The organism is Cytobacillus sp. (assembly GCF_032154635.1).
Classification (GTDB): Bacteria; Bacillota; Bacilli; order Bacillales; family Cytobacillaceae; genus Cytobacillus.
The window spans coordinates 1-56,125 of record NZ_JALDXW010000030.1 but is presented as its reverse complement, the minus strand read 5'-3'; the positions used below and the strand labels follow the sequence as shown (position 1 = coordinate 56,125).

At 38.3% G+C, this 56,125-nt stretch carries 57 protein-coding genes; 2 read left to right on the top strand and 55 right to left on the bottom strand.

Going from position 1 to position 56,125, the window contains the following annotated elements; translation table 11 throughout:
• Positions 1-361: 361 nt before the first annotated feature.
• From lysS to metG, 45 genes are all read right to left on the bottom strand, one after another.
• Positions 362-1,861: a lysine--tRNA ligase gene (gene lysS, locus RUH74_RS18215; protein WP_313802571.1), complete on the bottom strand. Its 1,500-nt coding sequence runs from the start codon at positions 1,859-1,861 to the stop codon at positions 362-364.
• 203 nt (positions 1,862-2,064) lie between these two features.
• Positions 2,065-3,066, bottom strand: coding sequence for a tRNA dihydrouridine synthase DusB (gene dusB / locus RUH74_RS18210; protein WP_313802560.1), 1,002 nt, complete (start codon positions 3,064-3,066; stop codon positions 2,065-2,067).
• 128 nt (positions 3,067-3,194) lie between these two features.
• The gene (locus RUH74_RS18205; protein ID WP_313802558.1) at positions 3,195-3,413 is read right to left on the bottom strand and encodes a helix-turn-helix domain-containing protein; all 219 of its coding nucleotides are present in this window, start codon (positions 3,411-3,413) and stop codon (positions 3,195-3,197) included.
• On the bottom strand, positions 3,365-3,892 hold the full coding sequence (gene folK / locus RUH74_RS18200; protein WP_313802556.1) for a 2-amino-4-hydroxy-6-hydroxymethyldihydropteridine diphosphokinase: 528 nt from the start codon (positions 3,890-3,892) through the stop codon (positions 3,365-3,367). The genes RUH74_RS18205 and folK overlap by 49 nt, the downstream gene beginning before the upstream one ends.
• Positions 3,892-4,254: a dihydroneopterin aldolase gene (gene folB, locus RUH74_RS18195; RefSeq protein WP_313802554.1), complete on the bottom strand. Its 363-nt coding sequence runs from the start codon at positions 4,252-4,254 to the stop codon at positions 3,892-3,894. Before folB ends, folK begins: the two co-directional genes overlap by 1 nt.
• On the bottom strand, positions 4,247-5,080 hold the full coding sequence (folP, locus tag RUH74_RS18190) for a dihydropteroate synthase (RefSeq protein WP_313802552.1): 834 nt from the start codon (positions 5,078-5,080) through the stop codon (positions 4,247-4,249). Before folP ends, folB begins: the two co-directional genes overlap by 8 nt.
• 16 nt (positions 5,081-5,096) lie before the next feature.
• Positions 5,097-5,954 (bottom strand): aminodeoxychorismate lyase, encoded by an 858-nt coding sequence (gene pabC / locus RUH74_RS18185; protein ID WP_313802550.1) that lies wholly within the window; start codon positions 5,952-5,954, stop codon positions 5,097-5,099.
• Positions 5,955-5,961: 7 nt separating this feature from the next.
• Positions 5,962-6,552: an aminodeoxychorismate/anthranilate synthase component II gene (gene pabA, locus RUH74_RS18180; protein WP_313802569.1), complete on the bottom strand. Its 591-nt coding sequence runs from the start codon at positions 6,550-6,552 to the stop codon at positions 5,962-5,964.
• Positions 6,553-6,554: 2 nt separating this feature from the next.
• Entirely contained in the window at positions 6,555-7,964 is a 1,410-nt protein-coding gene (locus tag RUH74_RS18175; protein ID WP_313802548.1) for an anthranilate synthase component I family protein, read from the bottom strand.
• A 142-nt stretch (positions 7,965-8,106) separates the two neighbouring features.
• Entirely contained in the window at positions 8,107-9,036 is a 930-nt protein-coding gene (gene cysK / locus RUH74_RS18170) for a cysteine synthase A (RefSeq protein ID WP_313802546.1), read from the bottom strand.
• Positions 9,037-9,315: 279 nt separating this feature from the next.
• On the bottom strand, positions 9,316-10,212 hold the full coding sequence (locus tag RUH74_RS18165) for a peptidyl-prolyl cis-trans isomerase (protein WP_313802544.1): 897 nt from the start codon (positions 10,210-10,212) through the stop codon (positions 9,316-9,318).
• A 27-nt stretch (positions 10,213-10,239) separates the two neighbouring features.
• Entirely contained in the window at positions 10,240-11,118 is an 879-nt protein-coding gene (gene hslO / locus RUH74_RS18160; protein ID WP_313802542.1) for an Hsp33 family molecular chaperone HslO, read from the bottom strand.
• A gap of 38 nt (positions 11,119-11,156) precedes the next feature.
• Positions 11,157-11,933 (bottom strand): type III pantothenate kinase, encoded by a 777-nt coding sequence (locus RUH74_RS18155; RefSeq protein WP_313802540.1) that lies wholly within the window; start codon positions 11,931-11,933, stop codon positions 11,157-11,159.
• Between the two features lie 145 nt (positions 11,934-12,078).
• Positions 12,079-14,055 (bottom strand): ATP-dependent zinc metalloprotease FtsH, encoded by a 1,977-nt coding sequence (gene ftsH / locus RUH74_RS18150; protein ID WP_313802538.1) that lies wholly within the window; start codon positions 14,053-14,055, stop codon positions 12,079-12,081.
• Between the two features lie 146 nt (positions 14,056-14,201).
• Positions 14,202-14,747 carry a hypoxanthine phosphoribosyltransferase gene (hpt, locus tag RUH74_RS18145; protein ID WP_313802536.1) on the bottom strand — a complete coding sequence of 182 codons (546 nt, stop codon included), beginning with the start codon at positions 14,745-14,747 and terminating at the stop codon, positions 14,202-14,204.
• Positions 14,748-14,770: 23 nt separating this feature from the next.
• Complete coding sequence (gene tilS, locus RUH74_RS18140) at positions 14,771-16,159, bottom strand: tRNA lysidine(34) synthetase TilS (RefSeq protein ID WP_313802534.1); 1,389 nt, start codon at positions 16,157-16,159, stop codon at positions 14,771-14,773.
• Between the two features lie 93 nt (positions 16,160-16,252).
• A complete protein-coding gene (locus RUH74_RS18135) occupies positions 16,253-17,236 on the bottom strand; it encodes a protein kinase domain-containing protein (RefSeq protein ID WP_313802567.1) in 984 nt (327 codons plus the stop codon).
• Positions 17,205-17,942: a VWA domain-containing protein gene (locus RUH74_RS18130; RefSeq protein ID WP_313802532.1), complete on the bottom strand. Its 738-nt coding sequence runs from the start codon at positions 17,940-17,942 to the stop codon at positions 17,205-17,207. The genes RUH74_RS18135 and RUH74_RS18130 overlap by 32 nt, the downstream gene beginning before the upstream one ends.
• 89 nt (positions 17,943-18,031) lie before the next feature.
• A complete protein-coding gene (gene spoIIE, locus RUH74_RS18125; protein WP_313802530.1) occupies positions 18,032-20,518 on the bottom strand; it encodes a stage II sporulation protein E in 2,487 nt (828 codons plus the stop codon).
• Positions 20,519-20,943: 425 nt separating this feature from the next.
• Positions 20,944-21,402, bottom strand: coding sequence for a S1 domain-containing RNA-binding protein (locus RUH74_RS18120; protein WP_313802528.1), 459 nt, complete (start codon positions 21,400-21,402; stop codon positions 20,944-20,946).
• 87 nt (positions 21,403-21,489) lie between these two features.
• On the bottom strand, positions 21,490-21,897 hold the full coding sequence (locus tag RUH74_RS18115) for an FtsB family cell division protein (RefSeq protein WP_313802526.1): 408 nt from the start codon (positions 21,895-21,897) through the stop codon (positions 21,490-21,492).
• A gap of 13 nt (positions 21,898-21,910) precedes the next feature.
• Positions 21,911-22,543, bottom strand: coding sequence for a spore cortex biosynthesis protein YabQ (gene yabQ, locus RUH74_RS18110; RefSeq protein WP_313802524.1), 633 nt, complete (start codon positions 22,541-22,543; stop codon positions 21,911-21,913).
• Positions 22,540-22,845 (bottom strand): sporulation protein YabP, encoded by a 306-nt coding sequence (gene yabP, locus RUH74_RS18105; protein ID WP_313802522.1) that lies wholly within the window; start codon positions 22,843-22,845, stop codon positions 22,540-22,542. Before yabP ends, yabQ begins: the two co-directional genes overlap by 4 nt.
• A 374-nt stretch (positions 22,846-23,219) precedes the next feature.
• Positions 23,220-23,486: an RNA-binding S4 domain-containing protein gene (locus RUH74_RS18100; RefSeq protein WP_313802520.1), complete on the bottom strand. Its 267-nt coding sequence runs from the start codon at positions 23,484-23,486 to the stop codon at positions 23,220-23,222.
• Between the two features lie 17 nt (positions 23,487-23,503).
• Complete coding sequence (gene yabN, locus RUH74_RS18095) at positions 23,504-24,961, bottom strand: bifunctional methyltransferase/pyrophosphohydrolase YabN (protein WP_313802565.1); 1,458 nt, start codon at positions 24,959-24,961, stop codon at positions 23,504-23,506.
• A 15-nt stretch (positions 24,962-24,976) separates the two neighbouring features.
• Positions 24,977-26,578, bottom strand: a complete 1,602-nt coding sequence (locus tag RUH74_RS18090) for a putative polysaccharide biosynthesis protein (protein WP_313802518.1) — start codon at positions 26,576-26,578, stop codon at positions 24,977-24,979.
• Between the two features lie 461 nt (positions 26,579-27,039).
• Positions 27,040-27,576: a stage V sporulation protein T gene (gene spoVT, locus RUH74_RS18085; RefSeq protein WP_313802516.1), complete on the bottom strand. Its 537-nt coding sequence runs from the start codon at positions 27,574-27,576 to the stop codon at positions 27,040-27,042.
• A 263-nt stretch (positions 27,577-27,839) separates the two neighbouring features.
• Positions 27,840-31,376, bottom strand: a complete 3,537-nt coding sequence (gene mfd / locus RUH74_RS18080; protein WP_313802514.1) for a transcription-repair coupling factor — start codon at positions 31,374-31,376, stop codon at positions 27,840-27,842.
• 232 nt (positions 31,377-31,608) lie between these two features.
• Positions 31,609-31,839 (bottom strand): anti-sigma-F factor Fin, encoded by a 231-nt coding sequence (gene fin / locus RUH74_RS18075; RefSeq protein ID WP_313802512.1) that lies wholly within the window; start codon positions 31,837-31,839, stop codon positions 31,609-31,611.
• A gap of 135 nt (positions 31,840-31,974) precedes the next feature.
• A complete protein-coding gene (gene pth / locus RUH74_RS18070; protein ID WP_313802510.1) occupies positions 31,975-32,535 on the bottom strand; it encodes an aminoacyl-tRNA hydrolase in 561 nt (186 codons plus the stop codon).
• Positions 32,536-32,628: 93 nt separating this feature from the next.
• Positions 32,629-33,270, bottom strand: a complete 642-nt coding sequence (locus RUH74_RS18065; RefSeq protein ID WP_313802508.1) for a 50S ribosomal protein L25/general stress protein Ctc — start codon at positions 33,268-33,270, stop codon at positions 32,629-32,631.
• A 223-nt stretch (positions 33,271-33,493) separates the two neighbouring features.
• Positions 33,494-34,450 (bottom strand): ribose-phosphate diphosphokinase, encoded by a 957-nt coding sequence (locus RUH74_RS18060; protein WP_313802506.1) that lies wholly within the window; start codon positions 34,448-34,450, stop codon positions 33,494-33,496.
• Positions 34,451-34,467: 17 nt separating this feature from the next.
• The gene (gene glmU, locus RUH74_RS18055) at positions 34,468-35,841 is read right to left on the bottom strand and encodes a bifunctional UDP-N-acetylglucosamine diphosphorylase/glucosamine-1-phosphate N-acetyltransferase GlmU (protein WP_313802504.1); all 1,374 of its coding nucleotides are present in this window, start codon (positions 35,839-35,841) and stop codon (positions 34,468-34,470) included.
• A gap of 311 nt (positions 35,842-36,152) precedes the next feature.
• Complete coding sequence (gene spoVG / locus RUH74_RS18050; RefSeq protein WP_053479353.1) at positions 36,153-36,443, bottom strand: septation regulator SpoVG; 291 nt, start codon at positions 36,441-36,443, stop codon at positions 36,153-36,155.
• Between the two features lie 287 nt (positions 36,444-36,730).
• Positions 36,731-37,105, bottom strand: a complete 375-nt coding sequence (locus tag RUH74_RS18045) for a RidA family protein (protein ID WP_313802501.1) — start codon at positions 37,103-37,105, stop codon at positions 36,731-36,733.
• Positions 37,102-37,944, bottom strand: a complete 843-nt coding sequence (purR, locus tag RUH74_RS18040) for a pur operon repressor (RefSeq protein ID WP_313802499.1) — start codon at positions 37,942-37,944, stop codon at positions 37,102-37,104. The genes RUH74_RS18045 and purR overlap by 4 nt, the downstream gene beginning before the upstream one ends.
• A 59-nt stretch (positions 37,945-38,003) precedes the next feature.
• Entirely contained in the window at positions 38,004-38,873 is an 870-nt protein-coding gene (gene ispE / locus RUH74_RS18035; protein WP_313802497.1) for a 4-(cytidine 5'-diphospho)-2-C-methyl-D-erythritol kinase, read from the bottom strand.
• A 274-nt stretch (positions 38,874-39,147) separates the two neighbouring features.
• Entirely contained in the window at positions 39,148-39,324 is a 177-nt protein-coding gene (locus RUH74_RS18030) for a small, acid-soluble spore protein, alpha/beta type (RefSeq protein ID WP_102275782.1), read from the bottom strand.
• A gap of 128 nt (positions 39,325-39,452) precedes the next feature.
• Positions 39,453-39,716: a biofilm formation stimulator Veg gene (veg, locus tag RUH74_RS18025; RefSeq protein ID WP_053479348.1), complete on the bottom strand. Its 264-nt coding sequence runs from the start codon at positions 39,714-39,716 to the stop codon at positions 39,453-39,455.
• Between the two features lie 226 nt (positions 39,717-39,942).
• Entirely contained in the window at positions 39,943-40,827 is an 885-nt protein-coding gene (yabG, locus tag RUH74_RS18020; RefSeq protein ID WP_313802492.1) for a sporulation peptidase YabG, read from the bottom strand.
• A gap of 177 nt (positions 40,828-41,004) precedes the next feature.
• A complete protein-coding gene (rsmA, locus tag RUH74_RS18015; protein ID WP_313802490.1) occupies positions 41,005-41,883 on the bottom strand; it encodes a 16S rRNA (adenine(1518)-N(6)/adenine(1519)-N(6))-dimethyltransferase RsmA in 879 nt (292 codons plus the stop codon).
• Positions 41,876-42,436: a ribonuclease M5 gene (rnmV, locus tag RUH74_RS18010; RefSeq protein ID WP_313802488.1), complete on the bottom strand. Its 561-nt coding sequence runs from the start codon at positions 42,434-42,436 to the stop codon at positions 41,876-41,878. The genes rsmA and rnmV overlap by 8 nt, the downstream gene beginning before the upstream one ends.
• A gap of 369 nt (positions 42,437-42,805) precedes the next feature.
• Positions 42,806-43,987, bottom strand: a complete 1,182-nt coding sequence (locus RUH74_RS18005) for a ubiquitin-like domain-containing protein (RefSeq protein ID WP_313802486.1) — start codon at positions 43,985-43,987, stop codon at positions 42,806-42,808.
• Between the two features lie 331 nt (positions 43,988-44,318).
• A complete protein-coding gene (locus RUH74_RS18000) occupies positions 44,319-45,086 on the bottom strand; it encodes a TatD family hydrolase (protein ID WP_313802484.1) in 768 nt (255 codons plus the stop codon).
• Between the two features lie 247 nt (positions 45,087-45,333).
• Positions 45,334-47,295, bottom strand: a complete 1,962-nt coding sequence (gene metG, locus RUH74_RS17995; RefSeq protein ID WP_313802561.1) for a methionine--tRNA ligase — start codon at positions 47,293-47,295, stop codon at positions 45,334-45,336.
• A gap of 627 nt (positions 47,296-47,922) precedes the next feature.
• On the opposite strand from metG, the gene RUH74_RS17990 reads away from it, so the two are divergent.
• Positions 47,923-48,204, top strand: a complete 282-nt coding sequence (locus tag RUH74_RS17990) for a transition state genes transcriptional regulator AbrB (RefSeq protein WP_313802482.1) — start codon at positions 47,923-47,925, stop codon at positions 48,202-48,204.
• 36 nt (positions 48,205-48,240) lie between these two features.
• On the opposite strand, the gene rsmI is transcribed toward RUH74_RS17990, so the two are convergent.
• The 10 genes from rsmI to RUH74_RS17940 all read right to left on the bottom strand — a co-directional run bounded on the left by rsmI (position 48,241) and on the right by RUH74_RS17940 (position 55,576).
• Positions 48,241-49,119 carry a 16S rRNA (cytidine(1402)-2'-O)-methyltransferase gene (gene rsmI / locus RUH74_RS17985; protein ID WP_313802480.1) on the bottom strand — a complete coding sequence of 293 codons (879 nt, stop codon included), beginning with the start codon at positions 49,117-49,119 and terminating at the stop codon, positions 48,241-48,243.
• The gene (locus RUH74_RS17980) at positions 49,094-49,384 is read right to left on the bottom strand and encodes a GIY-YIG nuclease family protein (RefSeq protein WP_313802478.1); all 291 of its coding nucleotides are present in this window, start codon (positions 49,382-49,384) and stop codon (positions 49,094-49,096) included. The genes rsmI and RUH74_RS17980 overlap by 26 nt, the downstream gene beginning before the upstream one ends.
• Positions 49,374-50,114: a tRNA1(Val) (adenine(37)-N6)-methyltransferase gene (locus RUH74_RS17975; RefSeq protein WP_313802476.1), complete on the bottom strand. Its 741-nt coding sequence runs from the start codon at positions 50,112-50,114 to the stop codon at positions 49,374-49,376. Before RUH74_RS17975 ends, RUH74_RS17980 begins: the two co-directional genes overlap by 11 nt.
• Before the next feature lie 176 nt (positions 50,115-50,290).
• A complete protein-coding gene (gene yabA, locus RUH74_RS17970) occupies positions 50,291-50,665 on the bottom strand; it encodes a DNA replication initiation control protein YabA (RefSeq protein WP_313802474.1) in 375 nt (124 codons plus the stop codon).
• A gap of 13 nt (positions 50,666-50,678) precedes the next feature.
• On the bottom strand, positions 50,679-51,506 hold the full coding sequence (locus RUH74_RS17965) for a PSP1 domain-containing protein (protein WP_313802472.1): 828 nt from the start codon (positions 51,504-51,506) through the stop codon (positions 50,679-50,681).
• Positions 51,499-52,506: a DNA polymerase III subunit delta' gene (gene holB, locus RUH74_RS17960; RefSeq protein ID WP_313802470.1), complete on the bottom strand. Its 1,008-nt coding sequence runs from the start codon at positions 52,504-52,506 to the stop codon at positions 51,499-51,501. Before holB ends, RUH74_RS17965 begins: the two co-directional genes overlap by 8 nt.
• Positions 52,507-52,518: 12 nt before the next feature.
• The gene (locus tag RUH74_RS17955; protein WP_313802468.1) at positions 52,519-52,959 is read right to left on the bottom strand and encodes a YaaR family protein; all 441 of its coding nucleotides are present in this window, start codon (positions 52,957-52,959) and stop codon (positions 52,519-52,521) included.
• Positions 52,960-52,985: 26 nt separating this feature from the next.
• Complete coding sequence (locus tag RUH74_RS17950) at positions 52,986-53,315, bottom strand: cyclic-di-AMP receptor (RefSeq protein WP_053479333.1); 330 nt, start codon at positions 53,313-53,315, stop codon at positions 52,986-52,988.
• A 154-nt stretch (positions 53,316-53,469) separates the two neighbouring features.
• Entirely contained in the window at positions 53,470-54,099 is a 630-nt protein-coding gene (gene tmk, locus RUH74_RS17945; RefSeq protein WP_313802464.1) for a dTMP kinase, read from the bottom strand.
• A gap of 40 nt (positions 54,100-54,139) precedes the next feature.
• Positions 54,140-55,576: an aminotransferase class I/II-fold pyridoxal phosphate-dependent enzyme gene (locus RUH74_RS17940; RefSeq protein ID WP_313802462.1), complete on the bottom strand. Its 1,437-nt coding sequence runs from the start codon at positions 55,574-55,576 to the stop codon at positions 54,140-54,142.
• Positions 55,577-55,816: 240 nt separating this feature from the next.
• On the opposite strand from RUH74_RS17940, the gene RUH74_RS17935 reads away from it, so the two are divergent.
• Positions 55,817-56,020, top strand: a complete 204-nt coding sequence (locus tag RUH74_RS17935; RefSeq protein ID WP_313802460.1) for a sigma factor G inhibitor Gin — start codon at positions 55,817-55,819, stop codon at positions 56,018-56,020.
• The last annotated feature ends 105 nt before the right edge of the window (positions 56,021-56,125 follow it).

Here is a 56,125-nt window from a genome sequence, read left to right as displayed (position 1 = left end):
CAGGATCAAACTCTCCAATAAAGAGTAAGATTAGCTCTTAAGTTTTAAAACTTGATTTAAACGTTGACGTTTTTTGTTCGTTCAGTTTTCAAAGAGCAATGATTGTTATCACGCTGTCGCTTAAGGCGACTTTTAAATACTATCACATTTAAGCCGTTTAAGTCAACAACTTTTTTCATTCTTTTTTCAAAAGTTATTGTCTCGCAACAACAGATATTAATATACCACCATATCAACATGGTTGCAATATGTTTTTTTAATATTTATCATAAGAATTCAAAAAAAAAATATTCATATAATTTATTGAAATACAAAAAAGGTAAAGCATATAAAAATACACGCTTTACCTTTGATAAATCTATTAACGATGACGCATTAACGGGAATAACAGAACATCTCTAATAGATGGAGAATTTGTTAGAAGCATAACAAGGCGATCGATACCAATCCCCAGTCCTCCTGTTGGAGGCATTCCGTATTCTAATGCTTCAATAAAATCATCATCCATCATATGCGCTTCATCATTACCCTGTTCTCTTTCTTTGAGCTGCGCTTCAAAACGTTGTCTTTGATCAATTGGATCATTTAGCTCTGTAAACGCATTCGCATGCTCACGTGCAACAATAAATAGCTCGAAACGATCCGTAAACCGTGGATCTTCGTCATTTTTCTTTGCAAGTGGAGAAATTTCTACAGGGTGTCCAAAAATGAATGTTGGCTGAATTAGCTTCTCTTCAACTTTTTGTTCAAAAAACTCATTTACTATATGACCATAAAGCATATGTTCAGTAATCTCTACCCCATGCTCTTTTGCCAATTGCTGCGCTTCTTCTTTGCTCATCTCTTTCCAGAAATCTACCCCTGTATATTCCTTAATCGCATCTACCATATGAAGTCTTTTCCATTCTGGTTTTAAGTCAACTTCATATTCACCGTACTGTACCGTCGTCGTTCCCAGTACCTCCTGTGCGATATGAGCGATTAGGTTTTCAGTTAGACTCATAATATCACGATAGTCAGCATATGCTTCATATAATTCAATCATCGTGAATTCCGGATTATGACGTGTTGAAACACCTTCATTACGAAATACGCGGCCAATTTCATAGACTTTCTCTAAACCGCCGACAATCAATCGCTTCAAATGAAGTTCAATTGCGATACGCATGTACAGCTCCATATCAAGAGCATTATGATGAGTAATAAACGGACGAGCTGAAGCTCCGCCAGCAATCGAGTGCATCATCGGTGTTTCTACTTCTAAGTATCCTTGACTATCTAAATAACGGCGCATAGATTGGATAATCCGACTGCGATCAACAAATGTCTTTTTGCTTTCCTCGCTCATAATTAAATCTAAATAACGTTGACGGTATCGCTGTTCAACATCCTTTAAACCGTGAAATTTATCAGGAAGCGGTCGCAATGCTTTTGTTAATAGTTCAAAATCCTGAACCTTAATAGAAAGTTCGCCTACTTTTGTTTTAAAAAGAGTTCCTGAAACACCAACAATATCCCCAAGATCAACCGAGTCGAAAATTTCATATTTTTCATCACCAATTGCATCTTTACGAACATAGATTTGAATTTGGCCAGATAAATCCTGGATATGTGCAAAGCCAGCTTTTCCTTTTCCGCGCTTTGTCATGATACGGCCAGCAAGAGCTACCTTTATATTTTTTTCTTCAATCTCCTCTTTTTCAAACGCCTCATATTGTTCAATCAGTTCCTTAGATTGATGAGAACGGTCAAAACGCTTTCCAAAAGGATCTAGCCCTTTTTCTCGCAGGCTATTCATTTTTTCCCTTCTCACGATTAATTGGTCATTTAATTCTTCATGACTCTGACTCACTTGTATCATCTCCAATATTTTGTAAATCTTTTTATGTAAAGCTTAAGCACAATAAAAGATTTCTCACTTCTATTATTCTACACAATGTGGACTGCACAGACATCAATAATATGAATAAATAGAATAAAAACTGCCAGTAGGTCCACTGGCAGTTCTCTTTCGTTCAAAAGTATTATAGATAAAGAAAATTTCAAAGTCAAACATCATCCCTGTTATCCCGCTTGGACTTGACTCTGTTCCTTTTCCTCTACTTCTATTACAAGTGCATTTAACAATGTAACAAGATCTTCTCTCGTATGACACTCATTGATAGCATTTCGCGTTTTTGCATTTCCACGAATCCCTTTTAGGTACCAAGCAGCATGCTTACGCATTTCACGAACAGCTATATACTCGTTTTTCAAAGCGATTAAACGATCTAAATGAAGGATGCAAACATTCATTTTCTCACGTACACTCGGCTCACCCATTAATTCCCCTGATTCAAGATATTTAACTGTACGGTAAATCATCCACGGGTTCCCTAATGCAGCTCTGCCAATCATGACACCATCACAGCCTGTTTCATCAAGCATCCGTTTAGCATCTTGAGGCGTTTGAACATCTCCATTTCCGATCAGCGGAATATTGATGCTTTGCTTCACCTCACGAATAATATCCCAATTTGCTTTTCCTTCATACATTTGAACGCGTGTACGGCCGTGCATCGCAACAGCCTTTCCGCCCGCACGTTCAACTGCCTGCGCATTACGTACAGCGTAAATATGGTCTTCATCCCATCCCATGCGCATCTTAACAGTAACTGGCTTTTCAACTGCATCAGTAACAGCTGAGACCATTTCATAAATTTTATCTGGATCAAGGAGCCATTTAGCCCCTGCATCACATTTCGTAATTTTAGGAACAGGGCAGCCCATATTAATATCGATAATATCCGCGTTTGTATTTTTATCAACAAATCTCGCCGCTTCAACCAATGTCTCTTTTTCTCCGCCAAAAATTTGCAAACTTAGCGGCTTTTCTCTTTCATCGATGTAAAGCATATTCATTGTCTTTTCATTCTTAATAATGATGCCTTTATCACTGACCATTTCGGCACATACAAGTCCAGCACCAAACTCCTTTACAGTAAGTCGAAAGGCCGAGTTGCATACTCCTGCCATTGGCGCAAGTACGACACGGTTTTTTAATTCAATATCGCCAATTTTAAACATAGAAAGCCTCCTAGTTGAAATACGAAAGCGCCTTGATTAGGAAGACAAGCATAAGACCAGTCTTTTAACCCAAGGCGCAGCAGCTAGACTTTTATCTAGCCTAAAGTACTATCCTTATTCAAAAAAATCTATTCTCTATTTCCCCCCGGGGGTGTTAGATCTTCAACGGTAATATTTAGCATATAAGCAACCCGTTCCAAAAAGTCAGCTGCGGGCATTCTATTCCCTCTTTCAATCTCCCCTAGTATCGATACTGATACCCCAAGCTCTTTAGCAAAGCTTTCCTGTGTAAAGCCTTTTAGTTTACGAAAAGCGCGAATACGTCTTCCCCATTTTTCCGCTTCCATATCCGAACTCCCTCTCTATCAGGTATATCCTCTAAACATGCTTGAAGAGGCTTTTCCATCGTCGGAAGCTTGATGCTGGACTGAATCTCAAGTAGAGGGATGATAACAAAAGCTCTCTCTTGCATCCGAGGATGAGGAACTAATAACTTCTCTGTTTTAATATTTTCTTGATTATAAAGCAAAATGTCAAGGTCTATCGTTCGAGGGCCCCAGCGGATATCCCTTTTTCTCCCAAGCTCTTTTTCGATAGCAAGACATGCTTCCAATAATTGAATGGGGCTTAATCCCGTTTCCAAATATATTACCATATTTAAAAATTGCTCTTGATCTTCATATCCAACCGGATCCGTTTCGTAAATGGATGAGGTATTCACTACCCTCACGTCTGGAAGAGCGTTCAACTCCTGGATTGCCTGCTTTAAATGCTCAAAACGGTCTCCAATGTTAGATCCTAAAGCAATATAGGCTTCATTATTCATTACATTCTACCCCTTGTTACTTCAACTGCAACCGATTCATAATGCCCTGGAATAGGCGGATCTGGTTTAATTACCCTTACTGTCACTTGGGAAATTGACGCAAAACGGGCAAGCATTTCCCCGGCAATCTTTTCAGCAACTGCTTCAACTAGCTTATATGGTTTTCCTTCAACAATATCTTTACATACTTGAAAAATTTCTCCGTAATTAATCGAGTATTCCAGCTGATCAGTTTCCCCAGCCTTTTTTAAGTTCGTTTCTACAGTTAAATCCACCATAAACCTTTGTCCCAAACGGGTTTCCTCAGGAAAAACCCCGTGATATCCATAAAACGCCATCTTATTTAATATAATTTTATCCATGATATACTCCCTTACCTACTAGTGCATCCATCATTTTTGCCATTCGAGCCATTTCTTTCACATCATGAATACGCATGATCTGACATCCCTTCTGGATTCCATAACAAACAGTTGCACCAGTGCCTTCCATCCGCTCTTCAACAGGTAAGTCTAACACCCCGCCAATCATAGATTTCCTAGAAGTTCCTAGTAAAACAGGATATCCAAGGGATACAAGCTTGTCCAAGTCTCTCATCATTTCTAGATTATAAGTTAAGTCTTTAGCAAACCCAATTCCTGGGTCTAAAATAATATTTTCATCCTTGACTCCAGCATACTTAACAAGTGAAATGCTTTCAAATAAATCGTTAACAACATCACGATAAAAAACCGAGTAGTCTTGGTTTATACGATTATGCATTAACACAATTGGAACTTGAAGCTCAGCAGCAACCTTCGGCATATCCTCATCCGCTTTCGCACCCCAAATATCATTTATGATATGCGCACCTGCCTTAATGGCTTCCTTAGCAACTTCTGCCTTATATGTATCTATAGAGATCGGTACATTTACTGCTTCCGATACTGCCCGAATAATCGGAATAACCCGCTCAATTTCTTCTTCAGCAGATACTTTAATAAATCCAGGTCTAGTAGACTCTCCTCCAATATCAATAATATCTGCCCCATCCTGCACCATTTGCATAGCCCGTTCCACTGCTTGATCCAAATGATTATATTTGCCTCCATCGGAAAAGGAATCAGGCGTAATATTTAAAATCCCCATAATTAGCGTTTTCTTGCTATAATCCAATGAATAAGGGCTACATTGAATAATTGTAGACATGAATAAATCTCCTCCCTTAACACTCATTCCTGCTCCACAAGGTTCTGCTTAAGCTCTTATATTGCTTCTGAAGATGCTGTACAAAGCTTCCGTTAACACCCGGCATATCACTCCCATCAAATGAATAAATCGGAACAACTTCCTGGATGGAATTCGTAACGAAAACCTCATCTGCCTTTTTAGCTTCATCCACATGATAGAAGCCTTCCTCAACGATCATTCCATTACTATGAGCTAGATTTATAATTAATTTTCTTGTCACTCCATTTAAAATGCCCGTTGCAATAGCTGGCGTGTACAAAACATTTTCTTTTATCCAAAACAAATTTGAGACAATTCCTTCTGCCAAAAAACCCTCTTTTGTTAGGAAGATCCCTTCACAATTAGGCATATCCCCTATTTCTCGCTTGGCTAAAATATTGTTCAAATAGTGATGCGACTTTAAGCGTTCTTGTCCCTCAGGGGTATTCCTATTCAAATTTAGTATAACAGCCCTTTTTTCCTGTCTGCTCATGGAAGGAGGAAGCGGCTTCGCAAAGATAATCAAATTAGGGTGAAGATAAGGTTCCGACCGCAGTCCTATTTCCCCTATGCCTGCTGATACATTCAAACGGATGTAGGCATCTGTTAAATGATTTTTTGCTAAAAGCCGGCGAAGCGCATGCAGTATCTCATCCCTCGAATAAGTAGCTTTCATGTTTAACACTTCTAAACTATTATTCAGCCTTTCCAGATGATCGTCCAATAAAAAGGGGTGTCCATCATAGACTCTGAATGTTTCAAACAGTCCCATTCCGTATAAAAACCCATGGTCTAATGGAGAGACGACAGCCTCTTCTTTCCTGACAATTTCACCATTCATATAGATAAACATAACACAATCACCCTTTACTACCTTCCATCTTCGAATAATAACTTAGGAAATTCTTGAGCAAATCCTTTCCTGACGTTGTCATGATCGATTCCGGATGAAACTGAACACCTTCTACAGGCAATTCCTTATGGCGAATAGCCATGATTTCACCTTCAGCCGTCCATGCGGATATTTCGAAGCAAGAAGGCAGTGTTTCTTTCCTGACAATTAAGGAATGATATCTTGTTGCCGGGAAAGGATTGGGCAGTCCTTTAAAGATCGTTCTCCCATCATGATGCATATCAGATGTTTTTCCATGCATCAGCCGCTCTGCTTGAACGACCTCCCCGCCAAAAACTTGGGCAATTGATTGGTGCCCTAGACAAACTCCAAAGATTGGAATATGACCTGCAAATTCATTGATTACTTCAATGCTTATTCCCGCTTCATTCGGACTGCAAGGCCCAGGAGAAACCATTAAAAACGTTGGATTTACTTTACGAATTTCTTCAATCGACGTTTCATCATTTCTTCTAACAACTAATTCTTCGCCCAGCTCACCTAAGTATTGAACGAGGTTATATGTGAATGAATCATAATTATCAATCATGAAGATCATCATTAATCACCTTTTTTCTGTTCAGCCATTTCTTTTGCCTTCCATAAAGCAATAGCCTTTTTTAACGACTCTTTATATTCGTTTTTTGGATTCGAATCAATGACAACACCCGCACCAGCCTGAACATGCGCAAGCCCATCCTTTACTAGCATTGTGCGAATAATAATGTTCAGCTCAAGGTCCCCGTTAAAATTTATCCATCCGAATGATCCAGTATAGGGCCCTCTCGTGACAGGTTCCATCTCCTCGATAATTTCCATTGTTCTTATCTTCGGAGCCCCTGTAATCGTCCCTCCAGGGAACACAGCATCAATTAAATCAAACCCATCTTTGCCATCAGCAAGTTCTCCCCTTACGTTTGAGACTATATGCATAACATGAGAGTATTTTTCGATCACCATGAACTCATCCACTTGAACAGACCCGTATGTACAAACACGACCAAGATCATTTCTTTCCAAATCAACGAGCATCACATGCTCTGCCCGTTCCTTTTCATTTTCAATTAGCTCATTTGCCAGTTCAAGATCTTCTGACTCATCTCTTCCACGAGACCTTGTACCTGCAATCGGCCGAGTACTAACCTCTTGGCCCTTTTTCTTAATCAATAGCTCTGGCGACGCACTGACAAGCTGATACTCAGGTGTATGGATATAACCCATATATGGGGAGGGATTTAATACCCTAAGCTGTTCATAAACATCCATTGCTGGAAGTGACATCGGCTGGCTTTGCCGGACAGATAAGTTCACTTGAAAAACATCGCCCTGTGAAATGTAATGCTGCACACGCTGAACCGCCTGAATAAACGCCTCTTCACTCATAGAGACATCTTTTTGCCTGTTTATTTCAGCTGTTTTTTTAAAATAGGGCTGAGAATATTCGGTCAACCATCGCCTTTTCCATTCTTCTGCTCTTCTTTCTATTTCTGCTTTATCATCCGACCCATCGTATAGAAACATGAGCCACAAAACTTCATGTTTATGATCAAACACAAACCATTCCTTAAAAATTAAAAAATGAATATCGGGCATTTGCAAATCATCTTTTGCCAATTTCGGCAGCTTTTCAATATAACGTCCATAATCATAGCTAATTAAACCGATTGCGCCTCCTTGAAAATCAGGGAACTCCTCATGCCTATCCATTTCGTATTGACGGAGCCAGTCTTTCAGCAAATGCAGCGGATTTCCTTCAAGCGTTTGTTTGCCAGTCTTGTGGATAATTTCTAACCTTGAATTTTTCCCGATCAAAACAGTTTCTGGATCAAAAGCTGCAATACTATAGCGCCCGCCGCGCCCGCTTTCCAAGAAAATATGATGATCCTTCTCTAAGGAAATTTGGCGATATTGTTGAAAAAGACGACTGTATGTATAAGGAATCTTGTTGGCATGTATATTGTATTTATTCATCGGAAGGTCACCCCCATGTAATCTCTTTTTTCATCATACATGAAGAACGCCTAGCTTTCATTTTAATTTAAAAAATTTGAGCAAATATGTAAGTGCAAAAACAAAAAAGCAACAGTCTCAAATGACCGTTGCTTTTTGCTTATTATTCCGTTTCAAATTGGTACAATGGAGTACTTAAATAACGCTCTCCATTACTAGGAAGAATCGCAAGTACTTTCTTACCTTTTCCAAGCTCTTTCGCAATCTTTAATGCAGCAAAAATAGCTGCTCCAGATGAAATACCCCCAAGAATCCCTTCTTCTTTTGCTGCACGACGAGCATACTCAAATGCCTCTTCATTTGACACTTGAATCACTTCATCATAAATTTCTGTATTAAGAATTTCCGGGACAAATCCAGCGCCAATTCCTTGAATTTTGTGCGGGCCTGGCTTTCCGCCTGATAAAACTGGGGAGTCAGTTGGTTCTACCGCATAAATTTTGATATTCTCATATTTTTCACGAAGAACTTCGCCGGCACCGGATATTGTGCCGCCAGTTCCAATTCCTGAAATAAACGCATCCAGCTGGTCACCTATTTGTTCGGTGATTTCTTTACCAGTAGTTTTCCGATGTATTTCTGGGTTAGCAGGATTTTGGAATTGTTGAGGCATGAAGTAGCCATGCTCATTCGCAAGCTCTCCCGCCTTTCGGATCGCCCCATTCATTCCTTCTGCTCCTGGTGTTAAAACAAGCTCTGCCCCATAAGCACGAAGGAGATTGCGTCGTTCCATACTCATTGTATCAGGCATAACTAGTATCGCCTTATACCCTTTTGCAGCAGCAATCATTGCCAGCCCAATTCCTGTATTTCCGCTTGTTGGCTCAATGATGGTAGCTCCTTCTTTTAAATCTCCACTTTCTTCTGCCGCTTCAATCATCGCAAGAGCAATACGATCTTTTACACTGCTCCCGGGATTCATATATTCTAATTTTACAAACACATCTGCACTATTCTCATCAACGATGCGATTAAGTTTCACAATTGGAGTCTGGCCAACTAATTCTGCAATCGAATTTGCTACACGTACCACTTGCCCCACCTCTTATTCCGAGTATTTTTATTGGTTTAATTAAAACTTACCAAGTAAAGCCTATAAAGTCAATTGTTTTGCAATGAAAAATTAAATTTTCAAATATATTTCATACTTTCGCCTAATCTTCATTATTGTACCCTTTCGACTTATCGTAAGAAGGGAACCTGAAGTTTAATTGTTGATAGTCCGCTTGCGCTAGACTATTATTTCATTCAAAGTTATACTTTCTTATCTTTTCAGAAAAAAACACGGACATAGTCCGTGTTGCATTCACTTTTATTGAGCTTCAAGTTCTCCATAAAACCATTCAATATCTGTTTCATTCCAGAGCGGCTTCGCCGAAACAGGGATCTCCATTTGCTCTAAAGCAATTTGCCTTCTGATTTGATCCTTTACATCCTTAAATTTATACTCCTTGCCTTTAACAGCTTCATGGAGAATAACTATCGCATAGCTATCCTCTAACTTTACTGGTTTACTCCATTTACCTGGTTTTAGCTTTTTAACAATTTGAAGAAAGTCTTTTGAATACCGGTCACTATCTTCATTTACGTAGCCTGCATCTCCGCCAAGATTAGCAGTAAATTCATCAACTGAGCGTTCCATTGCAAGCACAGCAAAGCTGGATCCTTGCTCTAATTCCTTCAGGGTTTGTTCCGCTTCTTTTTTTGTATTAACAACAATTTTGGAAATATGATAGGAGTCAGGCAAATGAAACTGCTTTTTATTCTGCTCGTAATAAGTCTTCATTTCTTTTTCTGATACTTTAACATCCTTTGTCAAGATTTCTTCAAGCATCAAACTGCTTTTTATTTGCTCACGCATTTTTTCCTCATCTGATGACTGGTAACCGCCAGAGGAACCGTACATTGTTTTAATAACCATGAGCTCCCGTTCAACTGCTTGATCAGAAATTTTTATTCCGTACTTCTTTCCAGCTGATTCAATAATTTTTTGGTCAACTAGTTCACTCAGTATTTCTTTTCCATATCTTGACTCCATCTCATTAAGCCAATCCTGCCGCGTAATCTTTTCCTTTCCTACCCTTGCCACAACCTCACTATTTCCAGTACTACCTTTAGAAATGAAAAAGGCTATAGTCAAGCAATTCAGCAAAATAAGTCCAGCTATTAAAATCCAAATTTTCTCTCTCTTCAACCTCTCCTTTTTCACCTTGTCCTCCCCCTAAAACTCCACCTTTTACTTTGCCTCTTGCTTTAACTCTTCTAATTCTTCTTTTGAATAATGGTACAATTCATTGCAGAAGTGGCATTGTGCCTCTGCTTTGCCATCCGTATCAATCATATCCTGGATTTCCTCTTTTCCAAGACTAGTAATCGCGTCTGCAAACCTTTCCTTTGAACAAGTACACGTGAAAGCTACAGGTAATTTCTCAAGTACCTTCACGTTTTCCTTTCCTAATAACGCCTCTAATAATTCTTCTGGTGATAGCCCTTGCTGTATGAGCTTGGATACAGGCGGAATCATTTTTAAGCGATTTTCAATATCTGTAATCGTTTCGTCATCTGTTCCCGGCATAAGCTGTAAAATAAATCCACCAGCAGCAAGAATCGTATTATCTGGATTCACAAGTACCCCCACACCAACAGATGATGGCGTTTGTTCAGAGGTAACAAAATAATAAGTGAAATCTTCTCCTAATTCACCTGATACAATGGGAACTTGACCAGTAAAATGCTCCCTCATGCCAATATCTTTAACAACCGTTAATGTCCCTGTTGTCCCTACTGCACGGCGAACATCAAGCTTTCCATGTTCATTTAAATCAAAATGAGTTTGAGGATTCGTCACATATCCCCTAACTTCGCCCTTTGAATTACTGTCAACTAAAATGGGGCCAATTGGGCCGCCGCCCTCAATTTTAATCGTTATCTTTTCCTCGCCTTTCAACATAGCACCCATCATGACTCCAGCTGACATCGCTCTACCTAATGCTGCAGAGGCTGTTGGCCATGTTTGATGACGACGCTGTGCCTCTCCAACTGTTTCTGTTGTTCGAACAGCATATGCCCGTACTTGCCCATTATAAGCAAGTGCTTTTATTAAATAATCGCTCATTTGTAAACCCCTTTCATTTTGCCAATCCTTGTTGTCAGTTATTTTAATGTCTCCATATTACGCTTATAAATAACCTGAAGGCCTTTTAAAGTTAAAAATGGATCAACAATGTCGATAATCGTTGATTCCTTTGCAATTAGACTTGCTAATCCACCTGTTGCAATAACAGTAGGATTTCCTTTTGCCTGATCCTTCATTCTCTTAACAATTCCTTCTACTTGCCCTACATAGCCAAATAAGATTCCTGCCTGCATCGCAGCCACCGTATTCTTTCCGATAATATCATCAGGCCGTGCAATCTCAATTCTTGGGAGCTTGGCAGCTCTAGAATATAGCGCTTCCGTTGAAATGCCAATTCCTGGAGCGATCGCACCACCCATATATTGTTTATGTTCATTGACATAGCAATAGGTAGTCGCTGTCCCGAAATCAACTATAATAAGCGGACTGCCATAATCATGGATGGCGGCAATTGCATTCACAATGCGGTCTGCTCCAACTTCCCTCGGGTTTTCATATTTAATATTTAATCCTGTTTTCATACCAGGACCCACGATTAGCGGTTTTATGTGAAAATATTTATGACACATTCTTTCCAGTGCATTCATTATCGGTGGAACAACCGAGGAAATAATAATTCCATCTATGTCAGCAAACTTCAACTCTACATGATCAAACAGGGACTTAATCAGCATGCCATATTCATCTTCTGTTTTATTTCGGTTCGTTTCAATTCTCCAATGGTATTTTAATACGTCTCCATCATATACACCGAGAACCATATTTGTATTCCCTATATCAAATACGAATATCAATTTTCTCACCACTTTTTTAAAGTTAAATTCGACAATGTTTTCACTGAACACATCATAACATAACTCGGTTAGCAACGTGTAATCGGAATTTACCTGAAGTGAAATTTCGCAAAAAAAAAGCGCTCAAGTAAGAGCGCTTTTTTAATTATTCTTTCTTATCGTCCTTCGTTTCTTCTTCAGAAGGAGTGGAATCTTCTTTTGACTCTGTCGTTTTTTCAGGAAGTTCTTCTTTATTCACGTTTATGTTCACCTTAACGTCTCCAGAAGTGTTTTCATCTGGTTTGACAGAACGATCAGGTAATGTACCATGGTCAATTAAATGTTTAATTTGTTCTGCATCAAGTGTTTCTACTTCTAACAGCGTGTTAGCAATTAAATCTAACTTATCACGATTTTCTGTAAGGACTTTTTTCGCCTTAGCATAACAATCCTTAATTATGCGCTGAATTTCTAAATCGATTTCATAAGCAATTGCATCAGAGTAATTCTGATCGTTATTGAAATCTCTTCCTAAGAAGACTTGGCCGCCCTGTGATTGACCAAATTGTAATGGGCCGAGCTTATCACTCATTCCAAATTCTGTAACCATTCTTCGCGCAATGCCTGTAGCACGCTGGAAGTCATTATGAGCGCCAGTACTTACTTCACCGAACACAATTTCCTCTGCCACACGTCCGCCTAGCAAACCGACAATTTTATCAAGAAGCTCAGGTTTTGTCATAAAGAAGCGATCTTCTTTAGGGAGCATAACAGCATATCCACCGGCTTGCCCACGAGGGACAATCGTTACTTTATGAACCATTTCGGCTTCTTCAAGGACTACACCAATCACCGTATGACCAGCCTCATGGAAGGCAACAATGTTTCTTTCCTTTTTAGAAATAACACGGCTTTTCTTCGCAGGACCAGCAATTACACGGTCAGTTGCTTCATCGATATCAGTCATATCAATTTTTTTCTTATCCCGACGGGCTGCAACAAGGGCAGCTTCATTCAATAAGTTTTCTAAATCAGCACCTGAGAATCCAGGTGTACGCTGGGCAATAGCTTTTAGATTAATTCCCTCATCTAACGGCTTATTGCGTGCATGTACTTTAAGAACTGCTTCACGTCCTACAACATCTGGACGATCAACTGTAATCTGACGGTCAAAACGTCCTGGACGCAATAATGCTGGGTCTAGAATATCTGGGCGGTTTGTCGCAGCAACAATGATAATTCCTTCATTCGCGCCAAAGCCATCCATTTCAACAAGCAATTGGTTAAGCGTTTGTTCACGTTCATCATGTCCTCCGCCTAAGCCCGCACCACGCTGGCGTCCAACTGCATCAATTTCATCAATAAATATAATACATGGTGCATTTTTCTTTGCGTTTTCAAATAAATCACGAACACGTGATGCACCAACACCAACAAACATTTCAACGAAGTCTGAACCACTAATTGAGAAGAATGGCACACCGGCTTCACCAGCTGCAGCTCGCGCAAGCAGCGTTTTACCAGTACCCGGAGGTCCTACAAGTAGAACACCTTTTGGAATTCTTGCTCCTAGTTCCGCAAACTTTCTAGGGTCTTTCAAAAATTCAACCACTTCAACAAGTTCTTGCTTTTCTTCATCCGCTCCTGCTACATCTTTAAAGCGGACCTTCTTTTTACTATCATCATAAAGCTTTGCCTTACTTTTACCAAAGTTCATCACACGGCTTCCACCGCCCTGGGCTTGGTTCAGTAAGAAGAAAAACAAAATAAAGATAATGATGAAAGGAATAATCGAAGTGAAGAATGTTACCCAGCCACTTGTTTCTTTAGCTGGCTCAAATTCTACCTTAGAGTTTTGTGCAGCTAGTGCCTCTATCCGATCAAGGATCGTATCACTATTTACAACATAAGTAACAAAATACTTGCCGTCTTCATAATTTTCCAGCTGACCTTTTACCTCATATACGCCTCTCTCAGGCTGCATAGTGAGTGATTTAATCTCACCGTTTTCTAAATAACTGACAAATTTATCATAAGAAACGCGTTCTGTTGGCTCATTGTTTCCATTAAAGAAACTAACAACGCCGATAATGACCAAAAATATTAATAAATAAAAGATGGTATTCCGGAAGATCCGATTCATCCTTTACCTCCTCCCACGGTAAACAAACTATAATGTATAGTATCATAGAAAATCGTGCCAATACAAGGATTTGCACTTGACAAAACTGTTTCATATCTAAATGTAGAAAGGATCATTCTTGGATGTTAATTCTTACAATTATTGACTTAATTATTATCACTATATACTTCCGGCTTTAGTACACCAATATATGGGAGGTTTCGGTATTTCTCAGCAAAATCAAGACCATACCCAACCACAAACTCATCAGGAACGATAAATCCAACATAATCTGCTTTAATATTCGCTTTACGCCCTGTTGGTTTGTCCAGTAATGTAACAATTTTGATGGATTTTGCTTTGCGGTAGCGGAATAACTCCACTAGATAGCTTAAAGTCAAACCGCTATCGATGATATCTTCAATGATTAAGATATCTCTTCCTTCAACAGATGTGTCAAGATCTTTCACAATCTTCACTTCACCTGAAGAAACGGTTGACTTGCCATAACTGGATACATCCATAAAATCCATTTCAAGATACGTATCGATTCGTTTTAATAAATCGCCCATAAATGGCATTGCGCCTTTTAAAACGCCAATAGCGAGTGGAAAGCTATCTTTATACTCCTCAGAAAGCTCGGCGGCAAGCACCTTAATTTTTTCTTGAATTTCTTCCTCTGTTATTAAAATTTTCTCGATATCATTTTTCATTTTTAGCGTGCCTCCTAGAAGAATCATTGCCTTATGTAAGTTAAAAGAATAAAGTTAGCATTTGACTGCTGCCCAATTGAAGAATGCGATTTTTTTAATCCGGGTACCCACAAGATTTGGCCATTTTTATCTGTTACAATCGGCCAAGAGTTTCTTTCCTGCAAAGGCACTTTATTATCGATAAAAATATCCTTTACCTTCTTCGACCCGTGCATTCCTTTCAATGTCATACGGTCTCCATCTTTCCTCGTTCGAATAACAAGAGGAAGCAAAGAATCGTCCCGCAGCAAAAGAAGGGAATTTGCTTGAATAGAACCCTCAGGATAACTTGTAAATTCAAGTTTCAAACAGCTGCCATTAGGTAATTCGATTTTTCCAGGTTCATTCATTTCATAACGATAGGATTGTATTGGTTGAAGACGAAAAAGGAAATGACATTTCTCGTATGAACGCACAACTTTCAAACCGTTTGGGAAATGAAGTGTTCCGGATGGGTGGGGACTGCTCATTAATGCAAAAACATTCTCAATATGTAAGGCAGATAACGATGCAGGTTTTTCCTTATAAAGATAGTTTAATATTAGTTGAATCCCTCTTCTTTGTAAAGGCATTGGCATTTCTTGAAATTCTTTAATATTTATTATTATTTCCCTGATTGTCTTCTTTTCCATTACTTTATTCATTTTTTGGATCGTTAATTCCTGCAAAAAAACTTCATCACTTTGAACTTCTTCACTAAATCGCTGAAAATGCACGTGAACATGAGGGTTTTCCTTTTTTAAAAAGGGCATGACCTCTTTTCGAAACCGGTTACGGCTATACAATCCCTTTTCATTACTTGGATCTCGGCGCGGATCAAGATCGTTGATTGAGCAATATTCTTCAATTTCTTCTCGATTCAAGCATAAAAAAGGGCGAAGGAGGTACCCACTTCCAAATGGTCTACTAAAAGCAATCCCCGCTCTTGCATCTCCTGAGCTTCCTCTAGTTAACCGCATGAGAATTGTTTCCACCTGATCATCTCCATGGTGACCGAGAGCAAGGTAGTCTGATTGGTGCTTCTCCATCATTCGTTCATAAAATTGATATCTACACTCTCTAGATGCCGCCTGAGTACTTTTTCCAGTCTCTTCAATATATTTAGGGACATCTATTCTTGTCATTTCAAATGGAATATTTCTTTCCTCACAAAATTGCTGAACAAATTTTGCTTCTGCAAAAGATTCTTCCCCCCTAAACATATGATCAACATGTGCAGCAACAATAGAAAGATTAAACGATTGTTTCTTTTCCCACAAATAATGAAGAAGGGCTAGTGAGTCAGGCCCACCTGACACCCCGATTAAAAATTTCTTATTATTTAGTTCTATACCTTTTCGCTGTAAAAAAGCTTTGACCTTGGCATCCAGCATATGCGTCTTCCTTATCTTAAAAATATAATATCTAAATATATTCTCCTTGAAGCATAGCATATATGACTTGGGTGAAACTAATCATTTAATTTTTTATGTTAGTTGACCATAAATATAGAACATATAAAGGAGAGAAATAATAATAAAAATTAAAGCGGTTTCAAGTAGACCTCTTTTTTTCTTTTTCTTCGTATACGTTTGCCTGCTTACACTTTTAATCGTTCGTTTTGTTTGTGTCTGTTTCCTTTGTGCATGGCGTGTTTTAGGAGCTGGTTCGGGCTGATTAAGCTGCAGCATCGCCTCCCTCATTTCCATTGCACTTAAAAAATTTCCTTTTAAGGCAAGTAATAAGATGCTTTCATATTTTTTGAGTTCATCTTTCCCCTTAATCATGGCCTCAAGCTGTTTAAGGTCACCTGGTGTTTTATTGAACCGCTTTGGGTAAGAGATATTAATAAAAATCATGGCAACGGCAAAAAGATCGTAGCCTGGATCAGCCTTCCTTGATCCGAGTCCCCAATACCCTCGGTCGAAGAATTCTGTAAACTCCTTGATTGCCCTTCCTTGAATAGTCGTTCCCCCGACATCAATACAGCGTATACGCGCAGGAGGGCCTGTTACGATTAGATTATCTGGCTTAAGATCCCCGAACACCCAGCCATTTTGATGAAGCGTATGCAAATCTTTTAAAAGCTGTAATATTAGCACCTCTGTCCATACTCGCCCACTTTGCTGAATAAAGGTTAATAAATCCGGACCTTGGATATATTCCATTACATAAAAGGAAATTTGTCCGCCCCTCCGCTGCCAGTCATCAACATCAAGCAAAGAAGGCCCGAGGGCAGACCCTTGGACCTTTGCAAAGGATTTTAGAACATTCACTTCACTAGTAATGGACATTCCATTATCACTCATTTTCAGCGCAACCCGCTGATTGCGAAATTGCGCTAAATAGACAATACCATTTGCCCCAAATCCTAGTTCCTTTATAATCTTGTATTGATTATGGTGCCACTTTCCTTCTATAAGTGTTCCTGGTTTTACATTAAACTGATTCTTCAAAGAATGATTCATCATCACGAGAGAACAGACTCCTTAATGATCGTTTTTTCTTAAAATAAGTTAATGCTTCACGAATGGCAGGACCTGTTGGAGTGATTCCGCCAGTAGTTAATTTGCCAAATACGCTTGTCAAGGAACCAAGATTCGGTGTCCAGTCCAGAACCTTTTCAACTTCTTTCTTCCTAGCTGGGAAAACAAACACGCTAAAATGATTGTCACCTGATCGGGCGTTTAAACTTAAGGATAAATCCAGCAAAGCTTCTTTTACAGTCGGAAGCTTTGCTTTCATACTCGCACTCATATCTACTAATATGAGCACTTCTAGCTCAACGGTTTCACCAAGCTCATCTACAACCTCCAGCACTTCTCCTCTTTGGTCCGGCGGTAGATCCTCCACTTTTTTGCTATTCCCAAGAATTTGCTGAAGCTCTCGATTGACAACCCCCTGTAAAGTTTGTGTCATCGCCTTTCTTGTAACCATTTGAACGGTTTGTGATAATTGTTTCGCATAAACAACCTGACTGACGCCCCCGCCAGACATCGCGATGCCCTCGATTTCATTCATTCCCTTTTCATCAATAACATCATGTTCCATCACCCCGATGACATTTACCGTTATCCCCTGCTCTTTTGCTAACGCGGCCATCGCAATCGGATCTTCTCCTTGATTTGAGCAGCCGTCCGTAATTAATAAAATCTGCTTCAATGTTCCCGTTTTCATGAAACGCCCCTCCTATACCTTCGTTATTCTCATTTTCGACCGGTAAGAAGGGAAATATACATACTTTATTTGCTACTCGGTTAAATTAACTAGTTAGCCATTTTTCTTATTTTATGAACAGGAATGCTTGTCCACTTCGGTGTATTATGTTTGATTTTAGCAACAATGACCGTCATATCATCTTCAATAAAACCAGACCTAGAACGAATGACTTCCTCCATTATTAAATCAGCTACCTCTTGTGGGTCCTCTGTTTTTAATTCAACGATTTTTCTCTTCATCCATAAATCAAAATTTTCTACATGCTTTGGTCCTTCAAAAATCCCATCACTCATCATGATCAATAAGTCCCCTGCTTTTAACTGTTCACTGACCACATCTACTTCAAACTCTTGAATAATCCCCATCGGAAGGTTACTTGCCTGTATTTTTATTACCTTGTTCCCTCTTTTAATAAAGCTTGGTGTCGATCCAATCTTCAGAAATTCAGCCCCCGCATTTTGAAGGTCGATCATCGCCAAATCTAGCGTTGAGAAAATCTCATCAGTCGTCCGCAAAGATAAAACAGAGTTTACTGATTTAATAGCCACCTTTTCTTCAATCCCTGATTGCAAGATCTTTTGAAGAAGCTGAAGTGTTTCCTTACTTTCCACATGTGCTCGTTCTCCATTCCCCATCCCATCACTTATAGCAATTGCATATTTTCCACCGCCAAGCTCCATCGTCGAATAACTGTCACCTGAAAGAAATCCCCCGTCTTTGGCCGCATGCGCAACAGCACTTTCTACAGTAAAAGCTTTTGCAGAACGGAAGGTTACATGACAGAAACCATTCGGATAGGTTGAGCAATCCTCTGAGCCTACAACAATTGATTCTCCAAGGATATCAGACAGCATGGGTGCAATAAGCTTCTCACATTCCCCATGCCCGTTACAGTAAGGGATGGTCATATCAATATCTACATTTCTTTGTTCCAAGCTGTAAATCTCTACTTGTTCAATTTGAATACCAAACTCCTGTAAAGCGTCTAATATCTGTTCTTCCTGCTTATGATGATTTTCTCTTTCCTTTTGAATTTCCTTTGCGAAGTCACCCATTACCTCTGATACACCCAGTAATTGTTCAGCTACTAATCTCCTGCTTTCCTGAACTTGCTTCTTCAGTTTTTGGTTTGCATGATAAAAGGTTAACTCTTGCTGGATCGTATCTGTCACCTTCTTTGCACGCGTACAATGCTTTTCCCATTCTCGGAAAAGCCTAGGCGATACATCGCCATGATTATATTCCATTTCATTCATAATTTCTTTCATATAGTCATATGTTGTATCAAAGTTCCTTGTCCAGCAATGATCCTTCTTGAAGCACATTTGACATGTCTTTTCGGTGACATTGCTTAGAAAATAATCTAACTCTCTCGTTCCCTTCTCTTCTTCCCATTCTGATGGCTGATCATAGGATGAAAAGCTTTTTGAAAGGGCTTGAAATACATTTGAGAATTGCGCCACTCTCTGGGCAGTAACATCACGCATCTTGCGCATATATTGCTGCTGTTCTGCAGCATGTTCGGTTGTACCTGGAATATGTTTTGCAAGCTTCGTTAATAACGCCTGCGGAGTAAGAATAAACAAAAAAATGGCAGCCGCTGTTTCTAATAAAGTTTTATAAAGAGTGCCTCCGCCCTCGCCATACATCCCGATCAAAAGAGTGGCTATTAAAAGACCTGCTGACACTCCTATCTTTCTTCCATCTTTTAATAGACCACCAAGCAGACCTGCAAAAGCTAGCAAACTCATATGGTAGAAACTTGTTATATTGGCAAGGCTAAATATCAGGCCAGTTACAACACCTACTGTAGAGCCTACGGTCGCTCCAGCAACAAACGCAAACAAAAGCACTAAATATCTTGACATAATATGCTCAATGGAAAGCCCGTAAACAGACCAGCCAATCGTTCCAGTCATAACTGTAGCAAGCATAATAATTAAGCAAACAATTTCCTCGATCTTTAACGATTGCTTTCGCTTATTAACAGACAATAGCGGAAGGCTCTGCACAAATATGAGTGTGAGAATAAAACCTAAGCTTGCTTCTACTCCAGCCATCATGCCATCGAAAAGTGTCAGCTGCTTCATTACTATAAAGTCTTCTAATAATTTGCCTGCAGCGATCGTAAAAAAAACAAAAAATGGCAATGCCTTCAATTCATTAGTAAGCCATTTTTTTGCTATTCGATAAGCAAGCAAAAATAAAAAACAAATCCCAAATGCAGATACAGCGTTAGAAATAGAAATGGTGGCTGCGCCAGCAATCAATCCGATAAGGGCAATCGGCGCCTTTTCCTTTCTTAAAAAATATACTGCTGCAAAGAAAGGGAGGCTAAAAGGTGTGAGCTGGGCTAAAATTAGCGCTCTTCCTAGTAAAAAACCGATCAATAGAAGAAGATAGCCCTTTTTAAGAAAAATAGTCTCACATATCTGCTGAAATTTATTTAATCCTTTTGAAAACTCCCATTTAGGTTTAGTAAAATTTACTTCCCCAAGCGGCTGGACTACATTCCTTTCTACACTATTTGCCATTTTAACTACACTCCCCACTTTTTATCGTTGCAAATTATTATAAATTTGAAATGAAAAGAAGTTTGTCAAAATGGTGGACAAGCACTTCTTTTTCGTTCGACTTATTTCCCTGAAATATCTAATAAGTAAACAAAAAAGATCTAATGATGCACATAGCCGATTCCACTTTTTCTATCTTTAAAGAGTGAAGTAGAAAGAAAAGGCATTCTCGGATGTTTCATTTGCCTTTATACTAAAAAGATTGGCGAAAGGATATTTTCCATTGCGACAGAATCCTATAAAAAATTCATCAGACTGAATGTTTATATTTTAAATTAATATTTTTTTATAAAAAAAAGACAAGTCTGTGTCAGACTTGTCTTTACCTATGGGAATAATAAACGATAAACCCTGCTATATAAAATGTATATCAATTAAGCAGCAAGTTACCCTCGTCTAGCGCCTCTTCCCCCACGTTTTGATTCAGTATTGCGTTTTAAAGATGATAAACGGTCCTCACTATCCTTTAAGAAACGAGCCATTTTTGCTTCAAAATTCTCTCTCGAAGGACGATTATCATTTGATCTGCCTTGACGTGGACGTTGAGAATGTGAATGTCCTCTTGACTCTCTTCTGTCGCCTCTTTCAGGACGCTCTGTTCTTTCAGGCCGGTCTTTAGCTTTTTTAATGGATAAACCGATCTTTCCATCCTTTTCGACATTAATGACTTTAACCTCAACTTGGTCACCGACCTTAAGATGTTCATTAATATCCTTTACATAATTGTCTGCAACTTCACTAATGTGTACCAGACCTGTTGAGCCTTCCGGTAACTCCACAAACGCTCCGAAATTTGTAATTCCTGTTACCTTACCCTGTAACTTGCTGCCCACTTCGATTGACATAAAAAGATATTGCCTCCTTGAGTTATATAAAAAAATCAAACTTACTATATATTATACAGAATATGAAAAAAGAGTTCAATACAAGGGCTAATTAGTTGATTTTTCCTTTTTTTCGTCCTTTTCCTTATTCTCGGGGATATTAAAAATAACCTCCCCATTTTCTGAAAGGAAATAATCCTTCCTGGCAAGCTTGGAAATGTATTCATCATCATTTAATTTTACAATTTCTTCTTCTAACATTACTTCTTGCTTCTTTAATAAGGCTAACTCCTGATCAAGCTTCTTTTTTTCTGCCCTTTTTTCATCAAGAACAGAGGATTGCGAAACGAGTGTAGAGATCATGAAAACAGAGAGGACTGCTGCTCCTATAAAAAACACAGTTAATCTTCTGAATAGACGTTTTCTTTTCATATTTACATGAATCCCGGCAGCTTCTTGCTGTTTGGCATAGCTTGTCTGTATTTGGGCTACATTTCTTTTCTTGATAGCACTCACTTCGCACCCTCCCTTACTTTTTATTTTTATCCCATCTAGAAATCCACTTAAAAAAGAAATTCTTTATTTGTTTAAAAATTCCTGCCAATCTATTATATATCTTATCGACTGTTTTTTTAATATGTTTCGGCAAAAGTTTCCAAATTAGCAAAAAAAGCCACTTTACAGGTAGTAAAATGAGTTTCACTATAAATAATACTAGTTTTAGCACGGCTTTTAACAGTGATAAAAGACCCTTTCCTAATAAAATAAATAAAGAAATGATCCCGACAATTAATGCACGAATCGGTTTATAAAGAACAAAATGGAATAATTTCAACAAAAAGCGGTAAAAATTGATGACCATTGTAATAAGGATTTCTAGTAAACGGAGATAAATTCCCTTAAATAAACTTTGGTAGGCAGCAAATCCGCATAAAAGGGCAAGAAAGATATATCCTCTTAGTTCTCCTCTATTAACTAAAAACAAAATATAAAAAATCGCCAACCCTTGTACAATCCAGAAAAGGATATCATTTATAAAAACGATTACGCGATTCCTTTCTGTCCGCTTTAAAAATCGATTATATGTATCAAGGGTAGCGCCAAAGACACAACCCATGCCAACCATTGCCAGCATGGTGATAAATTGAGTTGTTAAAGTCATCGGAATAACTTGCTAAAGAATCCTTTAGCCTTATCTCCATGCTGATCATCAAGATAGACGAGATCAAAGATTTTTCCCTTTATCGAGACAACACCCTTATCTACATCTAAATTCTTCATTTGCAGATTCTGGCCCTTTATTGCTAGAAAACCCATAACTGTATCTAATAGAAACTCTTCATTATCAAAGCTCTCAACCTGCTTAACCCCAGTAATGTCTAACAGCCTTCTGCTTCGCATGATAACATCATGTTCCTGGACGTTTGTTTTTGTCGTTGAATTTGTCTCATAATATTGACTCATTCGTTCATCCCTCGCATTCACAAAGTACAAGCTTTTTGTACATGTTATGAACGAAAAAGATAGAATAGAACAAAGAAATGCGAAAACGCCTTGATCATCGCCGTACAAACTGGAAGGGTCGCTACTGAGATATAGGAGACACAATGAGCGGAAGCGAATTAATGTCGACTTATCGTAAGTAGGTAACCTGAAGTTTGATAGGCGATAGGCGCTGCAGCTAGACAACATAAAAATGCGGAGGCGACTGCTTTGCCCCGACAAGCATAAGACAAGACGGATGGAAGGTTGTTCTTTAACCTTCTAGCCGGATTGGCTTATGACCTCGAGGGGCTAGGAGCCGCAGCTAGACAACACAGAAATGCGGAGGCAGCTGCTTACCCTTCCGATTCGATTTTCTCTTCTTTAACAATCGTATACATTTCAGCAGCGTCTTCTTTTCTCGTTGTTTCCTGAATACGGTCAATTTTTACAGTTACTAATTTTTGGCCGAAGCGAACGACTAATTCATCTCCAACCTTCACGGTTGTGCTCGCTTTGGCTTGCTGTCCATTAACCGAAATACGCCCCTGATCAGACACTTCTTTCGCTAGCGTCCTTCTTTTAATTAACCGTGACACTTTTAAAAATTTATCTAATCTCATACATAACCCTCCTCTATTTATAACCCTTTTTCTTTTGCTTCATCCCAAAATTGATCAAGCTGCTCTAAGCGGAAGTCTTCAAAAGGCTTTCCGCTTTCCTTTACCTTTTTTTCCACATATGAAAAGCGGCGTCTGAATTTTTGATTTGTCTCGTATAATGCCTCTTCTGGATCAATTTTGTAAAATCTGGCGATATTAACAATCGCAAAAAGAACATCGCCAAATTCATTTGCCATTTTATCACTGTTTTTTTCTGCTTCTATTTCAAATTCACGAATCTCTTCTTTTACCTTCTCCCAAGCGGACCCTACTTCCTCCCAGTCAAAGCCAACTTTTGCTGCTTTCTTCTGAATTTCTGCAGCTGCCATTAAATTCGGAAGGGACTTCCCTACTTGATCAAGTAGTGATTCTTCTTCGATCCCCTTCTCTTCTTGTTTAATGGCCTGCCAGTTCTTCAAAACATCTTCTTCGGTTTCCGCTATTGTTTGACCAAATACATGCGGATGGCGGCGAACCATTTTTTCAGACAGCCCTTCGACGACATCATCTATTGAGAAAAACCCTTCATCCTCGCCAATTTGTGCATGCAGGAGAACTTGAAGCAGGACATCGCCTAGCTCTTCAATTATATGGTCAGTATCCTCCTCATTTATCGCCTCTATAAGTTCATACGCCTCTTCGATTACATACTTCTTTAAAGATTCATGTGTTTGCTTTTTATCCCACGGACAGCCATTCGGTCCACGCAATTCAGCAATAATGCGACGGAGCTTTGAAAACCTTTTATATAAAATAGTCTCATCCCTGACTGGCGGGATATAAACAGACGTTAAATTATTTAACTCTACTTCACGATCAAGCTCAAATAATGGAACCTTTTTTATTCGTTCATATTGGCTGCCTGCAGCAGTCACAATATAAATATCATAGTCATACGGGAGGATATCCATAAGTGTAAGCTTTACTTCTGAAGCAACAAATTGATCGTACACCTGACCAATAATTACATGCTGTTTCACTTCCATTTCATCCTTCTTCAGACATGTGCCATCAAGAAGCTGAAAGCCATCGATCGGGTCAATCTTTAAAGCTTGGAATAGGGCATCAAGAAAGCTTTGGCCGCCGCCGATTTCTATTTCCACACCTTTTTCAGATGCTATTTCGAGCAAAAGCTGTACGGTTTGTTCAGCCACAAGCGGATGACCTGGCACTGCATAAGTAATATTCCCCTTTAATAAAGCTTCCTCAAGAAGGGAGTTGCTTATCTCCTCATATACCGCTTGAAATTGATCATGTTTTTCATAAACGGAATCAAAAGATATAAAATTTATTCCCTCTTTTTCTAGTTCATTTATAACCGGATGCTCCTTTGTACGCAAAAAAAGTGAATCCGCGTTCTTTAATGATCGATAAACACCAAGCGGAAGCTGGTCCATATCTCCTGCACCAAGCCCGAGTATATGAATTCTTTTCATCAATCTCTTCAACTCCTATTTCTCTTTAGGCAGGAAGAACAAAAGCTTGCTTCCAAACGGCAGCATCGCTAGTTCCTCCTCTTTAAAGGTCCTCCCTTTTAACACAACCCATAAATACACGATTGCACCAACAATTACAGCACTCATTGCCTGAAAGGCTGCAAACAGTCGTTCATGATCAATAGATGGGAAAAGACCTGTTACATATAAATAAAGCTTTAAAATGAACATCATGACTAATGTAGCTGCACTTACAACAAGGAAAAATCGTTTGCTTAGAATAGACGTCTTTAATAATCTTCGAAGCTTATACAACAATAAGAACATGACCATACATAACGCTATGCAGGATGCAATTGCCGCACCCAATATACCAAATAGCGGTACAAGGGCCATATTCAAGCCAAACTTTATCCCAAACCCGCAAAGAATAATGCAAGCCGGGAAAATAAAATTGCCCAAGCCTTGAAGTATGGCGGTTGTTGTAATGATTATAGAAGTAAAGAAAATCAGCAAACATAATACCGCCAACACTTCAGATCCATCACTATTTTCAAACAGCATACGATTTGTCGGTTTAATAATACTCCATAAGCCAAATGCCGCACCAAGTCCAACGAATAGAGCTATTTGAAGAGCAAGCCTAATTTTATCATGTATATATTCCATTTGTTCTTTCAGCTTTTCACTCGTAATCATCGGAACAAGAGATAGTGACATTGAGGTCGCAACAACCGTACCGAGCTGTATTAACGGCTGCCCACGGTCATAAATCCCCTTCAATTCCTTTGCCCCTTCACTCGTAAATCCGGAAGAAAGAAGATTGGAATAAAGATTCAAAGAATCAGCCATTTGAATAAAAACTAGAATCAGGCTGCTTATACAAACAGCGAAACCTTGGAGAAGAAGCACGCTTGCAATTTTCCTGCTTTCTCTCCAATTTATTTTTTCAATTGATAGTATTGATCGTTTTCTTCTATTCCAATAAAATATACCCAATATCAGTATGGCTGTTAATCCGCCTGTTACTGAACCAAGAGTGGCACCACTCCCGACTACGTATAGGCTATACTCATGTTTCGTCAAAATCCAAGCTGCAAGCAAAATGGTAAGAACACGAACAAGCTGCTCTCCAACCTGAGAAACTGCGGTCGGAACCATATTGCCAGTTCCTTGAAAATAACCTCTAAGGATAGATACAATCGGAAAAATTAGAAAGACAACCGAAATCATTCGCAGTAATGGCACAAGCCCAAGGTCACCCATTGATGCAGCAAGCCATTCAGCTCCCCAATAAAGGATTGAAAAGCCCGAAAAACCAATGAACATTAAAATAACTGAAGATATGACAAATAAATGCTGGACACCATTCTTCTCCTGCTTTACTGCCTGCTCTGCATAAAGCTTAGAGATAATAACCGGAAACCCATTTGTAGCTAATACGAGCGCAACGCCATAAAATGGATAAACTTGCTGATAAATATAAAATCCAACATCTCCAACTATATTTTGAAATGGTACGCGATAGATCGCACTTAATACTTTTACAATCAAAGCAGCCATCGTTAAAATGAGTGCTCCTTTAAATAGCTCTCTAGAATCCTTATCGGGCATCATCAGCCCAACTCCTCCCAACAAAACACAATCCCCAACAATAATTCAGAAGTATTATAACACAGAAATGCGGAAGCGCCTTGATCATCGCCGTACAAACTGGAAGGGTCGCTACTGAGATATAGGAGACACAATGAGAGGAAGCGAATTGATGTCGACTTATCGTAGGAAAGGAACCTGAAGTTTGATAGGCGATAGGCGCTGCAGCTAGACAACACAGAAATGCGAAGGCGACTGTTTAGCCCCGACAAGCTTAAGACGAGCCGGATAGAAGGTTGTTCTTTAACCTTCTGGCCGGATTGGCTTATGACCTCGAGGGGCTAGGAGCCGCAGCTAGACAACACAGAAATGCGAAGGCGACTGTTTAGCCCCGACAAGCTTAAGACAAAGAAAAAAGGCAGCATATCGCTGCCCCTTTCACCATATTTTTTACAAACAATCGAACTAAAAAGCAGAAGTTTTTCTTAGGATTCCATTTGTCTTGCTAAGAAGCTTGCAGCTGTTTCCACCGCTTTCTGTTCAACATCACCTAATGAACCCTCTTTTGAATAGATAATAACTGCACCAATTGGATCTCCATTTGCAATTATCGGACCAATTGTATAAGCGGAGAAATCTTCTGAATTCCCTTCAACCAAGGCGAAATTGCCTGATTGATTCATAATAACCGAACTACGGTCCTCCATAGTTTTCTCAACTAGTTCGCTAATATTTTTGTTTAAATAATCCTTCTTTGAACCACCTGCAACAGCAATAAAAGTATCTCTGTCACATATTAATACGGGATTGCCAAGGCTATCATACAGTGCTTCTGCATACTCCTTCGCAAAATCACTAAGCTCACTGATTGGTGAATATTTCTTTAAAATCACCTCTCCATCACGATCCACAAAGATTTCAAGAGGGTCCCCTTCACGAATACGTAATGTTCTTCGTATTTCCTTAGGAATTACTACACGACCTAAATCATCGATTCGACGAACAATGCCAGTTGCTTTCATCTAATGTTGCCTCTCTTTCATCTGATGATTCGAAAAGCGGTTGCGCTAGCTGTAAACATCACACTCCCGCTTTTCCTTTAGCAATGCTTTAATTGGGAGAAAATGAATGCATCGCCATGTTTGAACTTAGTATCTTTCATCTGGAAAGTTATATACACATTCAATAATTTTTTTCTCGCAATTGTCATAAGAACCAAAGCTAGTCAAACATCACAAAAAATTCAATTAAGAATTACCCTCTTTTTAAGCAAGCTAAACATCTTCTATGAAATCGTTTGACTCTGCTCTTCTTTTCTTGATTCATAAAGACCACGGACAATTTCAAAGGCAATATTCAGCCATTCGCTAGTTTTCATCCCTTTAATATAAAGGACTGCCTTTAATTTTTTTCCATCCATACCAAGACCAACAGTTCGTCCATATTTACTTGTGACTTCAAAGATTTTCTGCCCATCAATTCGTGAGCTTGCTTGTTCAGATAAAAGAATTAAAATTTCATTCTTAGCCTGCTTAATCGTTTCAATTCCTGCCATTTCTCCATATACCTTCATCTCAGTCATTTGAAATAAATAAGATACTTCATCTGGATATTCCCCAAATCGATCGAGCATTTCTTCATTTAATTCTTCCAGATCTTCCAGTGAAGAAATTCCTCTGAATCGTTTATACATTTCAATCTTTTGATGACCGTCATTAATATAAGCATCAGGAAGATATGCATCCACTTCAAGGTCCACTTCTGTTCGTGGCTTGACCACTTCATTCATATTGCCTTTCCGTTCCTCAATTGCTTCTTTTAGCATTTGTGAATATAGATCAAAACCAACAGAATCGATGAAGCCATGCTGTTCAGCTCCCAACAAATTTCCAGCTCCCCTTATCGATAGATCACGCATGGCAATCTTAAATCCGGATCCTAATTCTGTAAATTCCTTTATTGCTTGAAGACGTTTTTCCGCCACTTCTGTTAATACCCTATCCTTTCGGTAGGTAAAATACGCATAAGCGACTCGATTCGAACGGCCAACCCTTCCTCTTAGCTGATACAGCTGTGAGAGTCCCATTTTATCAGCATCATGAACGATCAAGGTATTTACATTTGGAATATCAACACCCGTTTCAATAATCGTCGTGCTCACAAGAACATCAAATTCTCCTGCAAGAAAGCTCAGCATAACGGATTCTAATTCATTTTCTGTCATTTTCCCATGTGCAAAGGTCACCTTTGCATCTGGTACAAGCATAGAAATTTCTTCGGCTTTTCTTTCAATATCCTCGACTCTGTTATAGAGAAAATACACTTGCCCATCTCTCGCAAGTTCTCTTTCAATTGCTTCACGGACGATCCCGCCATTATATTCCATGACATATGTTTGAATAGGAAAACGATTTTCAGGTGGTGTTTCAATTACTGACAAATCACGCACACCTAGCATTGACATGTGAAGGGTCCTCGGTATTGGTGTTGCTGTAAGAGTCAACACGTCCACATTCGTCTTTAGCTGTTTAATTTTTTCTTTATGCGTCACCCCGAAGCGCTGCTCTTCATCTACAATTAATAGACCTAAATCCCGGTAGGAAATATCCTTTGATAAAATACGGTGCGTACCAACAACAACGTCAACTGCACCTGATTTAAGCCCTTTAATCGTTTCTGTTTGCTGCTTTCTTGAACGGAAACGGCTCAGAAGTCCAATTTCTATCGGAAAGTCTTGAAATCTTTCCCGCATAGTTTCATAATGCTGCTGAGCAAGAATGGTAGTTGGAACAAGAATAGCCACCTGCTTTCCATCTGCAATTGCTTTAAAAGCAGCACGGATTGCCACTTCTGTTTTTCCATAACCGACATCCCCGCAAAGCAATCGGTCCATTGGCCGCTCCCTTTCCATATCCCGTTTAATCTCATGAATCGAACGAAGCTGGTCTTCTGTTTCTTGATAAGCAAATGCCGCTTCAAATTCCCTTTGCATTTCTCCATCTGGACTAAAAGCATGTCCTTTCGAGGCTTCTCTTTCCGCATAAAGCTTAATTAGGTCATCCGCAATATCCTGAACAGAGGATTCAACTTTCTTTTTAACTCTTTTCCAATCATTCCCGCCTAATTTATATATTTTTGGCTCTTTCGCCTCTGAGCCTACATATTTTTGAATAAGATCAATTTGCTCGACTGGGACATAAAGCTTATCACTGCCTTGATAGCGTATATGAAGATAATCTTTATGAACACCATTAATTACTAGTGTTTCAATCCCTAAATATTTTCCAATTCCATGATTCACATGAACAACATAGTCACCAACTTTTAATTCCGAATAGCTTTTGATTCGTTCAGCATTTGACAGTTTCTGGCGACGAGGCTGTTTCTTTGTCCGTTTATTAAAAAGCTCTTCTTCCGTAAGGACGGCAAGCTTTTGAATCGGCAATTCAAATCCTGTATGAAGATTTCCTTCTGCGATCTGAACCTTACCAAGAAGAAGCGGCTGCTTTTCATCTACGAACAACGTATTAATTTCATAGTCTTCTAACACCCTTTGAAGCTTCTTTACCCGTTCTTCCCCGGGACCCAACAATATAACTGTATAATTTGCTTTTTTCCATCGTTCCAGTTCACCTTTTAACACATTCATCTGACCATGGAAATTTTGCATTTGCTTGCATGTTACATTAATAATATTTTCTGGACTCGTGTTCGGGACATGTCTTAAAAATAAGGACATATATATAACAGGCTGCTTCTTCTTATTTAAAAACCCTCGTAAATCATGGGATATTTTCACATCATGGATAATTTGACCTTCACTTAATAGACTTGTATACCATTCCGCTTCTTCCTTCTCCAAAGAATCATTCATCTCTTGGACACGACTGATTTCATCTATAACAATAAGACCATTCTCAGGAAGATAGTCTACTAAACTACTTCTTTCCTCATAAGCAAAGGAGAGATATTTGAATAGTTGGTCAGGTTTATTGCCCATTTTCAACTGTTCTAACTCAAAACCAATATTTTGTGCTAGTTGTGTCTTTGCTTTTTCATCTTTTAACTTTTTAAGGCTTGATCCTAATCCTTTTTCGAGCTTTTCGATGATCCTGCTAAAATGATCCGCATGCAAAGGATATTCTGTTGCAGGACCAATTGTCACTTCAGTTAGTTTTTCTTTTGAACGTTGATCCTCCAAGGAAAAGGAACGAATCGAATCTACTTCTGTATCAAATAATTCAATCCGGATAGGATCTGTTTCTGTTAAAGGATAAATATCAATAATGCCGCCTCTTACACTGAACTCACCTGGGGATGAAACCATTCCAACCCGCGTATAGCCCATCTGAACAAATTGCAGGAATTGATCTTCAAGAAGTTCATCGCCTACCTTCAATGTTAATTGACAAGCCTTCCAAAGGGATGCAGGAGGGAGAATTTTCCTCAGACCTGCCATCGGGGCAATTAATATCCCATTTTTACTTTTGCTCCAATAGTTTAAAACTTCTATTCGCTGTGCCTTTAATTCAGGACTAGCAATACTAATTTCTGCAGCGATTAACTCATTAGCTGGATATAAAAATACATCCGATTCCCCAGTTAGATTAACAATATCATCATATAATTTTTGTGCCTGAAGCAGATTATGCGTAACAATAAGCATCGGCTTTCGTGTTTGTTCATATACAGATACTAGAAAAAGTGTGCGTGCAGAACCGGATAGGCCAGATATCAGCTGCTCCTTCAATCCTTCTTTTATACCAGACAAGACGGACCTTACATCATCTTGCTGACTTATTATATGTTTAAGCCCTATCATGGCTACCCTCCAATCTGAAATGTGCAAGCGGCTTGGTCAGACCCGACAATCATAAGATAAGACGGCTAGAAGGTTGTTCTTTAACCTTCTGGGCGGATTAGCTTATGACTCGAGGGGCTAGCCGCTGAAACTAGACAATCTGAAATGTGCAAGCGGATTGTCAGTTTATCTTCACCAACAATTCACAATAGTTAGAAATAGAAAAACGCTTTGGATGATGGTCCAAAGCCTATTATTGAATCAAGAAATCATGTTCGTAATAATCAGGATTACGTACTAACAATTCATGGCAATCCTCGCATATTGCTTTTACTTGAAGATCGCCTGACTGATCATAGGATATCATTTCCTGTCGTTCAGAATGATTTAATAGATGAAAACCTAGAGAGTCCGTGTTGATTGCTGTATTTTCAATTGTTCCAATTTTTACTCCACAATGACGGCAATGATAATGTATAGCCACGCCTGTCCCTCCCTGCCAAGCAGTTCAATACTATTAGTATGAACGCCTTAAGAGGAACTTATTCAAACGAAATACCAAATCGTCGTAAATATAAAGATATATTATTGTATGATACTAATAAAAAAATATGATTGATTACTGATTATATTCATTCATAATATGCAAAAATGGCTTGGATATCCAATCTTCACAGGCATTTGTACATTTTTGAATAACCTCACCCAATATTTCCTGCTCTTCTTTCGTAAATCTTCCTAATACATAGTCTGGAACCTTCATTCCGCTAGGAGGTCTGTCAATCCCTACTCGTATTCTGTTAAACTCTTGTGTCCCCAAATGAGCGATAGTTGACTTTATTCCATTGTGACCGCCTGCACTGCCCTTTTGCCGCAATCTAATTTTCCCAACTGGTAAATCTAAATCATCATAAATAACAACAAGCTCTTCATCTTCTATTTGAAAATAATCCATTAGAGCGGCAATAGATTCCCCAGATAAATTCATGTATGTAAGAGGCTTTAACAAATAAACTTTCTCTCCCTGCACATGCCCAACACCGTAGATTCCTTGAAACTTCGCCTGGTTTAACGGAATATTTAATCGCTCAGAAAGTGCATCAATTACTTCGAATCCAATATTATGCCTTGTTTTTTCATACTGCTTTCCAGGGTTTCCTAGTCCAACAATTAGCTTCATCTTCCCACCATCTTTTTATATATTGCCTAAAAAGAAGGGGCTGACCAATTCATTCAGGCCAGTCCCTTTCTTTCGGGCAAGGCATTATTCCTTTTAGTCTCTTTCTTCACTGCTTTTCGTTTCTCTGCCTTCCTCGTTATCAGGAGTTCCAGGCTCCTGTTCTTCCCCGCTATTAATTTCTGCTTCCTGTCTAGGAGGAAGGATGGAGGCAACGACTTCCTCGTCGCTCTCGTTTATTGTATAACCGCTGTTTGTCGAAATATCAGCGATGGTAATTGTTTCATTTACTTGAAGATTCGAAACATCGATATCAACCGATTGAGGAATGTTATCCGGTGTTGCAGTGACTGTAAGGTCATGCATAGATTGCTGCATCACACCGCCATCTTTGACTCCCGGTGCATCACCAACAAGATTTATTCGGACAGTTGCTGTTATTTCCGTCGACATATCTACTGCAAGAAAGTCAACATGAATTACCTCATTTTTAATCGGGTCTGCCTGATAATCACTTAATACTACATTATGCTTATCCCCGTCTACGTCTAATGAAATAACTCCATTTCTTCCTACTTTTCGGATCACCTTAGTAAAATCAGCTTCACTTATAAAAATCGATTGACTGTCCAGCTTTGCCCCATAAACTACAGCTGGAATATTTCCATCCCTGCGTATACGTGTTAATGCAGAACCTCGAAATTCTTTTCTTTCCTGAGCTTGCAATACAGCTGTCATCAAATTGGTCCCCTTCCTCTTTTTATAATCTAAGACACTCTATATAAAAAATGCCCTAAAATGAGGAAAACTAAACCTTTCCGTTTAAAATCAGCAGTATCAAAAATGCAACAATAGCAGGCTTGCATTTATGCAGGCCTGCTGATTTTTATCAGATAAGAAAGTATTAGCGAAAGAACTGTCTAGCTACAGCGCTAAGCAAAGCATTTACGCTTTCTTGCTATTAATCGAAAAGCGTACTTACGGACTGTTCTTCATGAACACGAATAATTGCTTCGCCAATTAAAGGCGCAACAGATAGCTCAACAATTTTGTCAATTTTCTTTTCTTCTGGCAAAGCAATTGAATTTGTAACAACTAATTCTTTAATATTTGAATTCTGAATTCTTTCAATTGCTGGCCCAGATAATACCGGATGCGTACAACATGCATAGACTTCAGATGCCCCATTTTCAATAAGTGCATTGGCAGCAAGGGTAATCGTTCCAGCTGTATCGATAATATCATCGATTAAGATTGCCACTTTTCCATCAATATTACCTACGATATTCATCACTTCAGCAACATTTGGCTTTGGACGACGCTTATCAATAATGGCAATCGGAGCTTTTAGACGCTCTGCCATTTTACGAGCACGTGTTACTCCACCATGGTCAGGAGATACAATGACAACATCTCCATCCATTGCCTTCTTCTTGAAGTATTCAGATAAAATCGGCACACCCATTAAATGATCAATTGGAATATCAAAGAATCCTTGAATTTGAGGTGCATGTAAATCAAGCGTGATCACACGAGTTGCTCCTGCAGTTTCAAGAAGATTAGCCGCTAACTTAGCTGTAATTGGTTCACGCGCTCTAGCTTTTCGGTCTTGACGCGCATATCCATAATATGGCATAACAATATTAATTGTTTTAGCAGAAGCACGTTTTAAAGCATCGATCATAATTAATAGTTCCATTAAGTGCTCATTTACAGGAGAGCTTGTTGATTGAATCACATATACGTCACAGCCGCGAATACTCTCTTCAATGTTGATTTGAATTTCCCCATCGCTAAAACGCTGTACTGAGCATTTCCCTAGTTCTACTCCAATTACACTTGCTATTTCTTGTGCTAAGTCACGGTTTGAGTTAAGACTAAAAACCTTTAAATTAGGATCTAAATATTGGTTAGACATGTTGAGCCTCCATCGCTTTATTTCTTTCTGTTCATTTTTTCTACATAATTCTCTTTATTCACTTGACGCGCTCTAGCAATTGACAACGCTTCCCCCGGTACATCTTCTGTGATAGTAGAACCGGCTGCTACATAAGCGTTCTTGCCAATTGTTACAGGCGCAACAAGATTGGAATTACAGCCAACAAAAACGCCATCCTCAATTTTTGTCAAAAATTTATTTTTTCCATCATAATTAACAGTGATTGTACCACAACCAATATTCACATCCCTGCCAACCTCAGCATCACCTATATAGCTAAGGTGTGAAGCCTTGCTTCCTTCACCAAAGACAGCTTTTTTCACTTCAACAAAATTACCGATTTTTACATAACCGTGAATTTCTGATTTTGGACGAATATGGGCAAATGGGCCAATTTGTACATCATTTCCAATTTGGCTATCAAATGCAGCAGATTGACGTAAGACAGTACGATCTCCCACTGAACAATTAACAATTTCACTATGTGGGCCAATCACACAATCAGAGCCAATTACCGTATTTCCAGAAAGAATTGTTCCTGGGTACAAGACTGTGTCCATTCCAATTATAACATCTGGACCGATATATGTATTGGACGGGTCAATAATTGTCACACCATTTTTCATATGATATTCATTGATCCGCTTTTTCATAATTCGCTCTGCCTCAGAAAGTGCTACACGATCATTTACACCAAGTGTTTCTTCAAATTCATCCGTTTGATAAGCTGAAACGATTTCTTGATCATCTTTTAAAATTTCAATCACATCGGGAAGATAATATTCACCTTGTACATTATCATTGCTTACACGATTAAGGGCACTAAATAAAGCCTTATTGTCAAAACAATAGGTTCCAGAATTGATTTCCTGAATTTCTCGCTCTGCCTCTGTAGCATCCTTATGTTCAACGATTTTTTCTACAAGCCCATTTTCATCACGAACAATGCGGCCGTATCCTGAAGGGTCATCTGCTACTACCGTTAAGACCGTAGCCTTTGCCTTTGTCTTCTCATGGTGGTTAAGAAGCGCTTCCATTGTTTCATGCTTAATCAATGGGGTATCACCACATACAACAATCGTTACGCCCTCTTTTTCACCTAGTATATCCTTTGCTTGCATAACGGCATGAGCTGTTCCTAGCTGCTCATTCTGTAAGGCATATAATATATCATCCCCAAGCTGAGCTTGAACCTGTTCCGCTCCATGACCAATAATGGTAACCATCTTCTCTATATTAAGCTTTGAAACCTGATCAACCACATGTTGAACCATTGGTTTACCACAAACGGGATGAAGGACTTTATAAAGTTTTGATTTCATTCTTGTCCCTTGGCCCGCGGCTAAAATCACCGCATAACGATTAGACATTAACGCAGCCTCCATTCCAAAATATATCCTTAACACGTCAAAAGCCATCACAATTATATCCTTTTTATCCATTAAAAATATATCTTAAATAGGCTTCTATTTCAAGGAATGAAGAAAACTACTTATATTTGTCAATTTCATGAACATTTTTTATTAGGTAAGGTTTAGATGGAAACAAAAGGGGGAAATGATAGAGGAGTGGATGGAAATTGATTTCCACTCCAGGTTGCTCGTTTTCTACTACAATTCATTTTAAAAAAGACAAATAAAAAGAGCCGTACTTTGGAAGTAGGCCCTTGATGTTTATTTGTTTAGGAAGCTCCAGCTTCTTCAAATTCAACTTCTAATTCACCTAAACGGTGGTATTCTGATAATACAGCTTCCTGAATCTTGCCTCTAGTTCCGGAGTTAATCGGATGAGCGATATCTCTAAACTCACCATCTGGCGTGCGTTTGCTTGGCATCGCAACAAATAGACCGTTATTCCCATCTATCACTCGAATATCGTGAACAACAAATTCATGATCTAAAGTAATGGATGCAATAGCCCTCATCCGACCATCTGTATTAACACGGCGTAATCTTACGTCAGTTACTTCCATCCTGTTCACCACCTTTGCTTTGAAGATACAAACCTAATGTATAAATTCAACATCATTCTTATTTCTCCTTCTTTAAGGCGAAAAAAATTTTCGAATTATTCAGTTGAAAGAGTAAGATGTCATATTTTCCCTGAGATTCCCTCATTCATTATGACTAGTTTTCTGTAATAATATACAAGATAATTTTTAATTTTAAATAATAAGCCCTGTGTTAGTCATTCTCCTTTAGCAAATAAAATAAAAAACAAGCTTATTAGATAAATAAGCTTGTAAATCGATCTTTCCATTTATTTAACTAAAGCAACCACTTCAATTTCTACTAATGCATCCTTAGGAAGTCTTGCAACTTCTACACAAGAACGAGCCGGCTTATGAGTATGGAAGTATTCACCATATACTTCATTAATAGCAGCGAAGTCATTCATACTTTGAATGAATACAGTCGCTTTTACTACAGTATCCAAGGAAGCTCCTGCCTCTTCAAGAACCGCTTGGAGATTTTTAAATACTTGATGTGTTTGAGCCTTTACATCGCCTTCAACCATTACACCTTCAGCTGTTAGCGGAATTTGTCCAGAGCTATAAAACAAATTATTTACAATGATTCCTTGTGAATAAGGACCAATTGCTGCTGGAGCCATGTTCGTTTGAATCGTTTTCATACCGATTTTCCCCCTTCTACAGATCTTTTAAAATAATTTCCTTCACCTACATTAATTTTTTTCTCTTTTACATCGACATCTGAAAGCCTAACCAAGGATAAGTATTCATCTACGAGCCGCTCTTCCGCTTTCTCCGATTCAACTAATACAGCAATTCCGGCAACATATGCCTTAAACTCTTCCAGCATACTAACCATTCCATTGACCGTCCCGCCTGCCTTCATAAAATCGTCAACAATCAAAACTCTTGAACCTTCTTCAAGGCTTCTCTTAGAAAGCAGCATCGTTTGAATTCGTTTGGCAGAGCCCGATACATAGTTGATGCTTACAGTTGAGCCTTCAGTTACCTTACTGTCTCTTCTAACAATGACAACAGGGACGTTTAGATAATTTGCCACTGCATAGGCTAAAGGAATTCCCTTTGTAGCAACTGTCATAACTACATCAATTTTTGTATCAGCATAAGCAGAAGCAAATAAGCGCCCTGCACGCTGAACAATCATTGGGTCTCCTAATATATCTGTCATATATAAATACCCGCCTGGCAGTAGCCTTTCAGGACTAGCAATTAATTCACAGAGCTCTTTAATAAATGCTCTTGCCTCTTCATCCGACACCTTTACATGGAACCGTACCCCACCTGCAGCTCCTGGCACTGTTTGTAAAGTGCCAATATGTCTTTGCTCAAATGTCTCCTTAATAATGGCTAGATCTTCACTAATTGAAGATTTAGCTGATCCATATCTTTCCGAAAAAAAGGTTAAAGAAACTAATTGATGTGGATGTTCTAGTAAATAATTCGTCATATCAATTAAACGTTCACTTCGACGAAATTTCATCATAGGACCCCCAGTAAAATCCGAATATTTTATCGATAATATATCATTATCATACGGATTTAATCAAGCATATGTCTTTCACCAAGCATTCTAACCGCAAAAACTTGATCACAAAAACCTCTTAGTCCATTATAAATCCGCTGCATTCTAGAATCATGATGAACAAGGCCAAATACAGTCGGTCCACTGCCGCTCATCAACACCGCATCCGCCCCGAAACGCTTCATTTGCTCTTTTATTTGAGCGACTTCCGGATGTAAGGCAAATGTTACGTCTTCAAGCACATTGCCAACATGCCCGCATACACCTTCATAATCCCCTTGTTCAATTGCTTGAATCATTTCTTTTGTGTGCGGATGATGAATCCCATTTAAATTAAGCCTGCGATACACATCTGCTGTTGAAACACCTATAAATGGCTTAGCCAATACGACCCAGCAAGTCGGTGCAGCTGGAAGCTTCGTAATTATTTCCCCGCGACCTGTTGCAAGAGCTGTCCCGCCATATACACAGAATGAGACGTCTGAACCGATCTCTGCTCCTATTTCAGCAAGCTGGTCAAATGAAAGTCCTAGCTTCCAAAGCTTATTAAGCCCTCTAAGTACAGCTGCTGCATCACTGCTACCTCCCGCAAGCCCCGCTGCAACTGGTATAGTCTTTTCTATGGCAATCTCTACGCCACTTTTCACATGAAATCGTTCTTTTAAAAGGCGTGCAGCCTGGTATGCCAGATTCCGCTGATCATCTGGAACAAATCGATTATGTGAGATAATTTTTATTTCATCTTGCTCTAATAAAGTTAATTCTAGGCGGTCCGCTAAATCAATTGTTGTCATGATCATTTCAACTTCATGATAGCCATCTTCCCTTTTATGTAAAACATCTAATGATAAATTGATCTTCGCCGGTGCCTTCACCAAAAGCTTCACATTTCCACCTACTTTATATATTTCAACGACTCCATTTTTTGTCCTATTTTACCACAAAACAACAAAAGTAAGACCTCTGATCTAACTTTCGTCACAAATTATTTGTTTCACGGAATATTCCGTGAAATACGCTAGCGCTGCAAATAGATCATTCTCAAACTTCAAAGTAAAACATTCTCATTTTAAAATAAAAAAACCAGGGAATATGCCCCTGGTTTCACACAGTGTTTTCAATTTAGTTAATAATAAACAAGCGTTAAAGCCTTTAAAAGAATTACTGGTTTTTCAGAAGACTTTGCTGGGCAATCTCTACTGCTCTTTTGACCATATTCCCTGCATCTCTGGCCGTTATGCCGCCCCACCCCTCTTTTTGGACGGTATCATAAAAGCCTAATTCCTTCGCAAGCTCTTCTTTAAATCCTTCTGACATAACCCCTCTTCTTCTGCCTATGATTAACATCCCCTTTTACACTGTGTATGTATAGTATGGAACAATTATCTTCATTTACACAATGAGAACCCAATAAAAAAGAGCGGCTGATTGATTCTCAGCAGCTCCATGTAAAGCAAAAACATCTATTAATTTAAAGCAACTTGTCCTGTTGTATCTTCATAGAATGTAATTTGAACCGTTTCTGTTAAGACATCTGCATAGCTGTAAGATACGCGTTCAAACGCATTTTCTTCCTGATCTAACTCAATAACAAATACGGATGGGTACGTTTCAGCTAAAACACCTGAACGCTCAATCGTCTTTCTCCGTCCGCCATTGGCCTTGAGTAAAAGTCTTTTCCCAAGGTTTGAATCAAGAGCCTTTTTGATATCATTTAATGTTTTTCCCATTCGGTCCACCTCACTATGTTAAGTATATCACGTTGACACAATGGAGTCAAATTAAAAATATAAATTATAACAGGAAATAAAAAAGATTGTCAATATATTTTAATCCACAATTTCTTCTATTTTTCAACATTTATAGGTTGCCCCTAGATATAAGGAAATATGTATGTTTGCTTACATTCTCTTCACGCAAAAAAATAAACCGTTGTAATATAGAACGGCTTATCAATTAAGATTCAGTATTTTGTTCTCTATTATAAGGCATGCCCGTTCTCAGCACCCCTCTTGTTTCTATTCCTCCTAACCCTTTTTCCCCAGTCAATGTATTCCTTAATACGTCCCAAACATTGATTCGCTCCATAAAGGGCGTAAAGCTGATCTTTGCCACGATATAAACCGGATCAAGTGCATGAATGTTCACTCTATAAGGGGAACTTGCAAAATTTGCCCCCGCATGGATGATTGATTCGAAGTGAGACTGACAAGCACCAGCAAAAATTACAAGCTGGTCTAAATGAGGAACCTTCTTCCTTGCCTCTTTTACCGTTTGAACAAAATGTTTCGAATGTCTATATGCATTAATATCTGCCTTTTTCCCCTTTGCTTTTGAATATGAATCATGTCCTGTAATAACTAATATATCCGGCCTGTAATAATCGATTAATTGTCCAATTTTGACTGGCATTTCCTTTTCATTGCAATGGATCCCTGTTACAGGAACACCGATTTTTTCATATAAAGATAAGCATTTTTCCAAATAAGCCGGGTCACCATCTAAATGCAGCACCCTTCCTGGAATCTGAAAATAATTATAAGCCTTGCTGTACCCGTCTGTTGCCTCATACTCCTGCCTCTGCTTCAGCAGATCTACATCCTGCTGAAATAACTGCAGGGATTGCTCCTCTCTCGTATAAAACTCCTTCGCCTTCTTTTCTCTCATCGACTGGCTTACTGCTAGTAAATCCTCAAGCGGTGCGTCCGCAATTAATCGAATATCTTCCCCATATAAAATGGCCATTTTCTTGCCATTTTGTTCACGTATGTCAATTACCCGAAACATAATATCACATTGATAAGAAATTCTCCCGACAATATCCATGATGTTTATGCTCACTGCTATCACTCCATTTAGCCCTATACAAATAAAGAGCGATCTAATCGAATAATAATCCTTTCATAAAATATGCATACGTCTATAAACATGTGCGTTATTCTATAAAAGCAGGGCAACTAGAGGTAATAGCCGATTGTTATTTTTGTTCAACCGAAAAAGGCCTGCAGCATGCAGACCTTAAGCAAATTTCGGAGAGAGATGATCACTTAACCGGGCAAACTCTTCAATTGATAACGTCTCTCCTCGTCTTCCCGGATCAATTTCCGCTTGTTTCAATGCAAAAAGAATGTCTTCCTTCTTCTGTTTTCCTTCTGGCAGCCCATTCGTAAGGTTATTCAGTAATGTTTTTCTCCTTTGAGCAAAGCTAATTCTTATTAACTGGAAAAAGAAACGCTCATCCATTACTGATACTGCTGGTTCTTTTCTTTTTGTTAATCGAATGACTGCTGAATCTACATTTGGCTGAGGCACAAAAACAGTTTTAGGAACAATCATTACCGTTTCAGCCTCTGTATAATACTGAATAGCAATCGAAAGGGAGCCGTAATCCTTTGTTCCTGGCTTGGCAGCTATTCGATCAGCGACTTCTTTTTGGAGCATGCAAACAATCCCTCTAATCGGCAGCTTTTCCTCAAGCAGCTTCATAATAATTGGTGTTGTTACATAATAAGGGAGATTAGCCACAACCATTAAATCTGCTATTTCACCCAGTTCCTTTTCAATAACCCCTTTTACATCTGCTTTCAATACATCTTCATGGATAACCTTCGTATTTGGATAGGGAGCCAATGTTTCTTCTAAAATTGGCAATAAACGCTGATCAATTTCAAACGCGACCACTTTCTTGCTTCTTCTGGCAAGCTGCTCTGTTAAAGCTCCAATTCCTGGCCCTATCTCAATAGCTGCTGAATCCTCCGTTAGTTCTGCATGATCAACAATACGTTTTAAAACATTTGTATCGATTAAAAAGTTTTGCCCAAGACTTTTCTTAAAGGAAAATCCGTATTTTTCAAGAATATCTCTTGTTCTAATTGGTGTAGCAATATCTTTATGCATTGTCTTCCTCCTGACGTATAACATGGATAGCGGCAGCAAATGAAGCCTTGCTAATCTGGAACATCATTAATCTTTTATGCAGCTGTTTTCCATTTGCAAAACCAATTTTCAGCAACTTCCCAAGTTTTTCTCTGCGCTCTCTTGCTCCCTCTCCACCTATAAGGCCCGCTGTAATTAAATCCTCTTGGGTTATCTCCTCTACAGCCTCTTCATGCATCACTTGAGCAGCTTGAAGAGCTCTCCGGATCGTTTCAGGAGACGCATGTTCAACACCAACCCCTTTTCCGTGCTTATGAATAGCGTCTTCTTTTTCAATAAAAGCATGCTTACAGCCTGGAACCTGTTCTTTAATCGTATGGCGGATTTTTTGTCCTGGAAAGTCCGGATCTGTAAGGACAATAACCCCTCTCGTTTCTTGGGCAAGCTTAATTTTTTCAATCGTTTCTAGACTAATGGCTGACCCATTCGTTTCAATTGTATCAGCGTCTAATGCTCTCTTTATTGCAGTTGTGTCATCTTTTCCTTCGACCACAATAATTTCTTTAACTCTCATATATCCTCCTTAAGACAACGAAAAGCGGTAGCGTTTTGGCCATCACCAAACAAACGCAGAAGGGCCAAGTCTTTCGATAAAGGAAACACGAGGGGCGTTCGCGCATTCGTGCTTGACTTATCGTAGGGAGAGGACCTAAAGCTTGCTAGGCTGATCGAAAACTAGTGCTAAACCATTCTTTATTCCAAAATTACGCTTCTCTTTTAAATAAAATATTTGAAAAAAACTTGAAACATTTTTGTAATGTAAATCGTCTATATAGATGAACATTAAATAATGACTTTTATTATATATGAAAAATCCAAGAATGGAAAAAAACAAAAAATGCAGAGGTTTTAAATAAAAGCCCCTGCATCGTAAATGATCCTATTAATTTAGAATTTTTATTTTAACCGTCTTTCTGCCCCAACGGTATGCTTCAGATTTAGATGAGAAAAATACATCAATTTTGTTTCCTTTAATTGCAGATCCAGTATCAGCGGCTACAGCATATCCATAGCCCTCCACATATACCTTCGTTCCTAATGGAATTACTCGTGGATCTACTGCAATCACCTTTACATTTGGATTGGCTCTCAAATTAATGCCCGTTGCGGTATTTCCAGAGCAGCCATTACAGTGCGCTGTATAAGCCGTTGATGTAACATAGATTTCTTTGCCGCCTGATTCATTGCCTCGGGACACCACATGATTGACTGTCTTGGATCCAACAGCAACTACCTTATCCGTTTTTTCTCTGATTTTTTTCTCACTAATTAATTTTCTGGAAACTTCTATGCCGTTTTCTAAAACAACTTCAAATTCCTTGCTTAGAAGGCCTTCCTTGCCTGGTGTAACAACCTTCTCTGTACCTTTATTCATGCTGCTGTCCTTCTTTGTTACAACAGCAAACTTTATTGGTTCTTCCACTACATCGGTGACCTTTTCTACTCGAATGACATGGATAACGTCATTTTCTTTGACTTTTTTTTCTGCTTTCGGTTCAACACGATCTAACTCTCCTAGTGTAATCCCCTGCTGTGATAAAAAGTCAGCGACCGTAGTCGAAGTTGACCATACTTCTTTCTTATTTCCGCCATCCATTAATGTAATCGGAAATGCTGTATCTATTTCTATCTCTAACTGATTTTTAATTTCGCCTTCGAGATTTGGCTGAACTTTATCATGTTCAGATAAGACAATCTTCTGTTCATTCAAAAGCTCCTCAACAGTTTCGGATACTGTCCAAATCGTTTTCTTCTCGTTGTCTTTTACAATGTGAACCTGTTTTGCCGGCTTCCAAACAACTTCTAAATTGTTTTCTACCTTGGTGTCTCTAGCTGGAAACACATAATCCTCTGAGTGTAAAGAAATTTCTAGCTCTGCAAATAACTCACTTATCGTTGAAGCATGAGTTTTAATATTTTTTTCTTGCCCATCTAATGTTACCGCTACTGTTTTCTTAGTAGTTTCAAAGATTAAGAAGCCAAAAGCAGCTGCAAAAACTAGAAAACTCGCAGCAATAATTGCTACTTTCTTTTTACTCAAAGACTTGGATAACAGGTTTTTCATGTTTTGGAATACGATGAAAAACGCCTCCTTTTCTCTCGGAGTGATTATATAGACTATCGAGCTTGCTGTCAACTCCTTGGTATTTAGTCACCAAATATGATTGTCACATATAGGAGGCAGACAGCTGTCCAACTATTTAGTCGTAATCTTTCTTTCCAAGTAGAATAACCAGCCTCCTCTCAAACTTATTCCCTATTATGCAAAAGCTTCAAGAAAAAGGAAAGAGAGACTTATCGACATGGTTATCCTATGATAGGAGAAGGAAATGTAGAACTTCTTAGAAATAGAAAAAATAAGGACAAGCTATCTAAAAAAACGACAATATTCCTTATCAGATTATGCCGAATATTTTTTTTGCATTGTCCGTTGTTGCTTTAGCCACCTCATCGAAAGAAATTCCTTTTATTTCTGCAATTTGCTCAGCAACCAACTTTACATAGCTAGGCTCATTTCGCTTTCCACGATATGGATGCGGAGCCAAATACGGGCAATCAGTCTCAATCAATAACCTTTCTAACGGGATTGATTCAGCTACTTCCTTTGGTTTTTTGGCATTTTTAAATGTAACTGGCCCGCCTAGAGATATATAAAAATTCATTTCTACACATTCCCTTGCAGTCTCTGGACTTCCGCTGAAACAGTGCATAATTCCCCCAACCTCTTTTGCCTCTTCTTCTTTTAGAATCTCAACAATATCTGCTGTTGCATCCCGGTTATGGATAATGATTGGCAATTTCACTCTTTTTGCCAGCTGAATTTGTCTTCTAAACACTTCTTTTTGAACATCCTTTGGGGACTTGTCCCAATAGTAATCCAATCCCATCTCTCCAATGGCTACAACCTTCGGATGACTCGCAAGCTCTTCAATCCAATGAAGATCCTCATCCTTCATATCAATTGCATCAACAGGATGCCAGCCTACACTTGCATAAAGAAAATCATACTTTTCCACTAATTCCATTGCCCTTTCAATCGTCGGACGGTCAAAACCAACAACGACCATTTGAGAAATCCCCTCGTTTAAAGCCCTATTAATCACTTCTTCTAAATCTTCTTTATACTGATCCGCATTCAAATGCACATGTGTGTCAAATAACATCAAAATACTCCTTTTTATCAAAAATTAATTTTTCATTACATATTTATCATTTAAATAACAATTTAAATAAAACTTCTTTGAAATAATATCTAAATATATTAAAAATTATGTAGATATAACTATTTGAAGGTTAATATACCTTAAAATTAATACTTTTTTACCTATTTAATTATTTTATAAAAGAAAAACATAGAAATGCTCGACGTAAAATGTTACACGTGAAACATTTCTATGCTATTCACATTTATTATTTTACCCTAGAACCTAAAGGAAGCGACTCTGCAACAGTTGCTAATGATAGTTCTCCATCCTTGCTACCTGCCAAAATCATTCCTTCGGAAAGTTCTCCACGAAGCTTAACAGGTTTTAAGTTTGTTACACAAACCACTTTTCTGCCAACTAAATCTTCTGGTTTATAGAACTTTGCAATTCCTGAAACGACTTGTCGTTTTTCATATCCTAGATCTAATTGAAGCTTCAACAGTTTATCTGCCTTCCTCACTGGTTCCGCATGAATGACTTCAGCTACCCGTAAATCAACCTTCATAAAATCATCAATTGTAATTTCTTCACTTTCCGGTTTTACTTCTTCTTTCACTTCTTCTACTTTCGGAGCAGAACCTTGCATCTTTGTTTTGATATATTCTACTTCTTCTTTTAAATCAAGACGCGGGAATATTGGATCTCCCTTGGCAATCTTAGTTTCTTCTGGAATTAATCCAAATGTCTCAAGACTTTCCCAAGAGGTTAAACCCTTTTCATTTATATTTAATTGAGTGAAAATTTCCTTTGGCGTTCTCGTTAAAAAAGGTTGCAATAGAATAGCGATTCTTCTTAAAGATTCTGCTAAATGGACCATTACATTGCCTAATTCTTCCTTGTTCGTTTCATCTTTTGCTAAAGCCCAAGGCTGTGTTTCGTCAATATATTTGTTCGTCTTGCTTACTAATTGCCATACAGCTGTTAATGCAACTGAAAACTCCATATTTTCCATTGCTTCTTCATATTTAGCTACCGTTTCATTATTTACTTGAAGCAATTGCTGATCAAATTCTCCTATTGAACCTTTATAAGTTGGGATCACACCATCAAAATATTTATCGACCATTGCTAATGTTCGATTCAATAAGTTACCTAAATCATTTGCAAGGTCAAAATTGATTCTTTCAACAAATCCTTCTGGTGTAAATACACCATCAGACCCAAAAGGAACTTCGCGCAATAAGTAATAGCGCAAGGCATCTAATCCATATCGGTCAATTAATGTAACAGGGTCAACCACATTCCCTTTTGATTTGGACATTTTGCCATCCTTCATAAGCAGCCAGCCATGACCAAATACCTTTTTAGGAAGTGGCAGATCTAATGCCATCAACATAATTGGCCAATAAATCGTATGGAAACGAATGATTTCTTTTCCTACTAAATGGACGTCAGCTGGCCAATACTTTTTATACTTTGTATCATCCTCTGTACCATATCCAAGTGCAGTAATATAATTAGATAATGCATCAATCCAAACGTAGACAACATGCTTTGGATTTCCAGGGACTTTTACTCCCCAGTCAAAAGTTGTTCTTGAAACAGCTAGGTCTTCTAAACCCGGTTTAATGAAGTTATTGATCATTTCGTTTTTCCGGGATTCTGGCTGAATAAAAGATGGGTTTTCTTCATAATATTGAAGCAATCTATCTGCATATTTACTTACCTTGAAGAAATATGATTCCTCTTTCACTTTATTTACAGGCCTTCCGCAATCTGGGCAATTTCCATTTTCTAGCTGACGCTCAGTGAAAAAGGATTCACATGGTGTACAATACCATCCTTCGTATTCCCCTAAATAAATATCCCCCTGCTCCAATAATTGGGCAAAAATCTTTTCAACTACTTGCTTGTGTCTCGTTTGTGTTGTACGAATAAAGTCATCATAAGAAATATCGAGTTTTTTCCAAAGTTCCTGAATTCCCTCGACAATTTCATCTACATAATGCTGTGGCGTAACACCCTTTTCTTCTGCCTTTTCTTGGATCTTTTGGCCATGTTCATCCGTTCCTGTAAGATACATAACATCAAAGCCACGCATGCGTTTATAGCGAGCCATTGCATCTCCTGCAACTGTCGTATAGGCATGGCCTATATGTAAATTACCGCTTGGGTAGTAAATAGGTGTTGTTAAATAAAAGGTGTTTACTTGTTCCTCCATGAAAATTCCCTCCCTATAAAAAGCATATACACTGGATTTAATATCAACTCTCTAATTGAAAGTAATATTTCACCATTTTAAAACCGGTTCAAATAAAGACGTGTATAAAAATATTCAAGATATCGACTAAAAGTGCATAGAAATTCGTGTTTCTATATTCGTCATCTTTACCTCTTATATCATCAAAATATACCTAAAAATTAGCATTTGTGCAACAAAATGCGCATATTATGTCATACAATCCCATCAAGTATTTTTTTGTATACTTTTCCAATTATTATTTTTTACTAAATTTTTTTAGTTATCCCTATAAAACTAAGTTTCTCTTCGAATACTATAATGCATGTCGAAATGTAGCATTGGAACTTTGTCGAATAATATTTATTTCATTCATCTTAAATATATTATTTAAACTCCCATTTAACCCCTGTAAATAATTTCAAAGTGTAAGTAAAACCTACTTATATCAAGCTTTTAACCAACAGGACAAATTTACCAAATAAAATAAAAATAAAATAATTGACGTTTTTTGGAATGACTGGTATTATTGAGGTACAATGAATTTTGTCGAATTATGGCGAATCAATGATGATTAGAAAAATAGAATCATATATTTCGGGAGGAGAAATTTAAATGAAATCTACAGGTATTGTTCGTAAAGTTGATGAACTTGGACGTGTGGTTATTCCTATTGAATTAAGACGTACATTAGATATTGCTGAGAAGGATGCACTAGAAATCTATGTGGATGACGAAAGAATTATCCTTAAAAAGTATAAGCCAAACATGACATGCCAAGTAACTGGAGAAGTTTCAGATGATAATATTACTTTAGCTAATGGCAAGTTAATTGTTAGCCGTGAAGGGGCAGAACAATTATTAAAAGAAATTCAAAGCAGATTTGAATTAGTATAATATAAAAAAAGCTTCTCAAAAATTGAGAAGCTTTTTTTATTCTTTAATATGGTAGGCGTGGTAAACTTCTCTTTTATTCATATTACGATCATTAGCCGTTTGCTTAATCGCATCCTTGCTGGACATGCCATTCACTGTTATATAATGGGTAACATGGGAGTCAATCGTCATTTCTTGCCACCATACATCTTCTTCCTCATTTTCTTCTTCTGAAGAACCTTCTATTATTAAGCAAAATTCTCCTCGTACTTCTTCATTTATTGCCCAATTCAACGCCTCTTTTACCGTTCCTCTAATAAACTCTTCGTATTTTTTCGTTAATTCGCGGCAAAGGACAATCCTTCTGTCACCCATCTGTTCATCAATCAGTGCGAGCGTTTCTTTTAGCCGATGGGGCGCCTCATATAGAATGGTAGTCGCCGTATACTTAGCTAGCCTTTCAAGTTCCTGCCTTTTTATCTTCTTTTGTCTATTTAAAAATCCGTAAAAATAAAACGGCTGCGGGTTTAAACCAGATGCAATCAGTGCCGTCAGTGCAGCATTTGCACCTGGAAGAGGAACAACCGTTAATTGTTCAGCCGTCGCCGCTGCTACTAGTTCAAAACCTGGATCAGAAATCGTCGGCATCCCTGCATCACTCACAAGGGCAATCTTTGCACCATCCGCTAGTTTTTCCAGCAGCTTCTGCCCGCTCACTTCTTTGTTATGCTCATGATAGCTCACAATTGGCGTATCAATCTCGAAGTAATTACAAAGCTTCTTCGTATTCCTCGTATCCTCCGCAGCAATATAATCGGCTTCTTTCATTATTCTTATTGCACGGAAACTCATATCTTCCAGATTACCAATTGGAGTTGGAACCAAATATAAAATTCCTTTTTGCTCCTCATTAATAAAGCTTTTTTGCTGCCACATATAATCCACCTGATTCCTTTACTAGAAAGTCTTCTTTCTTTTTCTTAGGCCATTGCTTAAATTCATATTCTGCCTTTAAAGCATCTCTTTTATTATCATAAGCTTTTGAGAAGACCAGTTTTACCGGTCCCCTCCCCCTCGTATATTTAGCACCCTTTCCTTCATTATGGAGCTTAACTCGCCTAGCCAAATTATTTGTATAACCTGCATACAGACTATTATCCTTACAGTGCAGCACGTAAAAATAATGGTGATTATTTTCCATATAAAATTTCCTTTAGCTCTTGTGTATATTCATTTTCTTCATTATATACAATAAGTGGCGGCAATATTTTTAAGTCAGGGTTTCCATCTTTTGTTGCTTCAATTAGCAAAATATTAGCTTCTTTCCCTTGCTTCGGATATACAAATTGGATTTTTTTCGGTTCTAATCTATATTTTCGCATTAAAGTCACGATATCCAAAAATCTTGAAGGGCGATGTACAAATGCTACCTTTCCCCCTTGTTTTACTAACTGACTGGAAACTTGAACCACATCCTCCAATGTACACAAGATTTCATGACGTGCAATGGCTAAATGCTCGTTCTCATTTCTTTCTTCTGCTGAGGGAGTAGGGAAATATGGAGGATTGCAAGTAACAACATCAAACTTTCCATATCCTAACCTCTTAGGCATTTCTTTTATATCTCCGTGAATCATTTGTATACGCTCTTGTAGAGTGTTATACACTATACTCCTTTTCGCCATATCGTATAGTCTTTCCTGAATTTCAACACCTGTTATCATTCCTTTTGTTCTTGTACTCAAGAATAATGGAATGACACCATTTCCACTGCATAGATCAATTATACTTCCCTTTTGAATAGGTACATAAACAAATCTTGCTAATAATACAGCATCAAGTGAGAAAGAGAAGACTGATGGGCTTTGAATGATTCGCAAATCCTCTGCTAACAAATAGTCTAAACGTTCATCCCCTTGTAAAAAATCCATTCGCTTTCCTCCAAATCCGATTAATTGCTATTTGAGTGAGATAAGCGGAATCACCTTAATCATTGCCGTACAAACGCAGATTAACGGTGATTGGCATATAGATAGACAATTCTCTGACTCAAAATGATATTTTTTTGTCTTTAAAAATAGCCTTCCTTTGTAGGAAGGCCATTTCTTTATTTCTTATTCAGAAAGGATAAACAAAACAAACAGTCCCCTTCTTTTCGCGGGCTTCCAAAATGAAGATTACAAATATGAAAGCCTTCCTGGTACAAACGGGCAAGGTTATCGTAACCTTCTCCTATATCAATCAGCTTTTCGGCCGCTGACTCTACTTTCGCATTCGCTGCTTGACTCTTTTTGTTCGGCATTTCTACCTCATCTGTGTGCAACTCTAAACGTTGTCTTAGATGATTATTTTCCAGTTTTAAAGAATTATTCTCTTCCAGTATTTCTGCCAAATGCTGCTTTAACTCACCAAGCTGCTGATATAAATGTCCGATTTGGGCTTCCATACTACTTACTGAGTCAAAGATTTCTTTTTTATCCACGTATTCCACCTCATTAATCTGTGGATTGAACTGATACAGCATCCTGTTTTAATATTTCATCATGCGTGTATTCAAGAACCCGCTCCTGTGATGTTACATCGACCTGAAGCACTCGCTCAAGAATATTTAATCCTACAACTTTTCCAGGGCCATCTGGTGTTTCGATCCATTCCCCTATATCTGGCAACTGCTCTTTTGCCGCCTCATATTCATCATTCTCATATTTTAAACAGCACATTAATCTCCCGCATAGTCCTGAGATTTTTGTTGGGTTTAATGATAGATTTTGATCTTTTGCCATTTTTATTGATACAGGATCAAAGTCGCCTAAAAAGGTAGAGCAGCACAGCATTCTTCCGCAGGGACCTATTCCCCCTAGCATTTTTGCCTCGTCTCTTACTCCTATTTGGCGCAGTTCAATCCTTGTCCGAAAAATGGCTGCCAAATCCTTTACTAATTCACGAAAGTCTACCCTTCCGTCAGCAGTAAAGAAAAATATCACCTTATTTCGATCAAATGTATATTCAACATCAACTAGTTTCATATCAAGTTGATGAGTATTTACCTTTTCACAGCAAACCTCATAGGCTTCCTTTGCTGCTTGTTTATTTTCTTCGACAATCATTCGATCCTTTTGATCTGCGATTCGAAGGACCTTTTTTAATGGAAGGACCACATCATGTTCGTCAACCTTTTTCGGGGCAACGACTACCCTTCCGTATTCTACGCCTCGAACGGTTTCAACAATGACAAAGTCATCCTTTGAAATCGTTAACCCGCCGGGATCAAAATAATATATTTTGCCCGCTTTTTTAAAGCGCACTCCTACTACATCATACAAATGAAGACCCCTCCTGCAATTTCAATACAAGCTGTTCCATTAGCAGCTGTGGATTCATATTTGCTTGCAATTTCCTTTTTGCTTCTAAAATGGCTGTTATCTGCTCTGATATACGCCTGCTAGAGGATTGCAAGGCAAACTGCTCAAAGCGAATTTTTTCGTTTTGAAAAACAACTTGATCCTGTTTGCCTAACTGAATATATAATAAATCCTTAAAAATAAGTAATAATAGATCTAAACCATTGTCGATTTGTTCTTTCTCTTTAAAGTGAAAAAACCATTCCTCTTGAAGGGTTACCATTGCCTCAAGCGGGTTTTTTTTAAGCACTTCATGTAATTTTAACACTATTTTTTGCGCTTGTACAAACCAATCATTTCGACTATATTCGATTGCTTCATCTAAATTATTAGTAATCTGCGCAAGTATTGGCGCCAAAAATCGATCCACTCCATTTGATGTAAGCGTTTCAATCAGTTGATAAGAAGAAAGAGCCTTAAATGAAATAGTTTGGCAGCGAGAAAGAATTGTAGGGAGTATTTGTTGAGACTGTTCTGTCATCAAAATAGCAATGGTGTGAGGATGAGGCTCTTCGAGAAATTTTAATAAACTATTTGCTGCATTATTCGTCATTCGATCTGCATGTACAATCATATATAATTTCTTATTCGATTCAACCCCTGTCTTGGAAAACTCCTCTTGCAGCGACTGAATCTGTGTTTTCTTAATGGACTGACCATCTGGTTCAACAACATGTACATCTGGATGGTTTCCATTGTTAAGTCTTTTACAGTTTAGGCATGTTTCACATGGGATATAACCTTCAATAAGGGATTGGCAAAATACACTTTTTGCCAACAACGTACTTGCCTCACGTTTTCCAGTCCCTTTCATTCCTTCGAATAAATAGGCATGGGCAAGCCGCCCCTTTAATATACTATTTTTTAACATTTTCAAAACGATAGGCTGAATTTCCTGAAGCTGTTCCCATGTTTTTGCCAATTTCATCACCACTTACGTATATAAATTGATCAAAAGTCCTTTTATTTCTCCGATTTTCCCTAATATATCTATAGAAGATTCTTCTTTTTTCATAACTTCCTCTGTTAACTCTATTAGCTTATTATCAATCGTTTCTACAACTCGTAAAGATCTTCCCTGGCCAAATTGATTCCAGCTGTGGGATTGCTTTAAATCCATCCCATAATCAACTGCTTCTTTCACAAAACGTTTCACTAATGTTTTATATTTAGCTAAATCTTTAAAAGTTCTAGAACGTCCAAGCCGCTCTCCCGCTATATTGATATCCTTTAGCAGCTGTTGCAGCTGCATATTTTGCATTTTCTGATCTTGCTTTTGTACTAGTCCAGAAAACTTAGCACCGCCATTAATTAAATGTTTATGCTCTGGTCTAACTTTGTCCATATTCAAACGAAGTTCCTGATTAATTTTCATCATAATCCTCCACGGTACCCTTCCATCTAAAACTGAAGAAAATTTTCAATTGGCAATACAAATACAGTTGCACCACCAACCTCCACCTCTACTGGATATGGCACATACGAATCTGCATTCCCTCCCATTGGAGAGATTGGGGCAACTAGCTGGTCTCTTGACTGGCAATTTTCTTTTATTATCTGCAATGCTTTATCAACACGAATATCCTCTGTGCCTATCATGAAAGTTGTATTCCCCGACTTCAGGAAACCGCCTGTACTTGCCAATTTAGTCGCACGAAAATTATGATCCACCAATGCTTTTAATAATTTATTGCTGTCTTGATCTTGAATAACCGCTAATATAAGTTTCATCTTTTCAGCCCCCTTTTGTTTCATGATTATTCCTATCTACATTATACCAATTAATAAGTGAACAAACATATTTAATTCATTGTCGATAAATGGGAAATTTCATTTGATTATAAAAAGGCCCTAAAGTCTATTCTTTAAGGCACTTGTCACTTTCTTACTGAATTATCTCCTTTATTCTTGACTCTGCTTCCTTAAAAACTGATTGAATCGGCTGAAAAGCATTTATTTTTACCATTCTCTCGGGATATTCATTCATTAACTTAGCATATCCCTCTCGAACCTTATTGTGAAATTCAAGATCCTCTAAATCAAGACGATTGACTTCTCGATTCTTATGCTTATTAATTCTTTCAAGTCCAATCTCTGGTTCAATATCAAAATACAATGTCAGCTGGGGCATCATATCTTCTATTGCGAAACGGTTAATGGAAAACACCTCTTCAATCCCTAACCCGCGAGCATAGCCTTGATAGGCTAAGGAACTATCAATAAATCGATCACACAGAACGATATATCCTTTTTCAAGAGCAGGGATGACCTTCTCAACTAGATGCTGTCTTCTAGCTGCAGCATACAATAAAGCTTCCGTTCGAGCATCCATTTGAGTATTTTCTTTATTTAGAATCACTTTTCGAATTTGCTCAGCAATTTCTATTCCCCCAGGCTCCCTTGTTAGGAGAACCTTATATCCTTCTTCCTTGAGTTTTTGCGAAAGCATTCCAATTACGGTTGTCTTTCCTGCTCCCTCCGGTCCTTCCGCTGTTATAAATATCCCTTTATTCATTTGTTAACCCCCATGCTGATTCAATTATAGTAAAATTTTGTTAGGTTAAATATACAGTTAGTTTCCCGTATTTTAGGGCCTCATCACCTTGAAATTTTGCGCCAGATGCTTTAAGTATTCTTATCTGTTCAATTGCTTCCTCACTTATTATTTCCCCAGGAAATAATAGCGGAATACCAGGCGGGTATGGGACAATTATCTGTGCACATATTTTTCCAGCGGCTTCCTCCATCGGGATATCCATTTTTTCTAAGTGTGCTTGTTCCCCTGCATTTAATGCTAATCTGGAAATGTCCGGTTTGAAGTACGATGCCTTTTTTCTTTCCTTTTCGTTATAGGCAACAGATTCCATCACAGTTTGAAGGCGAGTAATAATTTCTTTTATTGGGTATTCCATTGGATATTTTAATAATGGAAATACAAGGACAACATTAAGGGGATCAGCCATTTCTGTATAGATCCCTTTGCTTTCGAATACTTTTTGGAGATCATACCCACTTAACGAAGTAGTGGATTGAATTGTAATCTTTAAAGGATCACCTACTCCCCCTTTATATGTTAACACCCTGATGCCTTTTAGCTGCTGAAGTTCGTTTCGAAATTCAGCTACCTTCCGCTGTAGGAAGTCAGCATCTTTCTTTGTAAACGTAGCTAAATAGTTTCTTGCTATATCTAAAGAAGCCATAATTGGATAGGAAGGGCTGCTAGATTGTAGCATCCGAAGAAAGCTGCTTACATTTACTGCCGAAAGAAAATCGCTGTTAAAATGTAAATACGCTCCCATTGTCATTGCTGGAAGTGTTTTATGTGCTGATTGAACTACAATATCTGCATTCAGTTCTACAGCTGATGGGGGAAAATGTCCTCCACCAATAAAATGAGCCCCATGCGCTTCATCAATTAAAACAGGAATCCGGTGGCAATGGGCAACTTTAATTATCTCCTCTAATTCATTAACCATTCCATAGTAATTAGGGTATGTAAGAATAAGCGCTTTTGCATGTGGGTACCTTTCTATTGCTTGTCTAACACTGCTTACAGATACTCCTCCTGCGACACCCCAATCCTCATCAAACACTGGACCTAAAAAAATGGGACTCGCTTTTACAAGGTTGATCCCATTTAAAATGGACTTATGGCAGTTCCTTTGCACAAGAACCGTATCATTCTCCTTAACTGCTGCCATAATCATCGCCAAATTTCCAACTGTCGAGCCATTCACTAAGAAAAAACTCTTCTTCACTCTATATAATTGAGCCAGAAGCTCTTCTGCTTCTTTAATTACTCCCTCAGGAGCGTGCAAATCATCTAATCCATTAATCTCCGTTACATCGAGCCTAAGCAATTCCTTATAATAACTTTCTATATCTCCTGTAATAAGCGCTCCATATTTATGGCCAGGCACATGAAATGACACTGGATTTTGCTCGGCATGATTCTTTAACTTATCGAATAAAGGCATCCTTTTTTGATTCATTTATAATCACCAATTATCTTTGTTAGCATCCCATTTATTTTACCAAATAGCTGTTTAAAGTGATACTATTACCTGGAGTCATTTAGATTAATACATAGAAAAACAATTCCATAATAGACATACAACCAAATAAAGTTTAAATCATACAATAGTTAATAAGTTTAATTTGAAGTTGAATTTTCGAAAGATTGTATACAATGGTACTAAATCGGACAGACTAGGTGTATGGAGGTGGAGTAGTTGGGTATGCTAGTGGCAAAGAAACATGTAGGGGAAGAGTGTGTCATTTGCGAGCAAGCAAAACGAAAAGGAATACATCTATACACTTCTTTTATCTGTACAGACTGCGAAAATGATTTAATTTCAACAGATACAAGTAATCCTAAATATAAACATTTTTTAAAGCAATTAAGAAAAATAACCAATCCGGAAATATTCTCTTAATCAGCGCTCCGTAAAGGGGCTTTTTATTTTCCATCGTTTATTGCAAAATGAAAAGAGCACCCATAAGGATGCTCTTTTCATTTGCCTAGCGACGTCCTACTCTCA

What these genes read in the sequence shown, in the direction of transcription:
- lysS (WP_313802571.1), bottom strand. Translation starts at nt 1,861, where the DNA reads ATGATACAAGTGAGTCAGAGTCATGAAGAATTAAATGACCAATTAATC.
- dusB (WP_313802560.1), bottom strand. Translation starts at nt 3,066, where the DNA reads ATGTTTAAAATTGGCGATATTGAATTAAAAAACCGTGTCGTACTTGCG.
- RUH74_RS18205 (WP_313802558.1), bottom strand. Translation starts at nt 3,413, where the DNA reads ATGGAAGCGGAAAAATGGGGAAGACGTATTCGCGCTTTTCGTAAACTA.
- folK (WP_313802556.1), bottom strand. Translation starts at nt 3,892, where the DNA reads ATGAATAATGAAGCCTATATTGCTTTAGGATCTAACATTGGAGACCGT.
- folB (WP_313802554.1), bottom strand. Translation starts at nt 4,254, where the DNA reads ATGGATAAAATTATATTAAATAAGATGGCGTTTTATGGATATCACGGG.
- folP (WP_313802552.1), bottom strand. Translation starts at nt 5,080, where the DNA reads ATGTCTACAATTATTCAATGTAGCCCTTATTCATTGGATTATAGCAAG.
- pabC (WP_313802550.1), bottom strand. Translation starts at nt 5,954, where the DNA reads ATGTTTATCTATATGAATGGTGAAATTGTCAGGAAAGAAGAGGCTGTC.
- pabA (WP_313802569.1), bottom strand. Translation starts at nt 6,552, where the DNA reads ATGATCTTCATGATTGATAATTATGATTCATTCACATATAACCTCGTT.
- RUH74_RS18175 (WP_313802548.1), bottom strand. Translation starts at nt 7,964, where the DNA reads ATGAATAAATACAATATACATGCCAACAAGATTCCTTATACATACAGT.
- hslO (WP_313802542.1), bottom strand. Translation starts at nt 11,118, where the DNA reads ATGAGCGATTATTTAATAAAAGCACTTGCTTATAATGGGCAAGTACGG.
- ftsH (WP_313802538.1), bottom strand. Translation starts at nt 14,055, where the DNA reads ATGAATCGGATCTTCCGGAATACCATCTTTTATTTATTAATATTTTTG.
- hpt (WP_313802536.1), bottom strand. Translation starts at nt 14,747, where the DNA reads ATGAAAAATGATATCGAGAAAATTTTAATAACAGAGGAAGAAATTCAA.
- tilS (WP_313802534.1), bottom strand. Translation starts at nt 16,159, where the DNA reads ATGCTGGATGCCAAGGTCAAAGCTTTTTTACAGCGAAAAGGTATAGAA.
- RUH74_RS18135 (WP_313802567.1), bottom strand. Translation starts at nt 17,236, where the DNA reads ATGATGAATCATTCTTTGAAGAATCAGTTTAATGTAAAACCAGGAACA.
- RUH74_RS18130 (WP_313802532.1), bottom strand. Translation starts at nt 17,942, where the DNA reads ATGAAAACGGGAACATTGAAGCAGATTTTATTAATTACGGACGGCTGC.
- spoIIE (WP_313802530.1), bottom strand. Translation starts at nt 20,518, where the DNA reads ATGGCAAATAGTGTAGAAAGGAATGTAGTCCAGCCGCTTGGGGAAGTA.
- RUH74_RS18120 (WP_313802528.1), bottom strand. Translation starts at nt 21,402, where the DNA reads ATGTCAATCGAAGTGGGCAGCAAGTTACAGGGTAAGGTAACAGGAATT.
- yabQ (WP_313802524.1), bottom strand. Translation starts at nt 22,543, where the DNA reads ATGACTTTAACAACTCAATTTATCACCATGCTGGCAATGGTTGGCATG.
- yabP (WP_313802522.1), bottom strand. Translation starts at nt 22,845, where the DNA reads ATGAGTCAATATTATGAGACAAATTCAACGACAAAAACAAACGTCCAG.
- RUH74_RS18100 (WP_313802520.1), bottom strand. Translation starts at nt 23,486, where the DNA reads ATGAGATTAGATAAATTTTTAAAAGTGTCACGGTTAATTAAAAGAAGG.
- yabN (WP_313802565.1), bottom strand. Translation starts at nt 24,961, where the DNA reads ATGAAAAGAATTCATATACTCGGGCTTGGTGCAGGAGATATGGACCAG.
- RUH74_RS18090 (WP_313802518.1), bottom strand. Translation starts at nt 26,578, where the DNA reads ATGATGCCCGATAAGGATTCTAGAGAGCTATTTAAAGGAGCACTCATT.
- spoVT (WP_313802516.1), bottom strand. Translation starts at nt 27,576, where the DNA reads ATGAAAGCAACTGGCATTGTTCGTCGAATCGATGATTTAGGTCGTGTA.
- mfd (WP_313802514.1), bottom strand. Translation starts at nt 31,376, where the DNA reads ATGATAGGGCTTAAACATATAATAAGTCAGCAAGATGATGTAAGGTCC.
- pth (WP_313802510.1), bottom strand. Translation starts at nt 32,535, where the DNA reads ATGAAGCTAATTGTTGGACTAGGAAACCCTGGAAAGCAGTATGAAAAA.
- RUH74_RS18065 (WP_313802508.1), bottom strand. Translation starts at nt 33,270, where the DNA reads ATGACAGCTGTATTGCAAGCTCAGGAAAGAAAAGAATTTCGAGGTTCT.
- RUH74_RS18060 (WP_313802506.1), bottom strand. Translation starts at nt 34,450, where the DNA reads ATGTCTAACCAATATTTAGATCCTAATTTAAAGGTTTTTAGTCTTAAC.
- glmU (WP_313802504.1), bottom strand. Translation starts at nt 35,841, where the DNA reads ATGTCTAATCGTTATGCGGTGATTTTAGCCGCGGGCCAAGGGACAAGA.
- spoVG (WP_053479353.1), bottom strand. Translation starts at nt 36,443, where the DNA reads ATGGAAGTAACTGACGTAAGATTACGCCGTGTTAATACAGATGGTCGG.
- RUH74_RS18045 (WP_313802501.1), bottom strand. Translation starts at nt 37,105, where the DNA reads ATGAAAACGATTCAAACGAACATGGCTCCAGCAGCAATTGGTCCTTAT.
- purR (WP_313802499.1), bottom strand. Translation starts at nt 37,944, where the DNA reads ATGAAATTTCGTCGAAGTGAACGTTTAATTGATATGACGAATTATTTA.
- veg (WP_053479348.1), bottom strand. Translation starts at nt 39,716, where the DNA reads ATGGGAAAAACATTAAATGATATCAAAAAGGCTCTTGATTCAAACCTT.
- rsmA (WP_313802490.1), bottom strand. Translation starts at nt 41,883, where the DNA reads ATGCATAAAGATATTGCTACACCAATTAGAACAAGAGATATTCTTGAA.
- rnmV (WP_313802488.1), bottom strand. Translation starts at nt 42,436, where the DNA reads ATGAGAGTTAAAGAAATTATTGTGGTCGAAGGAAAAGATGACACAACT.
- RUH74_RS18005 (WP_313802486.1), bottom strand. Translation starts at nt 43,987, where the DNA reads ATGAAAAACCTGTTATCCAAGTCTTTGAGTAAAAAGAAAGTAGCAATT.
- RUH74_RS18000 (WP_313802484.1), bottom strand. Translation starts at nt 45,086, where the DNA reads ATGTTATTTGACACACATGTGCATTTGAATGCGGATCAGTATAAAGAA.
- RUH74_RS17990 (WP_313802482.1), top strand. Translation starts at nt 47,923, where the DNA reads ATGAAATCTACAGGTATTGTTCGTAAAGTTGATGAACTTGGACGTGTG.
- rsmI (WP_313802480.1), bottom strand. Translation starts at nt 49,119, where the DNA reads ATGTGGCAGCAAAAAAGCTTTATTAATGAGGAGCAAAAAGGAATTTTA.
- RUH74_RS17980 (WP_313802478.1), bottom strand. Translation starts at nt 49,384, where the DNA reads ATGGAAAATAATCACCATTATTTTTACGTGCTGCACTGTAAGGATAAT.
- RUH74_RS17975 (WP_313802476.1), bottom strand. Translation starts at nt 50,114, where the DNA reads ATGGATTTTTTACAAGGGGATGAACGTTTAGACTATTTGTTAGCAGAG.
- RUH74_RS17955 (WP_313802468.1), bottom strand. Translation starts at nt 52,959, where the DNA reads ATGAAAATTAATCAGGAACTTCGTTTGAATATGGACAAAGTTAGACCA.
- RUH74_RS17950 (WP_053479333.1), bottom strand. Translation starts at nt 53,315, where the DNA reads ATGAAACTTATATTAGCGGTTATTCAAGATCAAGACAGCAATAAATTA.
- tmk (WP_313802464.1), bottom strand. Translation starts at nt 54,099, where the DNA reads ATGAATAAAGGGATATTTATAACAGCGGAAGGACCGGAGGGAGCAGGA.
- RUH74_RS17940 (WP_313802462.1), bottom strand. Translation starts at nt 55,576, where the DNA reads ATGAATCAAAAAAGGATGCCTTTATTCGATAAGTTAAAGAATCATGCC.